At 36.9% G+C, this 57,671-nt stretch carries 47 protein-coding genes and 1 pseudogene (2 of these 48 cut by a window edge); 40 read left to right on the forward strand and 8 right to left on the reverse strand.

Annotation, left to right across the window (positions count from 1 at the left end):
• The 4 genes and pseudogenes from G611_RS0100500 to G611_RS15535 form a co-directional block, all read left to right on the forward strand.
• A protein-coding gene (locus G611_RS0100500) for a flippase (protein ID WP_036947632.1) crosses the window boundary here: on the forward strand, window positions 1-1,331 show its 3' portion. 124 nt of this gene lie to the left of the window's left edge; the window shows 1,331 of its 1,455 coding nt (coding positions 125-1,455); its start codon lies beyond the left edge, outside the window; its stop codon occupies window positions 1,329-1,331.
• Between the two features lie 40 nt (window positions 1,332-1,371).
• Window positions 1,372-3,048, forward strand: coding sequence for a thiamine pyrophosphate-binding protein (locus tag G611_RS13430; protein WP_036947635.1), 1,677 nt, complete (start codon window positions 1,372-1,374; stop codon window positions 3,046-3,048).
• A gap of 99 nt (window positions 3,049-3,147) precedes the next feature.
• Window positions 3,148-3,900 carry an SDR family NAD(P)-dependent oxidoreductase gene (locus tag G611_RS0100510; protein ID WP_196801516.1) on the forward strand — a complete coding sequence of 251 codons (753 nt, stop codon included), beginning with the start codon at window positions 3,148-3,150 and terminating at the stop codon, window positions 3,898-3,900.
• A gap of 220 nt (window positions 3,901-4,120) precedes the next feature.
• Window positions 4,121-4,243, forward strand: a pseudogene (locus tag G611_RS15535) (IS200/IS605 family transposase); the annotation flags it as partial.
• Window positions 4,244-4,399: 156 nt separating this feature from the next.
• On the opposite strand, the gene G611_RS0100515 reads toward G611_RS15535, so the two are convergent.
• Window positions 4,400-6,376 carry a hypothetical protein gene (locus tag G611_RS0100515; protein WP_028241934.1) on the reverse strand — a complete coding sequence of 659 codons (1,977 nt, stop codon included), beginning with the start codon at window positions 6,374-6,376 and terminating at the stop codon, window positions 4,400-4,402.
• Between the two features lie 41 nt (window positions 6,377-6,417).
• Complete coding sequence (locus tag G611_RS0100520) at window positions 6,418-7,938, reverse strand: hypothetical protein (protein ID WP_028241935.1); 1,521 nt, start codon at window positions 7,936-7,938, stop codon at window positions 6,418-6,420.
• 515 nt (window positions 7,939-8,453) lie between these two features.
• Between G611_RS0100520 and G611_RS0100525 the strand changes: the two genes are divergently transcribed.
• Window positions 8,454-10,043, forward strand: coding sequence for an AAA family ATPase (locus G611_RS0100525; protein ID WP_028241936.1), 1,590 nt, complete (start codon window positions 8,454-8,456; stop codon window positions 10,041-10,043).
• A gap of 17 nt (window positions 10,044-10,060) precedes the next feature.
• Here the strand turns inward: G611_RS0100525 and G611_RS0100530 are convergent, their stop codons facing one another.
• Window positions 10,061-11,449 (reverse strand): hypothetical protein, encoded by a 1,389-nt coding sequence (locus tag G611_RS0100530; protein WP_028241937.1) that lies wholly within the window; start codon window positions 11,447-11,449, stop codon window positions 10,061-10,063.
• Window positions 11,450-11,673: 224 nt separating this feature from the next.
• Here G611_RS0100530 and G611_RS0100535 point away from each other — a divergent pair, with 224 nt between their 5' ends.
• From G611_RS0100535 to G611_RS0100580, 10 genes are read left to right on the forward strand one after another with little or no spacing between them, the layout of a single operon-like run.
• On the forward strand, window positions 11,674-12,387 hold the full coding sequence (locus G611_RS0100535) for a Wzz/FepE/Etk N-terminal domain-containing protein (protein ID WP_028241938.1): 714 nt from the start codon (window positions 11,674-11,676) through the stop codon (window positions 12,385-12,387).
• Window positions 12,388-12,398: 11 nt separating this feature from the next.
• A complete protein-coding gene (locus tag G611_RS0100540) occupies window positions 12,399-13,103 on the forward strand; it encodes a CpsD/CapB family tyrosine-protein kinase (RefSeq protein WP_028241939.1) in 705 nt (234 codons plus the stop codon).
• A gap of 11 nt (window positions 13,104-13,114) precedes the next feature.
• A complete protein-coding gene (locus G611_RS0100545) occupies window positions 13,115-14,095 on the forward strand; it encodes a hypothetical protein (RefSeq protein WP_028241940.1) in 981 nt (326 codons plus the stop codon).
• 25 nt (window positions 14,096-14,120) lie between these two features.
• Window positions 14,121-15,251, forward strand: a complete 1,131-nt coding sequence (locus G611_RS0100550; protein ID WP_028241941.1) for a glycosyltransferase family 4 protein — start codon at window positions 14,121-14,123, stop codon at window positions 15,249-15,251.
• Between the two features lie 6 nt (window positions 15,252-15,257).
• Complete coding sequence (locus tag G611_RS15035; protein ID WP_051194982.1) at window positions 15,258-17,348, forward strand: glycosyltransferase; 2,091 nt, start codon at window positions 15,258-15,260, stop codon at window positions 17,346-17,348.
• Between the two features lie 3 nt (window positions 17,349-17,351).
• Window positions 17,352-18,404, forward strand: a complete 1,053-nt coding sequence (locus G611_RS0100560; protein WP_081656924.1) for a glycosyltransferase family 2 protein — start codon at window positions 17,352-17,354, stop codon at window positions 18,402-18,404.
• 11 nt (window positions 18,405-18,415) lie between these two features.
• Window positions 18,416-19,561 carry a glycosyltransferase gene (locus tag G611_RS0100565; protein WP_028241943.1) on the forward strand — a complete coding sequence of 382 codons (1,146 nt, stop codon included), beginning with the start codon at window positions 18,416-18,418 and terminating at the stop codon, window positions 19,559-19,561.
• Between the two features lies 1 nt (window position 19,562).
• The gene (locus tag G611_RS0100570; RefSeq protein ID WP_028241944.1) at window positions 19,563-20,405 is read left to right on the forward strand and encodes an ABC transporter permease; all 843 of its coding nucleotides are present in this window, start codon (window positions 19,563-19,565) and stop codon (window positions 20,403-20,405) included.
• 21 nt (window positions 20,406-20,426) lie between these two features.
• Entirely contained in the window at window positions 20,427-21,341 is a 915-nt protein-coding gene (locus G611_RS0100575) for a glycosyltransferase family 2 protein (protein ID WP_028241945.1), read from the forward strand.
• Window positions 21,331-22,569, forward strand: coding sequence for an ABC transporter ATP-binding protein (locus tag G611_RS0100580; RefSeq protein WP_028241946.1), 1,239 nt, complete (start codon window positions 21,331-21,333; stop codon window positions 22,567-22,569). The genes G611_RS0100575 and G611_RS0100580 overlap by 11 nt, the downstream gene beginning before the upstream one ends.
• On the opposite strand, the gene G611_RS0100585 is transcribed toward G611_RS0100580, so the two are convergent.
• Window positions 22,539-23,474, reverse strand: a complete 936-nt coding sequence (locus G611_RS0100585; protein ID WP_028241947.1) for a glycosyltransferase family 2 protein — start codon at window positions 23,472-23,474, stop codon at window positions 22,539-22,541. The genes G611_RS0100580 and G611_RS0100585 overlap by 31 nt on opposite strands.
• A gap of 52 nt (window positions 23,475-23,526) precedes the next feature.
• Between G611_RS0100585 and G611_RS0100590 the strand changes: the two genes are divergently transcribed.
• From G611_RS0100590 to G611_RS0100645, 12 genes are all read left to right on the forward strand, one after another.
• A complete protein-coding gene (locus G611_RS0100590) occupies window positions 23,527-24,294 on the forward strand; it encodes a glycosyltransferase family 32 protein (protein WP_028241948.1) in 768 nt (255 codons plus the stop codon).
• 5 nt (window positions 24,295-24,299) lie between these two features.
• Complete coding sequence (locus G611_RS13440; protein ID WP_081656925.1) at window positions 24,300-25,238, forward strand: glycosyltransferase family 2 protein; 939 nt, start codon at window positions 24,300-24,302, stop codon at window positions 25,236-25,238.
• A 14-nt stretch (window positions 25,239-25,252) separates the two neighbouring features.
• Window positions 25,253-26,389 (forward strand): acyltransferase family protein, encoded by a 1,137-nt coding sequence (locus tag G611_RS0100600; RefSeq protein WP_028241949.1) that lies wholly within the window; start codon window positions 25,253-25,255, stop codon window positions 26,387-26,389.
• Window positions 26,390-27,760, forward strand: a complete 1,371-nt coding sequence (locus tag G611_RS0100605; protein ID WP_028241950.1) for a class I adenylate-forming enzyme family protein — start codon at window positions 26,390-26,392, stop codon at window positions 27,758-27,760.
• Between the two features lie 3 nt (window positions 27,761-27,763).
• Window positions 27,764-27,982, forward strand: a complete 219-nt coding sequence (locus G611_RS0100610) for an acyl carrier protein (protein WP_028241951.1) — start codon at window positions 27,764-27,766, stop codon at window positions 27,980-27,982.
• A gap of 20 nt (window positions 27,983-28,002) precedes the next feature.
• Window positions 28,003-29,043 (forward strand): acyltransferase family protein, encoded by a 1,041-nt coding sequence (locus tag G611_RS0100615; RefSeq protein WP_028241952.1) that lies wholly within the window; start codon window positions 28,003-28,005, stop codon window positions 29,041-29,043.
• Between the two features lie 156 nt (window positions 29,044-29,199).
• A complete protein-coding gene (locus G611_RS0100620) occupies window positions 29,200-30,423 on the forward strand; it encodes a UTP--glucose-1-phosphate uridylyltransferase (RefSeq protein WP_028241953.1) in 1,224 nt (407 codons plus the stop codon).
• A gap of 13 nt (window positions 30,424-30,436) precedes the next feature.
• Window positions 30,437-31,861, forward strand: a complete 1,425-nt coding sequence (locus G611_RS0100625; protein ID WP_028241954.1) for a sugar transferase — start codon at window positions 30,437-30,439, stop codon at window positions 31,859-31,861.
• Between the two features lie 74 nt (window positions 31,862-31,935).
• On the forward strand, window positions 31,936-32,820 hold the full coding sequence (locus G611_RS0100630; protein ID WP_028241955.1) for a glycosyltransferase family 2 protein: 885 nt from the start codon (window positions 31,936-31,938) through the stop codon (window positions 32,818-32,820).
• Window positions 32,820-33,749, forward strand: coding sequence for a glycosyltransferase family 2 protein (locus tag G611_RS13445; protein ID WP_051194984.1), 930 nt, complete (start codon window positions 32,820-32,822; stop codon window positions 33,747-33,749). The genes G611_RS0100630 and G611_RS13445 overlap by 1 nt, the downstream gene beginning before the upstream one ends.
• Window positions 33,750-33,768: 19 nt before the next feature.
• Window positions 33,769-34,632: a hypothetical protein gene (locus G611_RS0100640; protein WP_028241956.1), complete on the forward strand. Its 864-nt coding sequence runs from the start codon at window positions 33,769-33,771 to the stop codon at window positions 34,630-34,632.
• Window positions 34,633-34,641: 9 nt separating this feature from the next.
• A complete protein-coding gene (locus G611_RS0100645; RefSeq protein WP_028241957.1) occupies window positions 34,642-35,436 on the forward strand; it encodes a Cof-type HAD-IIB family hydrolase in 795 nt (264 codons plus the stop codon).
• 2 nt (window positions 35,437-35,438) lie between these two features.
• Here the strand turns inward: G611_RS0100645 and G611_RS0100650 are convergent, their stop codons facing one another.
• From G611_RS0100650 to G611_RS13450, 4 genes are read right to left on the reverse strand one after another with little or no spacing between them, the layout of a single operon-like run.
• A complete protein-coding gene (locus tag G611_RS0100650) occupies window positions 35,439-37,913 on the reverse strand; it encodes a hypothetical protein (protein ID WP_028241958.1) in 2,475 nt (824 codons plus the stop codon).
• The gene (locus G611_RS0100655) at window positions 37,891-38,586 is read right to left on the reverse strand and encodes a hypothetical protein (RefSeq protein WP_028241959.1); all 696 of its coding nucleotides are present in this window, start codon (window positions 38,584-38,586) and stop codon (window positions 37,891-37,893) included. Before G611_RS0100655 ends, G611_RS0100650 begins: the two co-directional genes overlap by 23 nt.
• Window positions 38,587-38,603: 17 nt before the next feature.
• Window positions 38,604-40,091, reverse strand: coding sequence for a hypothetical protein (locus tag G611_RS0100660; RefSeq protein WP_028241960.1), 1,488 nt, complete (start codon window positions 40,089-40,091; stop codon window positions 38,604-38,606).
• Between the two features lie 15 nt (window positions 40,092-40,106).
• Entirely contained in the window at window positions 40,107-40,661 is a 555-nt protein-coding gene (locus tag G611_RS13450; protein WP_051194985.1) for a hypothetical protein, read from the reverse strand.
• 1,332 nt (window positions 40,662-41,993) lie between these two features.
• Between G611_RS13450 and G611_RS0100670 the strand changes: the two genes are divergently transcribed.
• From G611_RS0100670 to G611_RS0100730, 13 genes are all read left to right on the forward strand, one after another.
• Entirely contained in the window at window positions 41,994-44,642 is a 2,649-nt protein-coding gene (locus tag G611_RS0100670; protein WP_028241961.1) for a valine--tRNA ligase, read from the forward strand.
• Between the two features lie 115 nt (window positions 44,643-44,757).
• Entirely contained in the window at window positions 44,758-45,435 is a 678-nt protein-coding gene (gene deoC, locus G611_RS0100675) for a deoxyribose-phosphate aldolase (RefSeq protein ID WP_028241962.1), read from the forward strand.
• 142 nt (window positions 45,436-45,577) lie between these two features.
• Window positions 45,578-46,978, forward strand: a complete 1,401-nt coding sequence (locus G611_RS0100680) for a DUF342 domain-containing protein (RefSeq protein ID WP_051194986.1) — start codon at window positions 45,578-45,580, stop codon at window positions 46,976-46,978.
• 3 nt (window positions 46,979-46,981) lie between these two features.
• Entirely contained in the window at window positions 46,982-47,125 is a 144-nt protein-coding gene (locus tag G611_RS15805; RefSeq protein WP_196801517.1) for a hypothetical protein, read from the forward strand.
• 32 nt (window positions 47,126-47,157) lie between these two features.
• Window positions 47,158-48,552, forward strand: a complete 1,395-nt coding sequence (locus G611_RS0100690) for a tetratricopeptide repeat protein (protein WP_028241964.1) — start codon at window positions 47,158-47,160, stop codon at window positions 48,550-48,552.
• Between the two features lies 1 nt (window position 48,553).
• On the forward strand, window positions 48,554-49,009 hold the full coding sequence (locus G611_RS0100695; RefSeq protein ID WP_028241965.1) for a cytidine deaminase: 456 nt from the start codon (window positions 48,554-48,556) through the stop codon (window positions 49,007-49,009).
• Between the two features lie 103 nt (window positions 49,010-49,112).
• On the forward strand, window positions 49,113-50,276 hold the full coding sequence (locus G611_RS0100700) for a BMP family lipoprotein (protein WP_028241966.1): 1,164 nt from the start codon (window positions 49,113-49,115) through the stop codon (window positions 50,274-50,276).
• 196 nt (window positions 50,277-50,472) lie between these two features.
• Window positions 50,473-52,011 carry an ABC transporter ATP-binding protein gene (locus G611_RS0100705; protein WP_028241967.1) on the forward strand — a complete coding sequence of 513 codons (1,539 nt, stop codon included), beginning with the start codon at window positions 50,473-50,475 and terminating at the stop codon, window positions 52,009-52,011.
• On the forward strand, window positions 52,011-53,147 hold the full coding sequence (locus G611_RS13455) for an ABC transporter permease (RefSeq protein ID WP_036947637.1): 1,137 nt from the start codon (window positions 52,011-52,013) through the stop codon (window positions 53,145-53,147). The genes G611_RS0100705 and G611_RS13455 overlap by 1 nt, the downstream gene beginning before the upstream one ends.
• 3 nt (window positions 53,148-53,150) lie before the next feature.
• On the forward strand, window positions 53,151-54,104 hold the full coding sequence (locus tag G611_RS0100715) for an ABC transporter permease (protein WP_028241968.1): 954 nt from the start codon (window positions 53,151-53,153) through the stop codon (window positions 54,102-54,104).
• 122 nt (window positions 54,105-54,226) lie between these two features.
• Window positions 54,227-55,324, forward strand: coding sequence for an HD-GYP domain-containing protein (locus tag G611_RS0100720; protein WP_028241969.1), 1,098 nt, complete (start codon window positions 54,227-54,229; stop codon window positions 55,322-55,324).
• A gap of 194 nt (window positions 55,325-55,518) precedes the next feature.
• A complete protein-coding gene (locus tag G611_RS0100725) occupies window positions 55,519-57,468 on the forward strand; it encodes an NADH-quinone oxidoreductase subunit L (protein WP_036947640.1) in 1,950 nt (649 codons plus the stop codon).
• Window positions 57,468-57,671, forward strand: partial view of a complex I subunit 1 family protein gene (locus G611_RS0100730; RefSeq protein ID WP_036947643.1) — the 5' end (the start) only. It continues 666 nt past the right edge of the window; the window shows 204 of its 870 coding nt (coding positions 1-204); its start codon is at window positions 57,468-57,470; its stop codon lies beyond the right edge, outside the window. The genes G611_RS0100725 and G611_RS0100730 overlap by 1 nt, the downstream gene beginning before the upstream one ends.

Raw genomic sequence — 57,671 nt, forward strand, 5'->3', positions numbered from 1 at the left:
GAATCTATAGCTATACATACTCATTAATTAGTACTGTAATTATGATAGGCGCAATGGGTACTGCTACATACGGCCAGAAAGAAATAGCTGCATCAAAGGATGCCGAAGAGCGTAGCACCCTATTTTGGGAAATATTTGTTATAAAAGGTGTAACCACCATTCTTTGTGCGGCTTTATTTATGGTTTATGCATTAAATGATAATTATGCATTTTACTATTTAATACAGATACCATTTTTTATTGCGGCAGTATTAGATGTAAGTTGGCTTTTCCAGGGTTTAGAGAAGTTCAATTATATTGCTATTAGAAACTCATTAGTTAGAATTGCTGGAATAATCCTTCTGTTTATAATTGTTAAATCCCCAAGTGATTTGTGGAAATACTTACTAATTATTTGTGGATCGCAGTTGGTTGGTAATTTATCAATGTGGCCATATGTGCCTAGATATGTTCACCGTTTTTCGTTTAGTAAAAAGCGTATTGTTTATCATATTAAAAACATGATGGTGTATTTTGTGCCATCAGTGACATACCAGATTTATGCAGTGCTTGATAAAGCAATGCTAGGATGGTTAGTAGGTTCTGATTATGAAAATGGCTATTATGAGCAGGCACACAAAATTGTAAATATGGCGGTTAGTATCATTAGTGCTTTTACTATAGTTATGCGTTCACGTATGTCATATCTGTATAGCATTAAAGATTATAAAGAGATTGAGCGAAAGTTGTACCAAGCTTGTAATACAATGGCTTTTATGGTATTTCCAATGTCATTTGGGTTAGCACTGATTGCTGCAGGTATGGTTCCTTGGTTCTTTGGTGATGGTTATGATAAGGTAATCTCATTGTTATATGTTTTCTGTCCTTTCTTTGCATTTATGGGGTATTCAAGACTCATTGGAACCCATATTTTGACTCCTAGTGGTAGGCAGGGAAAGAGTAATGTTGCACAATGTTTTGCTGCTGTTTGTAATTTAATTCTTAACTTGCTTCTTATACCAAAGTTTTATGCATTTGGAGCTGCAATTGCATCGGTTGGCGCAGAGTTTGTAATTGTTGTTATATACTACTATGCAATTCGTAAAGAGTTATCATTAGTTACGGTTGCAAAGACTGGATGGAAAAAGTTGTTATCTGCTGCAGTAATGTTCGCAGTATTATTTCCATTGACTAAACGCTTACCAATAAGCATTTTATCTTCTGTTTTAGAAGTTGTTTTGGGAAGTTGTATTTATGTCGTATTTTTATTTATTATACGTGATGAGTTCTTATTGATTAATTATCAACAGATTAAGAAAAAGTATTTTGAGAAATTTTTTAAAAAGAATTAATAAATAAAGATGCTCATGGCATCTTTGTGGAGGAAAAATTATGAATCGAAATCAACGTGCAATTGATATCACTGTTGAGTTGTTAAAAAAACATGGGGTTCGCCATATTGTGATTAGTCCCGGAGCGACAAATTTAGCTTTTGTAAATGCAGTAAAGAATGATCCAGCATTCACATGCTATTCAATTGTTGACGAAAGAAGTGCTATTTACTTTGCTATTGGTCTTTATTTACAGACTGGTGAAATAATAGCTGCATCATGTACTAGTGCTCAGGCTACAAGAAATTATATTCCAGGTCTTACAGAAGCATTTTATAAAAGAGTACCTATTTTAGCCATTACAATGGAGAAGCATGTTAGATTTATTGGGCAGGAATACATGCAAGCTCCACATCAGATGTCTTTACCGGATGATAGTGTCAAGCAGAGTTTTGAAACTCCATTTGTTTCAGATGTTAATGATGAGTATCATTGTATAAGAGTGGTTAATGAAGCTATATTAAAAACCAAGGAAAAGAGCTATGGTCCAGTACAGCTTTGTATTCCGTGGTTAGATTTCCCTATTAAGGATGAACGACCTGAAATTAGAAAAATAGAACAATTATATGAGTGTGACTGTAAAGATATTAATCTTGGTAGCAAGAAAGTTCTTGTTGTTATTGGAGAGCATCTTCCATTTACAGAAGAAGAAAAGAAATCTATTGAATCATTTGCAGAAAAACATAACTGTGCAATTTATGCAAATCACCTTTCGAATTATGATGGTAAGTATGTTATAAATGCTAATCTTGGATTAACGACGCTGTCTATAGAAAACTTTATAAAAGATTATGCCCCTGATGTTATTATCACAATTGGCGGGCAGACAGGCGATTATCCATTATATTTACTTATTTCGAAGCCAGAATTAAAAGCAGAACATTGGAGGATATCTGAGGATGGTCAAATAGTAGATACATATGATAAGTTGACTAAAGTATTTTGTATGTCAGAAAAGTCATTTTTCAATGCCGTAGATAATACTAATTCAGATCATTCATTTTACGAAAAATTCAATTCTTTGTGTTTAAAGATGGATACAAATATTGAAGTTCCACTTTCAAATGCATATTTAGCACAGGAACTTCATACCATATTGCCAAAGAATAGTATAATGCAGTTCTCAATTCTTAATAGCTTGAGAGTATGGAATCTTTTTGATTTAGATCCGTCTATTCAATGTTATTCTAATGTGGGGGCATTTGGAATTGATGGTGGTTTATCAACATTAATTGGACAGAGCATTGCTACAGACAAGATGTCGTATATGATTATTGGAGATTTAGCATTTTATTATGATATGAATTCGCTAGGTATTAGACATATTAAGAATAATTTACGTGTTATAGTAATTAATAATAATGGTGGTGTAGAATTCAAATTAAGTGATGGTGATCATGCTGAAGTAGATAAGTATACTGCTGCTGCTAACCATTATAAAAATGCTAAAGGATGGGCAGAGACTTGTGGATTTAAATATATAGATGTGAGAAGCAAGGAAGATTTACAGAAAAATAAGAAACTCCTTGTAGAAGAGTCAGAACAGCCTATCGTTATGGAGATATTTGTCTCAGACGCAGATGATTATAAGGGTTATAAAAATATTGTAGATGCTAATAAAAAAGTATCTATGACTGATAAAATGAAAAAAGGTTTTGGCAAGCTTGTGAGATTTTAGTTTGGGAGATTAGATAAAATGGGATTAAAAAATAGACTCAGAAAAATAGTAAAGTTTTTCCGAGTAAGTGAAAAAATAGCGGTGCCTACAATTACAGACATGGAAAAGTTATTAGCGGGCAAAACAGCTCTTATAACAGGTGGGAGTAGTGGTATAGGATTAGCTATTGCTGAAAAGTTTGAGGCGGCAGGATGTCAGGTCATCATAGCAGGTACAAAGGAAGAAAAACTCAAGAAATGTTGTGAAAAGTTCGAGTCAGGTAGAGTAAAAGGCATTGTTCTTAATTTGAACGAAGTAGATAAATTCGGTGCTAAATTAGAGGAGGCTTTGTCTAAGTATCCAGATTCGAAGATTGATATTCTTGTTAATTGTGCTGGATATCATCCGCGTAAGGCTTTTTTTGACATTACAGAATCAGATTATGACAGGACCATGGATACGAATGTTAAGGGCACCTTCTTTATAAGCCAGACTATTGGAATGTATATGTTAAAGAATCATATTAAAGGGCATATTCTTAATATTAGTTCATCGTCAGCTTTGCGACCAGCTTGGTCTCCATATGAAATCTCAAAATGGTCTATTCGAGGCATGACAAAAGGGCTTGCTGATACTTTAATTCCTTTTGGTATTGTAGTGAATGCCATTGCCCCAGGTCCTACAGCGACGCCTATGATTGGTAGAGATTCAAAAGGTGATTTAGATTTTCCAAACAATCCAAGCGGACGATTTGCATCACCTGAGGAAATTGCTAATTTAGCGCTTATTCTTTCAAGTGACATGGGGAATTTAGTGGTTGGAGATACTTTGTATGCTACTGGTGGTAGTGGAGTTATTTCGTTGCATAGATAATAGATATATCTATAAATATAAAAGAGGATGTTAAAAAAATCCCATGAAAAAAGTAAGGAGTGAAATCTGATGGTGGCTTAATCCTTACCTTTTGTGGGATTTTTTACATCCCCTTTTATTGTTTTATGGACTTTAGTCTGTTGAGCCCTTCGGAATTTTTCGAGATACTAAAAGTGGAGATGGGCGAAATAATAAACATAATCGGTAAACCGTTTACAATTACGTCTCTATAGTAGGTTTAAATGAGGCTACGATTAAAAAATATATTCAGGATCAGGAAAAGTATGACATGATGCAGGATAAACCAAGTGTGAAGGAATACGAAGATTCGTTCAAAGAGTAGAGTGAAGAACATCCCCTTCAAGGGGCAGATGTAACGCGTCAAGAGCAACAGTGACTTGAGCGAAGAGAAAGTCAGAGCGCCTTGAGACGCTGCCTAGTAGCAAGGGCATATAGCCAGCGTCCCGAGCCACCCCTTTTAGGGGCGGTGGCGACTTATTTATCTTATCTTTTTAATTAGGGTATATGATGATTCAAAGGTGTTATTGTCAACAGTTAAATTGTCATTGTTTATTTCTGTCGACGTACAATTATCTAGAGCTAAAGTGCCAGATGATTTGCATACATTATCTACGAAAGTTAAAGTTCCAGTCGCAGATTGATTAAATTGATTTGTAAAATCACTATGTATAGTATTGCCCTTATATATGAAATCTACTTCAGACACATTTGTTGCATTTGATAATTTGCTTGAAGTATCAATTTCTGAATTATTAGTTGTAATAGTGCAATTGCTAGTGGCACCTATACTAAGCATGGACTTATTCAGGGTCATATTTATATTGCTACCGCTTAATAGATAGTTATAGTTTTTTCCGCCATAATCATTGATAATATATGAAAAGCTTTGTTTATTTGTAGAATCAACAAAGTTGCATTCGTTAAAGATTATATTTTTGTTAATGAAATCATTCTCTATATTTTCATTAGTATATATAACAGCATTCATGTCAATAATACTATTTTGACAATTATTATTAAAATTACAACGATTAAAAGTGAATACTGAGTCAGATTTAAAATCTCTGAATTTAACAATACAAGCTGCTGAACCTGAAATATTAAAATTGCAATTATTTAAATTTATGTTATTAAAGTTACCATTGAAAAAAGCTAATAGATTATTAGAATAATTCTCAAATAAATTGATATTACAGTGTGTAATAGTAATATCGTCTGCTACACATTTCCAAAAAGCTATAGCCTCATCGCTACAAGTGGTTGTAAAATTGCAATCTTTTATTTGTATATGTTGTAGAGTTGAATGCATGGAATCAGACCCACTAAACCATAAGCAGCCACCTACATTAGGAATATCTTTCCGAGAGATAATTCCACTTGCTGTATTATTTTTAAAATCACAGTTTATAATATTTATGTTACTGCTTGAACTTTCCTGAAACCATAACAAGTCACATTTCATAAAAGTTTTGTCATTTTCACTATGTGATGCTATAAATTTACAATTTTTAATAGTACAACTCTCAATATCACTTAGTGCTACAAGAATAGTTTCAGAATCTTTCAGTGCATGGTTAGACGAAGTTAGATAATAAAAATTAATATTCTCGATATTTAGTTTATACTTTATATCATGTCTGCTTAAATCGGTTAAGAAAATCCTTTTTGCTAATGGATTAAAGTTTGATGAGATGGAAAAATTAGTATTTCCTGTACCAACAATATTTAAGGATTTTAGCCAAACTTGATTTTCAAAAATATAATTTCCATCATTGAATTGCAATGTAGATATTTTTCCTTCAAAAAAACGTAATGCTTCATTCAGCCTTTTGGAGCAATCTTGCTCAGGAAAAATACCAATTGATGCAACATTTAAAGTAGGAGAATAGTTTAAATGTGCAATTAAGCCATTATGTAAACGAATATCAGTCATAGGTGATGTATAAGTTGAATCAATATAATAAGAAGCACCGCCATTGTCATTTCGAGAATAGTAGCCCTCTGTAGTGGCTTGATCACCTGAAGAAAGATTTGCTGCAATCATTTCGGTTATTGTTGGAAAAACAATTCCTTTAGTATTAGCTATTTGCACAATTTTCCCATACACGTTATAGGTATTATTTGAGTACTTTATGGAATCCCATTTAACTTCCATAGAAGGGCCAATAAATGCACTATAGTTGGGCGATGTAACAATAGCTGATTTTACTATTTCAGCATTATCAATTGATGTGTTGGTGTTTATCAACCCATCCCCAATACAAGTCATAGAACCAGTATCTGGATTTTCAATATAAAACATAGCCTCAACGTTACCTGATGATAAAGGACTAATATCGTCAGTTATGGTTTTGATATTTTTGGCAAATGCAAAGCAGAATAATGCTAGTGCAATAACTAAGAATATTTGTAATACTCGATTTTTGTAATGTAATGCGTAATGTGTAATCATCATAGGGTGTACCTCGTATTTATTATTTTATATCCAATAAAATGTTACCACCATCCAAAAAAGTTTTTCATAAAGTCCAGAAAGCTGTTGAAGTAGTCAAATATACTAGATTGCTTTTTGTTAGTGTTTTTATTAGCTTCTGTATCTTTAGCTGTGTTATTTGATTCAGATGGTTGCTGTTCTTTAGCTGTATTAGTTTTATTGTCGTTATTATTTTCTGCTACCGGAGTAGAGCTGCTGGTTGATTCTTCAACAGTATTTTCAGATTCTTTATCGGAAGGTTTGTCATGGGTGTTTATCTTTTCATCTATAACATTGCCTGTATTAGTTGGTTCAGGTACTTCCTTTTCAGATGTTGTATCTTGTTCATTTTGTTTTTGGTTATTTGATGTTGGGATAGACTCCTCGGAAATTGGTACACTAGGTGTCGCGTCATGTGGTGTCTCATTAGTTTGTGTCTCCTTTTGTGTTTCCATATTTAGGTTGATTTCGATATTTTTGTACTCATCAGGCAGAGAATCTGATTCAATGGAATAATGAACACTTTCGCCAGTTGTACTTCTGATATAAATAGATCTAAGGGAGTATTTTCCTGATACATAGTCAGAAGTAATATTGCAGCTTGCACTCCAGCTGTCATTGGAAGTATATACAAATTCTGATGACTGAAAATCGAAATACTTTCCTTGAGCTAAGCCAACATTTATATATTTATTAGCTCCATAGTTTGCAAAACAAACTTGGGCATATTCTATATCGTAATCTTCCTGTGATATGTATACAGAAATGACAGGGTTAGCATCACCCATGTTAAATGACTGGGTTGATTTAGAAAAGGAAATAGATGGAGCAAAGTCTTCCTTTTCCTCTGTTTTTTCAGCTTTACAGTATATACACAGTCCGTCATCCCCGTAAGTACAAGCTTCTATCTCTTCATAATCACAATGGATGGTTGCTGTTTCAGTGCTTTCTGTAGCCGCACTGTCCTCTGTGACATTATCTTCTGAGTCATCGGTAACATTATCACTATCTAATGGTGCTGTGCATCTTTTAGTATGTGTGCCATCTCCGTTATATTCATAAACAAAAACATGCTCATGCTCATTTGGTAGCTCATCTTCTTTTATTGTTTCATCATCAGATAAAGTATTCTCATTGATGCTATTTATAGTAGAAGGATTTTCAGATTGTTCCTTATCAGTATTGTTTAATGTTGTTCTGTCATTAGAAGCATTGCCGTCATTATCTTCTTCATTGGCAGGGATTTCAGAAGTTATCCCTGGTACTTGTGTAGTGGAATCCTTTGGCAAATCGCCAGGAACATCATTGTTAGCAGAGGAATCCTCTGATGATTCAATAGGTTTGACCACATCGCCATTTTCAGAACTAGGAAGAGTATTGGTATTTTCATCAGTAGGCCTGTCACTTTGGTTTAATTCTACTGAAGAGGGTTGTACATCAGTGGGGGTAGGTGAATTATTAAGTTCATCCGTTCCCGTGGCAAATGCCAATGCCGGATTAAAAGCTATAATTGTAATAATTAAAGCTGCATATAGTTTCTTCATATCTTACACCTAATCCTTTCATAGTGTAGTCATTACTATTAAAAGTTTAGGAAATCAATATGGAAAAACTGTGTGTCATTTATCATAAATTATTGAAAAAAGTATAGGAAAAATAAGGCTTTCCTACATATTGGGGTTGAGAAAAGTGGAATTCTAAATGTAGCGATAATCAACACTTTTCTCAACTTGTATATTAGTTTATCAGAAGAGAAATGTGTAATATATTATAAATAAATTACGGTAAAATGACTAAAGCGTGACGTTTTTAACAAAGATAACTTGTAATTAAAGAAAAATTGGGGTGAATGTACAATGTACTAAAATGGATTATATAGTACTAAAGTGATGAACAGTTGAAGAAATGGCTTTATTGATTTGTGTACTACAATAACTTGGGGTATAAGTATAAGAAGTTGACTTTTTATCTAATACCAGACGGGTGATAGACTATAAAAATAAATGATGGTATTATAAATACAGCAGATTTAGTAAACTAAGTAGAAGTCGGAGAAAAAATGGGAAATTACTTAAATCCAGGAAATGAAGAATTTAAAAGAATTATAAAGTCTTCTTATATTGATAAAACTGGACTAATTAGTATTATCAATTCAAAAATAGATACGAAGAAGAATCTTATATGTGTTAGTAGACCAAGGCGATTTGGAAAGTCATACGCTGCTCAGATGCTATGTGCTTATTATGATTGTACATGTGATTCTAAGGAATTGTTTGAGAAGTATAATATTGCAGCAACTTCAGATTTTACCACTTATTTAAATAAGTACAATGTTATATATTTGGATATAACCAGTTTTATTTCTACTATCAATAGTTCAGGATTAAGCATTGATTCTGTAGTTAAGTATATACAGGATTCTGTTATAAAAGAACTACATGCTGTTGAGAAAAACATTGACTTAACAGAGTCTTTTACGAATATTATTTTACAATTTGTTAATTTGACTGGTAAAAGGATTGTCTTTATCATAGACGAATGGGATGCTATAATTCGTGAAGCGAAGGATAATGATGCTCTGCAGAATGCTTATTTGAATTTGCTAAGAAGCTTATTTAAGAATGGCAATTTCACATCTAAAGCAATTGCAGCAGCTTATATGACAGGAATACTTCCAATAAAAAAGGATGGAACAGAATCTGCAGTGTCAGATTTTGATGAGTACACAATTATTAGTCCTGGAAAATTTGCAGAATACACAGGATTTACCGAAAAGGATATTTCTAAAATATGTTCAATTAACAACAATATTAGTGCGGATGATTTAAAGGCTTGGTATGATGGCTATTCTTTGGATGAGAGGAATACTATCTATAATCCATATTCTGTTATGCAAGCGGTTGAAAGGGGAAAACTAGAATCCTACTGGCGAAAAACCACCGCAGCAGAAACTTTGTTTACATATATAAATCTAGATTTTAAAGGCTTACAGGAAGATATAGCCAGATTAATAGCAGGTGAACAAATAGAAGTAGATGTTAATACCTTTAACAATGATGTGGAGTCTTTTAATAGTAAGGATGATGTATTAACTTTGCTTATTCATTTGGGATATTTAGCTTATGACAATGATGAACATATCGTGAGAATACCTAATAAAGAGGTTAGAATAGAATTTGAGGCGCTTCTTAAAAGTGAAAATAAATCTAGGTTGACTGACTTAGTTGTGCAATCACAGAAATTGTTTAATAAAACCTTAGATATGGATGGAGAAGCGGTTGCAGAAGCTATTGATAGGATTCGATGTTCTGAATATGCACCTACATTTTATAACAATGAACAGGCTTTACGTTATGTTATCAAATTTGCGTATATTAGTTGTGTAGATACTTACAATAGGGTTGAAGAACTTCCATCTGGTAAAGGTGTTGCCGATGTAGTTTATATACCTAATAATAGTAGAGTATTGCCGGGATTAATTGTTGAATTGAAATGGAATAAATCTGATAAGGCAGCCATCTCTCAAATTAAGGAAAAGAGTTATCCAAATGTTCTCAAGGATTATTGTGGAGATATTTTACTTGTTGGAATTAATTATGATGAAAAGACAAAAAAACATAGTTGTACAATAGAAAAATATAGTAAGTAAGAAAGAACCTCGCTTAATTACTCCAGCGAGGTTCTTCTTTCATAATCATTCATAAACAATGCCATGAACAAGAATAGGAATGCATACATATTTACCGTGCTTAGTGTGGTAAGTAGATACACAATGCAAAGTATCAGGCGGTCCTTATTGCCACGGGCTAATAAAAACATGCTGACTATGGCTAGTGTAACACCGATTAATCCAAGTATGCCTTCGTATGTAACTGCTTCAACAATACCTACATCTATAGCAGGGTAAGGGCGCCATTCTCCTGCAATGTAGCATTTTAATTCCTTGCGATCTAGAGCTCCCGCACCAAAACCAAATAAAGGAGATTGTTGAAGCGTGTAGCCAATACTTGTGAGCTGTACCTTTCTAGAACCAGTGCCTCCCTGGATAGAGCCTGCCGCTTTATCGTTTGCACCATAGCCATCTATACCTTCTGGGGCACCCTCGTTCAGATCAAAATCAAATCCCACTTCGTTCAGAATAGATTTTCCTGTACCAATATAGAAATATCTAAAATAAGGATTTCCAGCACAGTTGGTTCCGATGAATAGGAAAAGGGTTACTACAATAATGGCTGTGTTTCTGATAAATAAAATCAGTTTTCCTTTTTCTTTCAACAAAAACAATACATACACACCAAATATTATAGGCAAATAAAAGTAGTCAGCACGGGATCCAGTGTGTATCAGAGCCAAGATACATAGCCAAATTGATGCCAGATATCTCTTCTTATGATACATATTGTAAACATAGATAATAATAGGAAGAACAAGTACGCACATGTTGGCATATAACCCTGGCATTCCAAAAGTAGTGGTGGCGCGAAGCAATCCTAATCTTACATAGTGTTCGTTAATAACTTCTTTACCCACTGTATATAGTGCATCAAATGGCCTTACGAATGTAACGCTTTCAAAAATACCTATTATAAAAAATACTGTTGCTACCCTTACGATTATAAGGAACAGTTTGTCTATCTCTTCCTTAGTAGGTGACAGCATATAAAAAGCAACTAAGAAAAGTAACTGTTCAAAAATGATTAGAAAGATTGTCTTCACAGCTGCGGCATAAGTGCCTACATAATATAAATTAGCAGCAATTCTAAACAAAAAATATCCACCTATCAATAAGTACTCTTTTGGTATGGATTTTATATCTATTTTCTTAAATTGAATAGTTCGTTTCCTATTGATAAAAGCATAAATGAAAAACACGATAAACATCATTCGTGTAACTGTAAAAATAGGAAAGCTATTGTTAAAATCTATACCATAATATTCTGGTAAAAACAGCATACAAGGGATGAATAGATATAGATATTTTTTCTTAATGAAACAGATGATATTAGCAGCCAAAAGCCCTAATGAAAAAGTGATAAATATAATAATCCCTAACATAATAATTCTCCTAATTAAATTGAATTATATCAGAATGAATATCTAAAACAAAGAATTTTCACGGCAGATGAAAAACAAGCTTAAAATATATGTAAAAATAGACAAAAAACTAAAATTTTTGATGAAAATTATTTTGTGTAATACCAATGTACATATAGAGGCTCTGATGCTATAATTTAGAAGATTGCGAATATTCGCTATATTTAAACGGAGAGGATAAAAATATGTACAAAAATGAATTGGAAATCGATGTAGGAAGATGCCTTAGAGCATTACTAAAAAAGAAAAAGTTTATTGCTTTAATGACAGCACTATTTTTTATAGTTGGTATTGGCCTTACACTTGATATTGGACAGGATATGTACACTTCTAATGCTACTGTTTATGCACAGACTGACGGTACATTTACTGACGCAGCAAATGCGGTTACAGCCATGAATGCTTATCTTGATGTTGCTAAATCTTACAGAGTATGCCAAAGAGCTGCCCTTATCGTTGGACGTAATGATATTGCAGCTACAGATGTTCAGGATGCTGTTACAGTCTTTACATCAGGAACAAAGTCATCATCTAGTACAGTTACAAACTTCATGAACAGTTCAGCTACTATTATTACATTTTCTGCAACTACTGCAGATGCTGCACTTTCAATGGAAATAGCAGATGCTATGGCAGAATCATATGCTACAGAAATGGAAAGTATCCTTAGTACAGACGCCGTTAAGACACTTGATTCAGCTGTTACATATACAAAGACAACAGATGCTCAGTTAGAGGCATGGAAGAACAGAATTTTTGTTGCATTAATTGGTGCAGTTATTGCTTGTCTTGTAATTGTTGCTTGTGAGATTTTTGATAGAAAGGTACGTACAGTACGTGAAGCAACTATCAGGGAGAATATTCCTGTACTTGGTATCATTCCAGATTACAAAGAATAGGAGAAGAAGTGGTGAAAAAACTAGATATTTACAGAAATGATAATTACATATTAAATGATGCATTCGATCAGGCTGTTATGAACATTCACATTCTTAAAAAGCAGCATGGATATAAGAGCTTTGTTATCACAGGCTGCGAAACAGGAGATGGAACAACAACAGTAGCTATTAACCTTGCAGCAGCATTTGCAAGTGCAGGCTACAAAACAGTTCTTATCGATGGAGATATGAGAAAAAAGAATCGTTATAAGAGACTTAACGAAAACACATCAGAAGGTCTTTCTGATTACCTTATGGATAGAGTAACTCTTGATAAAGTGATCACTGAGACTACTACAGAGAATCTTTCATATATTCCATGTGGTGAGCTTATCGATAATCCTGTTAGATTACTTTGCTCTAGCAAAATGAACGTAGCTCGTACAGAGCTTGAAGATTCTTTTGATTTCATCATTTTTGATATGCCAGCAGTAAATGCAGCTATGGATGCAAAGGTTATGTCAGTTAATGTTGATGCTACTATTTTAGTTTCAGCTATTAACGAAACAAGCAAAAAGGGCTTATATTCAGCAGCTAACACTTTAGCTGAGGCTGACGCTAATGTTATTGGAACAATCGTTAACAAAATGGATATGGACCAGTACACTTCTTATCGTGAGGATTATGATTATTTCCGCAAGGAAAAATATGTAAAAAAGAATAAGAAGGCAAAGTAGAGGAGAGGATAATGAAAAAGATTAATTCAATTTTAAAGACACTTTTTGTTTGCCTTTTCACAGTAGTTATTGTAGGGGCTAATACATCATTTGTTTCTTTTGCAACAGAAGTTGAAGCACCAGAGGCTCAGGCAGAACAGGTTGCTGAAGAGCCGGTAGCTGAAGTACAGGCTGCACCAGCACCAGCAGAAGGTTCAGCTATTGCTATCGTAGAAGTAGAAAGCTACACAATTGAAGGTGGAATGCTTGAGGCTGGTAAGGATGTCACAGTTAATTTCAACTTACATAACACTAGCAGCAGTTCTAGCGCAACAAGCATAATCATGACAATGAACAGCTCATCTGGAATGATTTATCCAGTTTATGGTACAGATAACCAGATTTACGTAGGTTCAATCGGCGCTGGCAAGACTAAGACAGTTTCAGTACCTGTTACTGTAAGCTCTTTCTTCAGATCTGATTCAGTAGATATTACATGTCAGTTTGATTACATAACATCAAACAACAAGATGGCTAATACTTCAACAATTGTTATTCCTGCTTCAGGTGGAACAACACTTGGTGTTAAATCAATCGATTTATCATCACACGCTATTGTAAACGGTAAGTCATTACTTAGCTTTAGATACGCTAACAACAGTGAGGTAAACATCACTGATGCTAAGCTTGTTATCGAAGGAAATGTATCTAAGAACAGTAAGGCAATTAAGCTTGATACAGTTTATGCTGGTAAGAGCTACAACAAAGATTTCTATGTTACATTCGTAGAGGATGGCGACCAGGAGATAACAGTTACTCTTGAGTACACAGATATTGATGGTGAAGAAGTAAGCACAACACTTGGCACATACAGAATCCTTGTTAGTAAGGAAACAGAAGAGGACATCATTCCAACATCAGACAGAGTACTTTCATTGGCTGGGAAAGTAGGCGCGTTGGTAGTTCTTGTTTGTGCTGCGTTTGTAGTATTTAAATACATTAAGAAACATTAATTGTTTTTAGTTGAGGGAGAAAGAAATGAAAATAGCAATGATAGGTCATAAGCGTATACCTTCCCGTGAAGGTGGTGTTGAAATAGTAGTAGAAGAGCTTGCTACTAAGATGGTTGCGGAAGGCCACGACGTATATGCTTATAACAGGGCTGGTCATCATGTCTCGGGTGCTGAAAATGATGGTAAGAAGCTCAAAGAGTATAAAGGCATTCATATTATCACAGTGCCTACATCAGAAAAGAAGAGCTTGAATGCGGTGATATATTCAATACTTGCAACAATCCATGCACTGTTTTGTCATTACGACGTAATTCACTATCATGCTTCTGGCCCATGCGCAATGCTGTGGCTTCCACATTTGTTTGGAATACATACAGTGGCTACTATTCATGGTATAGATAGTCAACGTGCTAAATGGGGCGGCTTCGCTACTATATATCTTGAGTTTGGTGAAAAATGTGCAGCTAAATACGCTGATGAGCTTATTGTTTTATCAGAGGGAAACAAACAGTACTTTAAGGAAAAATACGGAAGAGAAGCGACCCTCATTCCTAATGGTGTTTCCCAGCCAGATGTTCTAAATGCAAATATCATTACAGAAAAGTTTGGCTTGAAAAAAGATGATTACATCTTATTTCTTGCTCGTATAGTTCCAGAAAAAGGCCTGCATTATCTTATCAAGGCATACAAGCAGATTCGCACAGATAAAAAGCTTGTTATTGTTGGCGGTACCAGCCACAGTAATGATTATGTTGCCAAGATAAAAAAGGCAGCCAGGGATGATGACAGAATAATGCTTCTAGGCTTTCAGCAAGGAGAAGTATTAGAGGAACTTTATTCTAACGCATATTTATATGTACTTCCTAGTGATGTAGAGGGCATGCCTATTTCATTACTTGAAGCAATGAGTTATGGTAATTGTTGTTTGGTTAGCGATATTAACGAAACAGCAGGAGTAGTTCAGGATAAAGGTATTACATTTAAGAAGGGCGATGTTGAGGATCTCAAAAATAAACTGATTGAATTGTTAGATGATGAAACTATGGTTAGAACATACAAAGGACAGGCAGCTAGTTTTATTCTTAATAAATACAATTGGGATGATATTGTAAAACGTACCATTCAGCTTTATAAATGCGGGGTCAAAGCTATTTAGCGAGTTATGAAAAGTATAGCAATTATTACACCATGTATTCTTCCAGTACCAGCAGTTAATGGTGGTGCAGTAGAGGAACTGGTTACACATTTAATTAATACAAATGAAACATCTAAGGAGATGGCGATTGATTTATATTCAATCGCCAATAACTCCTATTCAAATTTTTCATATACGAATACAAACATAATTCAAATATTCCCTACTAATATCGATATTACAACAGATAGATTTATAGACATATTTAATCGCAGATTCTTTTCTAATAGCTTTAGAATAATTGATATGGAAATAGCTAGAGCTTTTAAGAATAGATTAGAAACACTTGAAAAAGAATATGACGCAGTGATAGTAGAAAACCAAATGTCTACTGCTCTTGAAATAATGCAGATTAGAAATGATGGTTATAGTTTTCCTATCTATTTTCACATGCATAATGATATAGATGTATACCGTAGTCCACAGTACTGCAAACAGCTTGCAGCTGGTGGAGTTCAGTTTATAGCAGTAAGTAATTATATAAAATCTCAGATTTTAAAGCATGCACCAAGGGCAATGGTACATGTACTTTACAATGGTGTTGATTTTTCAAAATATACATTAGTTGAATTAAATGATAATAAGCCTATTCATTTCCTTTACGCTGGAAGAGTTATCTCTGAAAAGGGCGTGCTTGAGCTTGTTAAGGCATTTGATAAGGTAACAGCTGATGCAACATTAGATATTATAGGATTTTCAAATAGGCCTACCAGATATGAGAAAAAGATATTAAGCCTTGCAAAAAAATCATCTAAAAAAATCAAATGCAAAAAAAGAATAGCTACATCCCAAATGGCTGAAAAATACAGTGATTATGATGTTGTTGTTATGCCTACCATATCCGAAGAACCATTTGGATTGGTAGCCCTTGAAACAATAGCAAAAGGCATGCCACTTATTACAACTAATTCCGGAGCACTTCCAGAGGTTGTTGGTGATATGGCATTAGTCATAGATAAAAATAAAGATTTCATACATAATCTTACCTGTGCCATGGATGATTTGGCATCGGATTTTGGCAAGAGAGAGCAGCTTGGCAAAAAATGTCAAAATCTGGCAAAAAAAATGGTGGAGTTTAACATAGATTCATACTATGATAGTTTGGTGAGTTTCCTGGGAAACACTAATTTAGAGGATAAACTGGTCTCGATAATTGTTCCAGTTTACAATATAGCGGAGTTTTTAAGCCGCTGTATTGATTCTATCCTGGCACAAACTCATAGCAGCATAGAACTAATCCTGGTGGATGACGGATCTACGGATGAAAGCTCACAGATATGTGATGCTTATGGAAGAAAAGACAAACGTATAAAAGTAATCCATCAGCCTAATCAAGGCTTATCTTCAGCGAGAAACGCAGGGCTTGATATAGCATCTGGTGACTACGTATTTTTTGTAGATGGTGATGATTCCATTGAACCTACTACAATTGAAAATCTGTTATTAGTATCAGATAACACTAAAGCAGATGTGGTCGCATGTGGCTTTTCACATGTGGGTGATGGATATTTTAATGGTGATGAAGCAGAAAAAAGATTTACTAGTGATAAACCAGGTATTTGGGATGGCGTAGATGCTGTAGTTCAAATGATGACAACAAACAATGTTTGCACAGTGGCTTGGAATAAGCTATACAAAAGAAATCTTTTTGAAGGGGTTCGCTATCCAGTGGGTAAGCTTCATGAGGATGAATTTACAACACATAAACTACTATATAAATCAAAGATAGTTACTTACGTTCCACACATGTATTACAAATATTATCAGCGTTACAAAGGTATTATGTCTGAAGCGCTTATTAATAGATACAGTGACTATTTAGATGCCATTATGGATAGAATGGATTATTTCAAAGAAAATGGTGAGAATAGTTTGGTGGAATACAGTCGTATTACACTTTTAGAATACATAAAATACGTTTACAGAAACACAAAAGATAAAGATTTAAGGAGACACCTAAACCGAGAATACAAGTTTTTGCTAGATGATGGAGTCCCTAAGGTTGCGGGAAGCAAAAAGCGAATAGCTCTTTGGTTATGGAATTATATTAAGTATTAGCCTATGAATATTAATCCAAAAATATCGGTAGTGATACCAACATTTAATTCAGAAAAATATATATTTGATTGTATAGAAGCCACTATTAATCAAACTTATAGAAATATTGAGATAATGATTATCGATGATGGCTCTACAGATGGAACTTTTTCTTTGCTACAGAAATATGCATTAAATGATTCCAGAATTAAGCTTTTTAAACAGGCTAATAAAGGAGTTTCTACTGCTAGAAACAAAGGTATTCAAAACGCCACTGGAGATTATATCGTTTTCTTTGATGCAGATGATATTCCAGAATTGGATTTAGTGGAATCCTATGTAAAGGCTTTACAAGAATGGCAAGAAAAGCAGGTGGCTTTTATATGCACCGGGATGTTTTTTGATAATCAATACAACAAATATGTGGGAGATAAGATATACATTTTAGAGGTTGCTCATGGATATATAGAAGGAGAGAATTACATTCTTTCACGAAGCTCCGCAGCAACATTGGCTTGGCTTAAGCTTTTTAATTTTGTAACCAACAAATGCTATGAATTGGAATTTATTAGAAAGAATAATATCCTTTTTGATGAGAGTATCCATATAGGAGAGGATCTTAAGTTTAATCTTGATTATCTTGATGCTGATTTAGGAAATATCGGTATGATTAACAGGCCTCTATATCATTATGTGAAGCGCACTAACAATAGCCTTTCTATTTCATACCACAACATGGATTTGGAAGATACTAAGGCTATCTACAAAAGGTTTATTAATTGGGAAGTAAATCAAAAAAATGTAACTGTAGACAATACTTTGGTTGTTAAAGCTATTTTCATAAATGATTGGATTAGCAGATTGACCGCCTTATATGAGGAACACAGACATGATAAAACATGCGATTTGGCTAAGATAACGCTTAGGCATGATTTGCAAAGTGTAGAATTTCAGCGCATGTTAAAAGAGATTCATAAGGCAAAAAAAATAAGCACACTTAGATATATGTGTTTAAGGACTGGGGTCTTTGAAGTATTCTATTTCTTCAGGGGCATTTATCAGTTATTGAAGGGGTAGAGAATAGATATATGAAAAAAAAGATTCTTTTGATGAATGATTTAATCGTTGGTGGTGGAGTTGAAAAGCTTATGTACGACCTGGTTATGGCTTGGCACGAGAAATACGATATCACAGTAATGTCATACAGGTATGATGACAGGTTTTATGATATTTACCCAAGCGATGTAAAATATCTATCAGAAAGTGTGCCAAGAGAATATAAAAGTAATCCTTTTGTACATGTATTAAGTTCAATAAATCGCAGAATTTATGGGGCGACTATTGTTCGAAGAATAGAAAAAATGGGATTTGATGTGATGCTTTGTATGAAGGATGGCGGCACCATGTGGTCAGGGCTGAAATACAACATCCCAGTTAAATATGCATGGAATCACACTGATTACAACAGCCATTATTACACCTTATCTACCTTTGGCAGTGCGGAGGCTGAGGTAGAAGCCATGCAGCAATATAAGAATATTGTCTGTGTTTCCCAGGATATTAAAAAGGGTGTATGTGATGTGATTGGTGATCCTGGAAACCTGATTGTTAAATATAATCCAATCAATGTAGAAAATATTTTGGAAAAGGCTAAGGAGCCTGTTGTTGATATTGATTCTTTGGATTTGCCAAAGGATGCTCAGCCTGTCAGATTTGTATCGGTAGGCCGCTTAAATGAGCAAAAGGGCTATACATTTTTGATAGAGGCTTGCAAGGCTTTGGAGGATGAGGGATACAACTTCGAAGTGATTGTTGTTGGCGCCCAGGAGGAATGGGGCGAGGAAACAAGACGTATAGATGAAGCCATGAGAAGAACCGGTGCAAAAAAAATCAAATTTATCGGTGGTCGCAGCAATTCTTACAAATACATGGCTATTGCAGACTGGTTTATTTCCACTTCCATATATGAAGGGTATTCGTTGGTTAGCCAGGAGGCAGCAGTGCTTGATGTGCCTCTGATGCTCACTGATTGTTCAGGTGTGAGAGAGCTATTAGGTGATAGTGAGTACGGAATTGTGATGCCAATCAATGTAGTAGGCATTTACAAATCCATGAAGAGAGTTTTGGATAATCCAGAGCTTAGAGAATATTACAAAAACAAAATAATGGAAAGAAAATCCATTATTACTTATCAAGAGCGAATTCGCGAAATTGAAAAGCTTATAGAGGGCTAATATGGAAAAACAATGGACTACGGTGATTGAGCCCAAGGCTCCACTGCTTAGCATTCCTGTTAGGGAGATAATTAAATATAGAGAGCTTATCTGGACACTTGTAAAACGTAATTACGAAGTGCAATACAAGCAGACTATTCTTGGTCCACTTTGGCTGATTTTTAATCTAATTATAAACTCAGGAATTTTTTCCTTTGTATTTGGCTACGTAGGTAATTTTGCTACAGATGGTACACCATATTTCCTGTTTTTTATGACAGGTAGTGTGGTGTGGGATTTCTTCGCAAATTGTTTTACCAGCAATACGTCTGTGTTAATGGATAACAGCTATTTGTTTGGCAAGGTATATTTCCCAAGATTGATAATGCCTATTGCAAATATATTATTTAATGCAATTAGAAATGGCATCAAATTCCTTGTAACTATTTTTGTTTGGCTTATTTTTTATTTAAATGGTGATGTGGCAATGATTTCAGTTAGGATTATTGGCATTATTCCACTGGCATTAATTGCAGGATTGCTTGGAGCAGCGATGGGAATGATAGTATCCTGTCTTACCATTAAGTATCGTGATTTTACACATGTGACTGGAATAGCAATTACGGTTCTTATGTATGCATCCCCTGTTATGTACACTACAAGTCAATTGCCAGAAGCTATTAGAAATTATGTATATATCAATCCTATGTCTGCGGTAGTGGAGGCTTTTAGGTATTGTGTGATAGCTTCAGGTCAGATTAACTATATGGCATTGATATACAGTATCGTATTTACGATAATCACCGGAGGGATTGCAATAGTATTATTTAATCAAACTGAAAAGAATTATATAGATATTATTTAGAAAATACATAGGGAGAGATGTATGAAATTCAGTATTATAGTTCCAATCTACAATGTGCAGGATTATCTTGAAAAATGCTTGGACACTATAGTTAATCAGACATTTGATGATTATGAAATTATACTTGTAAATGATGGAAGCACAGATTCATCTGAAGCCATATGTAGAAATTACATGAAAACCTGTAACAGAGAATATCAGATTATAAATCAGGAAAATGCAGGTCTTTCCGCTGCAAGAAATACAGGACTTGCTGTTGCAAAGGGTGACTGGATTGTATTTGTAGATAGTGATGATTATGTTTCATTGGAATTACTAGAATGTCTAAATAAAGCAATGGCAAAGGCTGATGCAGATTTATACTCATATAACCATAGTAGAGTGGATCAATGTGGAAAAAGGATAAGCAAAAAACTATATGCCGTTGAAAACAATGTTATAAGCTTTGCATCGGATGAAGATAGAAATAATTACATATGTGAAGAATTTTTAAATTATAGCCTTGGCTGGGAGGCATGGGGCATGATTTATAAGAGAAGCATCATAGCGGACAATAAATTAATGTTTCAAAATACAGCAGAGGTTTTTGCTGAAGATTTGTGCTTTTCACTTCAGTACATGATGCATGTACAAAAAATATATGTATTATGTGACCTGCTTTATAATTACCGAATCAGATCAGGGTCCCTATTAGAAACTGCTGCTTCAGAGTCTATACTTCCACGCATCTACAGGCTGGCAGAATTTTTATATAGCAAGGGAAATCTGAATAAAGCTTTGAAGAAAAACTTTTCTCAGGTTTATCAATTATTAGTAGATTTTCATATTAAGTATAATCTTGTAAATACATCTGCTGCTAGTATAGATGAGCAGCTTAAAGAATTAGAGAAAACTACTAAGTATCATAAAAGATGGTATAAGAACAATGACAGATAACAAAGACTTAGTTTTAAAAATTGAAAATGTAGGCAAAGATTACATGCTAGGCGCTGTTACCGGGGACACTCTTAAGGATGCCATAAAGCTACGCATGAACAAGGCAAAAAGAAATGAAGTGGACGCTTCGTCTTTACACAACAGGTATTTTAGTGCATTAGATGATATATCTTTCACAGTTTCGAAGGGAGAATGTGTAGGTCTTATAGGTTCAAACGGAGCTGGTAAATCTACACTGCTTAAGCTTATATCTCGCATTACAGCTCCTACCAGAGGTCGTATTTGCATTGATGGAAAAGTGGCAAGTATGCTGGAGGTTGGAACGGGCTTTCATCCCGAGCTTACAGGACGCGAAAACATTTATCTTAATGGTTCTATCCTGGGAATGAAGCGTCAGGAAATAGATAAGAAGATTGATTCTATTATAGAGTTTTCTGAATGTCAGGATTTTATAGATACACCGGTTAAGAGATATTCATCTGGGATGTATGTAAAGCTGGCTTTTTCCGTGGCCGCACATCTGGATGCAGATATCATGATTATGGATGAGGTGCTGGCAGTTGGAGATGTTAAGTTCCAACACAAGTGCCTGAATAAAATGAAAGATATTGCCAAAAACGAGGGCAAAACGGTACTTTATGTCAGCCACAACATGGATACAGTCAGTACCTTGTGTGACAGATGTTTAGTTCTTAATCAGGGAAGATTAGTGTTTGATGGGCCAGTAGATGAGGCGATTAAAATCTACAATGGCTCGGAGGTTAAGACAAACACCACGGCAGATTTTGCTAAATATATCAGACCAGGCTGGTTACAGCGAGATGATATCAGACTTACATGGGCGGAATATGTAAATGCTTCCGACGGCGAAGCTGTATCAGATAAGTTAGATATTAATTTCAAATATATATGCAATAAAACAGTAGCAAATGTAGGTTGCAGGGTTGAGCTCATAGATGAAAAGGTGGGCCGTCCTTTTGCAACACAGGTATTTTATGATGTTGCCAGTGGAGAAGCTAAGGACACCGGTACATTTAACATTACAGTTGATTTATCAAAGATAATGAATGGAAATTACAAGACATTCTACACATTGTTTGTCTTGAGCCCATATGATGATGGAATAGATTTGGATTGTGTTAGCGGATTAGAAATCAATGTAGTCCGCCCACATGAGGAAGGCAGCCTAAGATGGCGTCAAAACTCATGGGGCAATGTGAAGCTGTAAAGCACTGGAAAGTAGCAGTACGCTATCCTGTGAAGGGATTTATTAGGATAAGGCGTTTTCTTCAATAGCTTTTGTATGATTCGTATATGCGATAATACATTATTGCCGTTACGATAGCTTTTAAGTAGTGTGTACATGCTATATTCAAGTGTGCCATTGTAAGAGGCGATAATGGCTGGGATATATTCTTCAGTAGCCATGTTAAGCATCAAATCAAAAGCAGGCTTATAAATATAGGTGCCATCTTTTATCAGGTTTAGGCCAGCAGTGGCAGAAGCAGTGTTTTGCACATAATGATAAAAAGGCTTGTTAACATATTTACATTTCAGGTCTTTGCTTGAGAATAATTGAAATTGAAACAATAAATCCTCGCAGACGTTTATTTCGGTATTGAAGAGGCTGTTTTTAATCAAATCAGCTTTGAATAATCGAGTGCACAAAAAACCTCTAACATCATCAGAAGTAAACATTGCAGTGATAAATTCACTAGAGCTTAAAGTGGATTTTTCATAGCCGCTGTAGGCAGTTACTACATCGTTTTTATGAGTGTAATATCCACATACTACGCAAGCGCATTTATCATCAGCTTCGCCTAACATTGTTTTGTACATGTCAGGCTCGATATAATCATCCGCGTCAAGAAAGCTAACAAAATCGCCAGTTGCTAAGGCCAGTCCTGTGTTTCTGGCGGCAGATACTCCGCCGTGAACCTTGTAAATATATTTAATCTGAGGATGCTTATCAGCGTAGCTTTGAACCACTTGCTTTGAATTATCAGTGGAACCATCATCTACAAGAATGATTTCATCTGGTACTACAGAGCCAGCAAGTATGCTATCAAGCATTCTTGGCAGGGTGGATTCGTTATTAAAAAATGGAATTATTGTTGTAATTTTTTTATTCATACTATGATTATATGTTAAATAAAGCACCACTTCAATTAAGGAGATCACTTAAATGAGCGAATTGCTGATACCGAAAACCATACATTATTGTTGGTTTGGCAATAATCCGAAACCTGAATCAGTTGTAAAGTGTATAGATAGCTGGAAGAAAAATTGCCCAGATTTTGAAATAAAAGAGTGGAATGAAACTAACTACGATATCCACAAGCATCCATATATGGAAGATAATTATGCACAAGGAAAATGGGCTTTTGTTCCGGATTACGCAAGACTTGATATCATGTATGAGCATGGTGGGATTTATTTGGACACCGATGTTGAAGTGATAAAGGACCTATCCCCTTTGTGTGAGCTGAAGGCTTTTAAAGGCTTTGAAAGTGATACGTTAGTTAATGATGGACAGGGCTTTGGCTGTATGCCACATCTGCCTATCCTAAAGGAAATGATTGCCTGCTACGACGGAGATGAGCCATACGAATTCATAGATGGTAAGCTTCAAAATATAGAAAGCCCAAAGCTTTGTACAAAGGTGCTTTTAAGACATGGTCTAAAGCAAGACGGCAAAAGACAAAAGGTTGAGGATATAGATATCTTCCCTGCAGAATATTTCTGCCCTAAGAACTGGGCTACAGGCAAAATAAATATTACAGAAAATACGTATTCAATCCATCATTTTGATGCCAGCTGGCATGATAAAAAGAGTACTAAATACATCCTTCTCATGCGATGCCTAAACAGGGTATTTGGTGAGAAAAACGGTATGAAGCATTTTAAATCGCTGATGGAATTTAAGGATAGTATCAAAAGGATTGTTAAATAGAGTTTATGGAAAAGTTGACATCGGTTATAGTACCAGTTTTTAACGTGGAAAACTTTATAGATGCTTGTATATCATCGTTGATAAAACAAAGCTATTCTAACCTAGAGATAATACTTGTGGATGATGGTTCTACAGATAGCAGCGCCATTTTTTGCGATAAATGGGCAGAGGTTGATAATAGAATAAAAGTTGTCCATCAAGCTAACGGAGGCTTATCTGCCGCAAGAAACACTGGATTGAATCATGCATCAGGAGAATATATTTGTTTTGTTGATTCCGATGATTTCGTTAAAGAGGACTATGTTAAATGCATGGTAGATGCCATCGAAGAGACTGGCGCAGATGTTGCATTTTGTGATGTTGTCACATCAAGATTGCCAGCTCTTATCGCTCCTATTACATCCAATCTTGTGTTAGATGCAGCAGAATGTAGAGCGTGGCTAGATAATCTTATCTCAAGAGAATATGTTTTAATGGTTGTATCATGGAACAAGCTATACAAAAAAGAGTTTTTTGAAAACAACAGATTTTATGAAGGCAAGCTTCATGAAGATGAGTTTATGATTAATAAGCTAATATTCAGTATCGATAAAATGGTTTATGTTCCATGTGAAGAATATGTCTACAGAATGAATATTTCAGGCATTACAGGCAAAGAAAACGAATATAACATAGCTCATCTGGATGCGATAGATGCGTATACAGAAAGGATAGATGTTTCTCTTGAAAATAATGATATAGGCTTTGCCAAAATCACATTAAGAAATACTATGTATAAACTGTCTGATTACTATTTTAAGATGGAAGAACACCAGAATATAGTAAAGCAAAAAATGCGAACGGTGCTTGATACCTATGGGGATATCATTACTGCCAGGCAGAAATTCAAATATGAATTGTTTATGCTTTCACCAGCAATCTTTAAAGTTATTTTTGCTAGATAATCACGGAGATTAATATGACAAGTAGTAAGTTTAAAATAAAAAATACAGCAGGTATGTTTGATCTTATAAAAGGTATTACCATGCTTATGGTTATTTATGTTCACACATACGCACTGTTTCCAAACTCTTTTATATTTAAGAATACATATCAGGCTGATTTGGATGCGATGATTGACATGAAGCTGTTACCACATTTGTGGTTGACCGTTTATAGTATTTTTGCTCATTCTTTAATGCCTGCATTCTTTATCGTTAGTGGTTATGGAATGCGAAAAATGGGGATAGGTAAATGCATTAAAAAGCAGGCCAACACATTGCTTATCCCATATGCCATTACAGCAGTATTAACATCAATGCTACATGTATGCACACACTACACTTTATATCGTTATTTGCCAGGTTCTATCAAGGAAACATGCAGAATTGCAGGTGGATTTTTGCTTGGACTTTCAAAGACAAGCTATTACTTTGATGTAAAGATTTTCTCATGCGGACCTATATGGTTTGTTCTTTCATTGTTTTGGGGACTTATTATTTTTAATATATTGTTAACCTATGTGCCAGACAAATATTTATGGTATGCATCACTTGGCATGGCTTTTGTGGGATGGCTACTTAGCTTGGGGAACACTGTTCCTTGGTGTATTTCACAGGGGGCTGTTTGTGCTTTTTACATCTGCCTTGGATATCATGCCAAAAAGAAAAAATGGTTTACAGAAGGCATAGGTTTCAAGGAAAAACTGGCCCTTATATTGCTGATTTTCGTTCCAAATGCTTGTATGAGATTTATTGGATACATGGATGGTATGGCAGATAATGTTTATCCATTTGGTATAATCACAATCCTTTTGAATGGATACATGGGACTTATTTTGATTTACGCATTTTTGTATCTAAACAGATTTTCAGGAGTAGTTACATCATTCCTTAGAAAAATAGGTAGATTATCAATCTATGTTTTATGTGTTCACACTATAGAGATGATGGGATTCCCTTATTATTATTTCGCTGACAAATGGACAGGAAATGTTACTGTTGGATGTCTTTTACTATATTTAGTCAGGGCTACTACTGATTTGATAATCTGCTTTAGTTATGTTTCTATAAAAAATAAAGTGCTGGAATATATTAATTCTAAAACGGAGAAATAGATGTACGATTTTTTTGAGAATATAAAATCATATCAAAACAGAATTGCATACAGATATTTTAGAGAAGATACAGTGCATGAGGTTACTTACACTCAGTACTATAACAATATATTAGAATGTCTTGCTAATTTGCAGGAGCGCTTTGGCGATATCGAAGGAAAACATGTAGCGATTAAGGGTAACAATTGCTACGAATATATTGTTATTTTGGCAGCGCTTATTCTTGGAAAAGCAGTAGTGGTTCCGGTGAATATCCGCGAATCAGATGAAGTAATCGAAGAAATATTAGCTGATGCGGATACTGATTATGTAATCAGCCAGAATTCCTTTAAGGACTATTGTAGCTTTAAGAATGATGAATCAGGTAATCATAGCTTTGATTTAAGTGATGAAAATCGTCTTGTAATGATTATTTATACATCAGGCACTACTGGCAAGCCAAAGGGTGTTATGCTTACCCTAAAGAATCTTTTTGGAAGAAAACGCAACATCCTTCCTAAGGAGTACGCAGAAGATGAGGCAAAGGATGATTTGCTAATCACCTATTTAGTGTTTCCACTATATCATGCAGCAGGCTTGTGTAGCTGGCTTAGCTGGTGCAATAGAGGCTGTATGACCTATATCAATGAAGATATTGGAAACATGCTTAATGAATTGCAGGAGATAAAAATAGATTTTGCTTTTGTATCTCCAGCTACAATGAAGCTGTGGAAGAAGCGCCTTAAAAGAGGTGGCGCCTTAAAGCTAGGATGTGTTAAATCAGTTGGAACAACAGGCGCACCAATGGACAGAGAAATAATCGATTTCTTTGTGGAAAATGGGATAAACTACTGTCAGTTTTATGGAATGACAGAGACCTTCGGTGATGTCACTTACAACAGTAATGTGACGGATAAAGTGGCATCGGTAGGAAAACTAACTAACGATGCAGTTCTAAAAATAATCGATGATGAGATATGTGTTTCAAGCTGGAATTGCATGAAGGGCTATTATAACAATCCTTCTGAAACCGTAAATACGATAATTGATGGGATGATTCATACCGGAGATCTGGGGTATATTGATGAGGATGGATATGTTTATATCACTGGGCGCAAAAAGAATCTTATAATCCTATCAGGTGGAGAAAATGTTAGCCCAGAAGAGCTTGAAAATCTTTTGTACAAAAATCAGGCAGTTAAAGAGTGCAAGGTTTTTGAGCGAGACGACAAAATAGTTGCAGCAGTGTTTGCTAAAGAAAGTGATGAGGAAGTTATTCGACAATATGTTTCGGATTTAAATAAGGGTTTGCCTATTTTTAAAAAGATTCATGTTGTGGAGTTTCAAAATAAAGAGTTTGAAAAAACAGCAAGTGGAAAAATAAGGAGGTAGAAAATGGATAAGTTTGAAGAAGTAGCAAAAATAATCGAAGAGGTAGCAGATATACCTGTAGATGAAATCGAAGAAGATAGTTCTTTAATTGATGATTTGGATTTATCTTCTCTTGAAATAATGACAATATTGAACAATGTTTCTAGAAAATTTGGTGTTAAGATTACAGAGAAGCAGACCCTGGAGATTGAGACCGTAGCAGACATAATTGCAGTTCTGTAAAAGGAAAATGTGGAATTAAAATGAAAAAGATGCAGATTAAGAATACGGCAGGTATGTTTGATTTTCTAAAAGGAATCACGATGCTTTTAGTTGTTATTGTTCATACCTTTCAGGAATTTACAGATTATGATTTCGGAAAAAATCTTAATTTTCTGGGTATATTAATGGTGGCATTATTTGTAATCAGCGGATACGGCTACAGGAAGAAAAGTTTGAGTAAATCTATAGCTCAGCAGGCACGTTTGATTCTGATTCCGTACAGTATAACAGCGTTGTTTACCAGTGCTGTTCATCTGTTGTGCCATTACATAAATTATCGCTCTGTAAAAAATGCAGTAATACAGACATTAAAGGTGTTTGTGGGCTTTGTTTTAGGTATTAGCGAAACCACAACGATTCATGGTTTTGAAATCTTTTCCTGCGGTGCTTTATGGTATTTATTGGCGTTGTTTTGGGCATGGATACTTATGTATTTTTTAATAAGCTATGTGCCAGAAAAATGGCAATTTTTGGTAGCCTTTGTAGTAACATTTTTAGGACTATATTTGAGCTTTACAACCTGCGCTCCATTTGGCTTTTTTAGAGGAATGTTTGGGCTGTTTTTTGTTTATACAGGGTATTATTGCAAAAAGAATAAGTTATTTATTAATGAGTGGAAAACTAGTACCAGGTTACTATTGCTAGGGTCACTGGGACTAATAATTATAGTTATGCTGTTAAAGGATATGCTTCCTTGGATTGCTATTTTAGTAATGCCATTATCGCTTATATATCCGCCAGTGTTAGTAAAGATTTTTTTGTATTTAAACAATATATTCAGAGGCTTTGTAGCTAACAAAATAAGGACTATTGGAAGATATTCCATGTATTTTTTGTGTGTTCATTCGGTAGAAGGAAAGGCGCTTCCATGGTATATGCTTGATGAAAGAATTAATACATCTTCAGAAACATGCGTCATGATTGTGATTAGAATAGCAATGGATTTATTTTTATGCGCCCTTGTAGTATATACAGTACCAAGGCTTAAAAACGTTATTGAGGATGATATAATCAAACATTGATAGACAGTATTGAAAAATTGGTTACATAAAAATAAAAGCATATAAAAAATTGAGTTTTTTTATGCACATTTTTTGATTAAATAGGTGTATATTATATACACTGTGAAAAAATGCGTGTATACTCGCATTTAGTACGATTGAAAGGGAGAAAGTTATATGACAAAGGAACAGGCAATTGAACTTCTTGAGAGTCGCGGTCAAGGTCATGTCATGCGTGGTTTTGATAATCTCTCAGAAGCTCAGAAAGAAACATTTTTAGCTCAGATTGAAAACATTAATTGGTCTGATTTTGAACTCATTGGTAGTGATTCCGCTAATGCTAGAGGCGAATTTGCAGTACCACCTGCAATTGAGCTTTCTGAAATCGAAGCTAGAAAGGACGAATTCGAGGCAGCAGGTCTTGAGGCAATCAAAAAGGGTGAGGTTGGTGCCATCTTACTTGCTGGTGGAATGGGAACACGCCTTGGTTTCGATTTACCAAAGGGTTGCTACAATGTTGGTCAGACACATGATTTATATATCTTTGAGTGCCTCATCAACAATCTTCTTGATGTAGTTAAGAAAGCAGATGCTTTCATACCTCTTTACATCATGACAAGCGAAAAGAACGACAAGGCTACAAGAGATTTCTTCGCAGAGCATGATTATTTCGGATATAATTCTGATTTCGTAAAGTTCTTCATTCAGGATATGGCATGTGCTGTAGATTACGATGGAAAGCTTCTTCTTGAAGAGGAAGGACGTCTTGCTACATCACCTAACGGAAACGGTGGCTGGTATGCATCTATGCTTAAGGCAGGCCTTAAGAGCGATATTCAGGCTAGAGGGGTTAAGTGGCTTAATGTATTCGCTGTTGATAACGTACTTCAGCGTATCGCAGATCCACTATTCATCGGTGCAACAATCCTTGGTAACTACGTATCAGGTTCTAAGGTAGTACGTAAGGTTGAACCAGCTGAAAAGATGGGACTTCTTTGTCTCGAAGATGGTAAGCCAGGCATCGTAGAATACTACGAAATGTCTAAGGAGATGTCTGAAGCAAGAGCAGCTGATGGCAGCTTACTTTACAAATATGGTGTAATCCTTAACTATCTCTTCTCAGTTGAGAAGCTTGATGAAATTGTTGATAACAACATGGTAGTTCACGTTGTAGAAAAGAAGATACCATTCATCGATGCAGATGGAAATAAGGTATCTCCTACAGAACCAAATGGTTACAAGTTTGAGTTACTTGTTCTCGATATGATCCACATGATGGATAACAATTTAGCATTCGAGGTAGACAGAAATTATGAGTTCGCGCCAATCAAGAATCTTCACGGTGTAGATTCAGTTGATAGTGCAAGAGAGTTATTGGAAAAGAATGGTATAGTGCTTTAAGCTAGGGGGTCTAATGTATAAACGAAAGAAGAAATTTTGGGCAAAGCATTGGGACTTTATAACATTAGATACATTGGCGGCATTACTCGCTTTTGCAATTGCGATTTATATTAGATATGGCAGTGTAATAATAGAAGATGCTTATTTTTCACACAAAAATATCTATTGGAATTTATTTATGATGATTATTTTCGTCAGTATATTAAATGCAGCAATACGTGATCCATATACTGGTATAGTTCATCGTAATAAATATCAAGAATTAGGTGCCGTAGTTTTACATTCTTTCGTGAATCTCTGCGGCATACTGATATTCTTGTATGCATTCAGATATTCAAGTTTCATTTCCCGTGCAGTGATTTTTACATGGGGAGCACTCATGGTTTTTATCATGTTTGCTTTTAGAATAGTGTTTAAGCGAATCATTCGCTATAGAAAGCTTGAAGATGTTAACAAATCTTCAATGCTTGTTATAGCAGATTCAAGCACAGTAAAGCATTGTTTGGGACAGCTTGCCAACAATCCTTATGTAGAATACAAGGTGGTTGGTTGCGCTGTTATTGATAAGAATTGGGTAGGTAAAAAGATTCAGGGCGTGCCAGTAGTTGGTGATTGTGATTCGGTTTTCGAATACATTCGTACTCACGTTGTAGATGAAGTTTTTATCGATGGCAAAAACAGATACAGCGAAGAGCTTTTAGCTGAGCGCCTTGCTGATTTAGGTTGTACAGTACATATTTCACTTATCCATACTGATCACCTTCTTAAAAATCGCGCTATTGAATATTATGGTGATTACATCACTATGACAACTAGTATGCACATCGCTACTAACCGCGAAAGCTTTGCAAAGCGTACAGTTGATATTCTTGGTAGTCTTGTGGGCTTGGTATTTTGTGCAATTGCATTTATAATCCTTGCACCAATCATCAAGATTCAGGCGCCAGGACCAGTGTTCTTTTCACAGACACGTGTGGGCAAGAATGGCCGCAAGTTTAAATTTTATAAGTTCCGAAGCATGTATGTAGATGCGGAAGAGCGCAAGAAGGAATTGATGGCTCAAAACGAAATGAATGGTCTTATGTTTAAGATGGAAAACGATCCAAGAATTTTCCCAGCAGGCCACTTCATTCGTAAATATTCTATCGATGAATTGCCTCAATTCTGGAATGTTTTAATTGGAGATATGTCTCTTGTAGGTACCAGACCACCTACAGAGAATGAATATGAACAATATGATTTACATCATAAGGCACGTCTTGCTGGACGCCCTGGTCTTACAGGCCTGTGGCAGGTTTCAGGACGTAGCAACATTACTGATTTTGAGGATGTTGTAGCCCTTGATACTCAGTACATTAGAAATTGGTCACTTGGTTTGGATATCAGTATTTTATTCAAAACAGTGGCAGTTGTATTTAAAGGTTCTGGCTCTAAATAGACAAATCACCCCCGTAAAGGTTATAATAAGCTTTACGGGGCTTTTTGTTAATATAACCCCTTCAAGGAGAAAAGATGAAAATTACAGTTATTACCCCATTTTATGAGGGGGATAAATACATGGACAGTTTTGTAGATAGCATGCTATCTAACGAAAAGGAACTTAGCCTGGCAGGTCACAGCCTGGAGGTTATTCTTGTAAATGACAGTCCATGGAAAAAGCTTGAGGTACCTTCTGAAGAGAACAGTTTCATGAAGGTTGTCACTAATGATGGTAACAAAGGCATACATTTTAGCCGCGTGGCAGGTCTTAAGGCAGCCACAGGTGATTATATTATGTTTTTGGACCAGGATGATGTGCTTGAAGGTAATGCCTTAGTTGAAATGCTTACAGCCGCAATCAATAAAAAATCAAGCGTGCTTGTTTGCAACGCTAACCTAGAGCAGGCTGATGGCACCAAGCTTTTATGGTACAGAAATGAATATCACAAATCATTGATTAGTGATTTAACTACATATCTTAGAATTGGCATCCAGATAATATCGCCAGGACAGTGCCTCATCAAAAAAGATGTTGTGCCTCAGTTTTGGCAGGAGCATCTGGTTCAGAAAAATGGAGCAGATGATTATTATCTATGGTTGCTCCTTCTTGCAGCAGGTGTCAGATTTGATTACCTGGACAAGGCGTTGTATACTCACAGATACACTAAATCAAATCTATCCAAGGATACTAATATCACAGATGCATCGGTATATGATTTCTTGAATCTGCTTGATGAATGTGATTATTTCAAGCAGGAAGATATCTTCACATTGCATGAGATGATTACCTACAAGAATCAATTCCGAGCTAGCTCTACACTTGGAAAGATTACTTGCTCACTTGCAAATCTTAGTTTGTTTATAGACAATTTAAAGTTCAAAAAAAACACGGGGACGGGTTACGGTTTTAACAGATAATGAAAAATATTGCAGTTTTGCTTGCCACATATAATGGGCAGGAATACTTAAAACAGCAGCTTGATAGCTTGCTCAAACAGACATTTTCAGATTTTAGAATTGTAGTGCATGATGATGGCTCAACAGATGACACTTTGGCCATTTTGAATGAATATCGTGATGCATATCCTGAAAAGCTGGAATTGCTTTTTAAAGAATCTTGCGGTAGCGCTAAGGCTAATTTCCTTTGGATGCTTAGCAAGGTAGAAGCAGATGCATATTTCTTCTGCGACCAGGATGATGTTTGGGATTCTACCAAAATCGAAAAGTCACTTAAGGCCTTAGGCTCTGATGAAGAGCCTAAATGTGTATTCACAGATATGTGGGTTACAGATGACAAGCTAAATGTCATTTCTGATTCGTTTATACGATATATCGGAAGAGAGCCTAAAAACAATGCTTACACTCAGGTGTTGATTGATAATCCAGCAGCAGGGTGTACTATGTGCTTTAACAAATCTCTTAGAGATTTAATTGTAAAAGCTGAAAGCATCGATTTAGATAATATTCCAATGCATGATGCACTGGTGCTTGCCATTGCGTCAATTATGGGTGAAGTCACAGTAATAGACGAACCACTTGTTTATTACAGGCAGACGGGGCATAATACTATGGGCGCTACAACAGAATCAGATTCTGATAAAAGAAATCGCAACGTTTCTGATTTTAAAAATGGCAGCCTGTTTGAAAAGAAGAAGTCCTTCATAAATGAGTCCAGAGTATTTGCCGGAGAGCTTGCCAAATTGGATTTCATTCCAAAGGATAAGAAAAATATTCTTCTTAGATTTACAAAAATTGGAGAAAAATCCAAGCTTAAAAGAATGAGCTTTTACAAAAAATATAATTTTACCAGAGCCCACCACAATCTTTGGTTTAGGCTATGGGTATAACCTGAAGGAGATAAGGTTGATGAAAAAAACTTTACTATACATTAAAAAACATGCAGATTTTATTATATTAGATTTAGCTGCATTGATACTTGGATATTGGATGGTAACTAGATTCCGTTACGAATTTAGTGCAGTCCACCACGGGGAATTGTTCTTTGATTATGGTGTAGTTCTTGTAGCAGTTTATCTTGTTATATTGCTTCTTAGTAAGAATCTTTCAGGTGTTATCAAAAGAAGCTTCTTTAAAGAATGCCAAAGCATTTTGGTGCAGGTGTTTGTAACCTGGGCATTCTTCACTGTAGTTCTTTACACAATCAAGACAGCGCAAAACTTTTCACGAAGCGTTTATGCTGCAGCCTTTGCGGTATGCTATTTGTTTATTATTATCGAGCGTACCGCGTTAAAATGCTTTATTCGTTTTAGTCGTTTCCACTCACAGCTTTGTCCAAAGCTTATCATCGTGTGCGACGGCAATCACACTCAAAAGACTATCAAGCGTGTACTTAAAGGCTCCTTTGAAAACGATTATGAAATCGTAGGTGTTGCAATGACAAAGGAAGAGGACAACGATTATATCGATCATTTCGATTCTGTAGTTGGTCTTGATAAGATAGAAGAATTTATTAAAGATAAAAAGGTTGATGAAGCTTACTTAGAGCTCAGCGATGCGACAGTTGAAACAGAGGCTATTAACACACTTTTAAAGAACAACATTCTTGTTCACCGCAGTCTTCAGGACAGCACAATCAATTACGTTGAGCAGGAAATCGATGAAATCAGTGGACATTCAGTAATCACAATACGTGATACACAGGTTTCATTCGTTACAAGAGCAGAAAGAGTGGAGACAGCCCTCTTTAGAAAGATTACAAAAAAGGATTAGTTAGGTTTTATGAAGTCAGCAGTATTTTTTGACATTGATGGTACACTTTGGGATTACGAAAAATATATTCCAGACAGTTGTAGAGAGGGTATTAAAAAGCTTAGAGAAAATGGTCATCTTGCTTTTATTTGCAGTGGTAGAGCCAGAGCTTTTATTCAGGATAAGGATTTACTTAGTCTTGGCTTTGATGGAATTGTTTGCTCCTGCGGTTGTCATGTGGAAATCAATGGAGATGTTTTATACGAAAAGGTCATCGATAAGGATTTTGCAAAAAAGACTGTTGAAATGATTAGAGAATACGGTTTCAGACCTATCCTTGAAGGACCTAAGAAAATCTACATGGACGATGATGAATTCGATCATAACGATTATTTTGGTAATGTACTTCGCCGTGATCTTGGTTCTGATTTAGTTACAATTGGTGGAGATTATTATGGCAACTGGTTGATTAACAAAATGTCATGCGCCACTGATGTAGCTGCTGATAAGAGAATAGAATGTTTTGAAAGACTTTCAAAGCATTATGAAATTATAGCCCACAATGATGAAGTGTGCGAGTTGGTTCCAGCAGGACACAACAAAGCAACAGGTATGATGAAGGCCTGTGAATTGGTGGGCATCGATCCTGCTAACACATATGCATTTGGTGATAGCGAAAATGATCTTGATATGCTACAGGCTGCTCATGTAGGTATTGCCATGGGCAATGGTACCGACAGAGCAAAGGCTGCAGCTGATTATGTAACCACAGCCTTTGATGAAGACGGTATTTATAACGGTCTTAAGCATTTTGGCTTAATATAAAATTACTTATAAGAGATAATTATATTTTTAGCAGATAAGGTGGATATGGCATCTGAAGGCTGTATCCCCCTTTTCCAATCATAGTTATATGTCCAATTTTGTGTATGGGCTGATGCTGATACAGAAGCGTAGCAGCCAATCAATTCAGCATCGGTTAGTCCATTCAGATAACACGTCCGTGCATCTACACAAGGGTTATTGAATGCCAACACTTCCCCAGAAGCAGAATAAATTGTTATAGAAAGATTCGTAAGTTCTCGGTTTGCAGCCAAATCTATGGTGACACTCTTTGCACCAGGTTTTATTACCCCCTTATTGATTCCAAACTGTATAGAAGTAAATGCTTGCTTATAGGTCTCCTTTGACAGAGAGCCATATGGCATCCATGTGCTGGTACAAATCGAATAGTCGGATATTTTTCCGTTTGTATTTGCAGCTGTGATAGGTATTGTTTCTTTTGCTTCCCCAGTTTTCTTGGATACTCTTGTAGAGTAAGTATTGTTTTTAACATCCAGTGATTTTGTAAGAGGTGATTTTATCGTATATACGAAGTAATCGTCCTCCTCCCTGCAAGACACATCTGAAGTGATTTCTTTGATATGTTTAACATCGTTTTGGCAGGAATATTTTATCGTTGCTGTCTTATAATCATCGGCCCATTCTACATTACCTCTCCAGTCATGTCCGTTGATTGCGCAATCTTCGCGTTTTACCGAAAGGGTTACAGTGGAAGAACAATTGGTGCTGGCCTCGGCGTAGCAGCTTCCTATATGGTAATAACAGACTCCGTTATAGCATTCTTGACCGTTGTAGGTTCCATATCCAGTAGAATAAAGGTTGACGGTTATTACTGCAGCTTTTCTTTCCTCCCAGGTTAAATTCGAAATATTAAAAGTATGACCAATCAATGGAACTCTGGTTTTGGACTCAACACCATTAATATTAACAGAATATCCGTATATACCACCACCAACAGAGGAATGCCAACCATTACCAGTTTGATAGGTTGAAGGGTGAATTGTTATGGCGGTTGTTCTGGATAATGGGTCAATGCCATTGCTGTTTTTGTCTATATTTATAAGAGGCAATGTTACCGTACCGTAAGATGATGTTAAAACTTCATAATGGCTGGTTCCGGTTTCACTGTTTCTTCTGGAATAAGAAGAACCGCCACTTGCTGCGTTGACATTAAGTGAATAAAAGAGAGCCTGGCCGGATTTATCGTGGTGAATATTGAATCGTTCAAGCCATCCGCCCATAGTGGTCTGATTGGAATATGCATCCATAACAGTTGGATTCTTTTTTATCAGCTCAACTACCTTTGGCTGCTTATTTAAAAGATATGCTATTTCATCTACATGTGTAGCCTTGCCCTGTTGCTCAGTGCTAAGACAATCCTGCTTTGTAACGCAAAGCGCACTCTCATGTCCAAAGCAATAGCCATCAGAAAAAGCAAATATATCTTCTAAGGTATCAAATTCGTTTAAGCCTTCTATATGTACACCTTTTATAAGATTAACCCATGCCCCCGCCCCTGATTTGCTGGCAACTACATAGTCGAAAAATTCCTGAGCGCCATGAACAGGATGGGTGCTGTCTGCCGCGTAAGTGGAGCGGGCAATCAAATCGTATAAAGAAGGGTAGGTCCCAGCTAAGGATAGTTTGTCATTATAGGTTTTGCTTTTTGAAATGTAATCTTTGAAAAGATATTCCTTGTATGATTCAAGCCATTCTAGCTGCTTATTAGAAAGATAAGTTTCATCACCATCTCCTTCATAGTAGTAGGCGATGGCATTAAGAACGTATAGGTCGAAGCTTTTGTTGTTGTAAGATTGGTTCTTTAGAATATTATTATCACTGCTCTTTTTATCACCGATATAAAGTCCTTCTTTTGTTAAATCCACAATTGCCTTTGCAACATATGGATATTTTTCAGGGCTTAGAAGATATTGGCACATGATATTTGTCATAAGCTGGTTTGCTTCAGAATTATCTTCAGATGGTTTTTGATAATTATCAAGTCCTAACAGCTCACCTAAAAATTCAGGATTTCTTTTTAAGCTGTTACCGAAAAAGGCATCAAAATCTCCCTCAGATAAGGTAATTTGCATTGACTTAGAACTATGCACCGCGCCGCCTAAGCCGATGTAGTCGCTATAATATTTTTCAGCCCAGCTGCTGTAATTACTATCATAAAAATCGCCGTGCTTAGCATCCCAATTCATCTCTTCGTAAAAAAGCTTTTCCCATACCTTCTTAACATTGGCGCTGTTGGCACTGGAATAGGTCGCAAGAAAGGAGCTGTAATAGGGTCTGAAGGGAATATAGTTTTCATCTAAAAAGGTTTCCTTTGTGTTAGCGGTATTTTCATTTGCCTTAGCATCGGCGTGGGCCGTGAGAGGAAACAGGGAGCTTGCTAAACAGCTAGCAACCAGGCAACTGGAAATTCCTCTTTTAATCTGCTTCAATATTTTCATTTATTTCTTCCTCTATGTTATCTGCTGTATCCTCACAGGCAGGTGTGTTTTCAGTATCGTCTATGATTTCTTCGATGGCTTCAGTTTCTTCAGTTTCTTCGGTTTCTTCAGTTTCTTCAGTTTCGTCGTAAGCTTCTGTGTCTTCGATTTCCTCTTCTGGTTCCTCTTCTGAAATGTCTTGCGAATCCTCTTTTGAATAGTCGTCGTTCATGGAAATGGAATAATCCTGCACCTCACCATCCTTTTCATAGATAATAATCGTTGTGCTTGTTGGAATATCTCCATAGCCTCTTAGTTCATTGTAAACAGCATCAATTCCGTTAAGGTTTTTGAACATGTCAAAGTTGATGTTATTAAACAAAATCTCAAGGCTTTCATCCTGCTCACCAGAACTTGCCGCGATAAAATCTTCAAAGGTTAATCTACTTGAAGTGCAAAGAGATGTGGATTCGCTGTTATAATAGTCACCCATATCTGGAATCACAAAATGAAATGAATCGATATCGGCGTAGGACTCGGTCCAGTGTTTAACTTCTATTGTGATAGCGCTTGCTACAGAATCAGCTTCACTGCTTTGCTCATGGGCAACGGATGCCACAGCATTTGCGCTAGGCATGAAAGCTGCAGTAATGGAAATAGTTATTAATGCAGGTAATACTTTCTTTAGGTTCATAGTGTTTCTCCAATCTATTAAAATGGTTTAAATTCGTTTTGATATGTATAGAATCCGTAAGTGCCACGCTCGTAGCCAAATCTAAATTCAATGGAATTAGCAGATTCGTCTGTGGAAGTTGTTCTGTCTTCTAAGTTAGAGATTCGCTGTTCGAAATCATCCATATGAGCGGCAGTGTTCCCCTTGAGGGCGCCAAACTGTTCTATCAATTTTTCTCTTTCGTTTGTATTGGAAGATTCGTTCTGATTGATAATCGCCATCAGATCTTTATACAGATTATCCAAAGAATCTTTAGAAGAATCGGAATTGGAATTAATGAGATTTATCATAGCTTTCTGCTGTTCATCAGTCAAAGATTTATTGTTTTTAATGAGGTCAATTAAGCTCTTATTTACAGCTGCCAAATCTGTCGAATTTTTAAGCTCAAGCGCCTGCAAATCTTTCGAAATTTCATCCATGCAATCAGTGATGGAAAAAATCTCCCAGTCATTAGATGAACCTGGGGTGCCATTGCTTCCGGATACATTTTTATATATTCGATTATCGTATATCACATAATCGCCAGCCTGATAACGTCCCAAAGGATTGTAATTGCCTGCGCCAACTGTATTGATAAAGGCCTGATAATTATTATTAATCACAGAAGTGATGGATGCCTCTTCCCAATTATCTTTATCTGCAGAAGGATTTTTATCTGTATTAACGCCAGTGATATTTCTATATAAAACATTGTTGTACATAACGTATGTGTTTGGAGTGTAGGAGTTATCTTTTGACCACTCATCAATTCCGTCGTACAGCTTGTAAATGAAAGAGTTGTAATTGTTAGTGATGTTTTGGCTTAACTCATCATGCACTTCATTTAACTGACTGTTCACCTGATTAATATCGCTTGCCTCCAGCTTTTTGATTTTGTTATAAAGCTCGTTTAACTTTGTAAGCTCGTCGTCAGTCAAATTCTTATTGTTTTCAATTTCATCTTTTAACGTACTTTTTACCAGCTCGATAGTTCTTTCATTTTCTTTTATGGATTTTTCAAAGGATGATTTCATTTGCTGGATAGTGTTGGTGCTTTCAGTCATATATTCATCCAAACTAATAGTCTTTAAATATTCTTCAATCTCAGTTTGAATTGCAGTCTTTTGCTCATTTGTAAAGGAGTCCGAAGAATTAGCATAGGCAGCCAGCTGCTTTAGGATTCTTCTTTTAGCGGTATCATGATCAATCTTTCCACCTGTATAATCATCAATGGCATCCAGATAAGTTCCTGTAATGTACTGTTCAATTGCATTTAAATCAAGCTCCGAAGCTGACACTTTATTTAGCCCAGCTACATGCTTTATCCCGTTTATTGTGAAATGCCCAAATATCAAAAGTAGCACAAGAGCAAGTGTGGAAATAAATACAGCTATACCATTTAAAGTTCCGTCAGGATATCTATAAGCCCTTACAATATCCTGCAAAAGGGTAGACTCCTCCTGTGTATAATTTTTTTTGTTCCTCATATTGATAGTTCTCCTCTAATTTAAATATTGGTTAATAATATTGTTAATGGTATTAAAACTAAGGGGATTATCTGATGTCTCAAATGTGACAATCAAATTATCTCCCAAGATAATATTCGCCTTTGCATAAGTCTTTATTTTGACAGCAAAGTTTTCATAATAATTTTCATTATCAATCAGTCCAAAATGTTCCCAGTAATATGTTTTATTTGTCATGGGGTGAAGTAATGTGAAATCCGGAGCTATAGAGATATTGTTTATTGAAATGAGCTCCTCATATCGAAATGGAATCCTGCTTTCAGCTAAAGCCACTGCAATCATAGACTCTGACTTAGACCTAACCATAATGCCGTTCACTGTAGGGTGAATCAAATTCTCAGGATGGCTGCTGCTTCTATTATAATCAGCATTCATCCAGTAATCCGCCTCCACATCGCTAGTAGAAAAATAATCCTCCAGCAACTCTATATACGCCGAGTCTGAGAGTAGGGTGTTTAGCTTGTCTCTGGCGGGTTCAATTAGATTATAAGATTTGGACAAATCTTTAATTTGAGCATTGATTAAATTCATTTTTAGCTCAAGATACTTTTTGATAGCTAATTTAGAAGCTAGTTTCTTGTCAGCCTTTTTGATGTAATGAATTTTCCCATCTAAGACATGAAACCATTTACATGTATCACCAGTATGACCAATTGATATATGACCTTTTGGTAATGATGCATATTCTTTATTCAGTTTTTTGAGCGTTAATAATAATCGTTTGATTTTTTTGTCTGTTATTTACTATCTACTCCTTTCCTTAAAAGGATATTTCCTTGAAATATTCGTTTCCCCTACGAATACTTGCACTTACCGTATTGGAATAATTTGACGATATGTCAAAATAGATAAAAATGATTCTGTGGTAATATAGCACAGTTCAAAAATAATTACAATATCAAAATATTATTTATTTTAGCTATAATATATAACTTTTTATTGCGGCGTCCCGATACTCACAAGTCCAAAGTGTAGCTATAACAAGGCAAAAGTATAAGAATAACCCCAAATTGCAAGTCTTATACTTTATAAGTAGGATAACCGCCGAATTTGCGTAGAGAAAGTATATGATATAAACATTTTTGCAAAATTATACTTTTTTTAGAGTTAACAAGCCAGATATGGCTCCCAAAAAGTATAGAATCAATGATTGACCATTATTTTATACTTTTTTAGCCAGTGAATAGAAAAATGGCATAGATATTCGTATAAAAAACTCAATATTCCCCTATTATATACGAGTAACACAAATAGCCTGCATTTTGCTTAATTAATAGATACTTTGTTACAGAGGAGGCAGAAAATGATAATATTAGTGCAGTGATTTTATCTCACCCACAGACCTTGACAATCCATGGGATTTTTTCTATGATAAGAAAAGTTAAATGCAATGATGAAGAGGAGTAATCAGTGCCGTCCTGTAGAGAGGGTCGCTCACCGGCTGAAAGGTGACCTAGGAGCTGAGCTGACGAAGGTAGCTTCGGAGCAGATGGCGAACAAAGCATCCTGGTGATAGCCAGACAGATGTACAAACCATCCGAGTCGTTCCCGTAAGGAATAAGATGAGATATAAATGCAGGTGGTAACGCGACCGTATAGAATATGGCGCCCTGTGTACAGCAATTTGCCGTACACAGGGCTTTTTTAATTCGTATAAAGTTGAATTGCAAACCTGTTTAAGGCTAATTCAGAGATTTAGTAATAGTTAAGCGGCAACATAGTTTTGGCAAGCGCGAGCAGGGAGGCACCGTGCCGAGCGAGGGAGGACCTACGCCGGCGGAAGGACCCTCGCGAAAGTACGGAGGGTGCCCTGCGGGAGCATGTGTAATTTGGAGGCCGCGTGATTTTAGAAAGGAAATGAGGATGAAAGAATTAGCAAAGACTTATGATCCTAAGGGTCTTGAAGACAGACTCTACAAAAAGTGGGAGGAAAATGGCTATTTCCACGCTGAGGTAGACCGCAGCAAGAAGCCATTTACTATTGTAATGCCACCTCCAAATATTACAGGCCAGCTTCACATGGGACATGCACTTGATAACACAATGCAAGATATCCTTATCAGATATAAGAGAATGCAGGGATATTCAGCTCTTTGGCAGCCAGGTACAGACCATGCAGCTATCGCTACAGAGGTTAAGGTTATCGAGCATCTTAAGAAGCAGGGCATCGAAAAGGATAGCCTTGGACGTGAAGGCTTCCTTGAGAAGTGCTGGGAGTGGAAGGATGAGTACGGAACACGTATCATCAACCAGCTTAAGAAGATGGGTTCATCTGCTGACTGGGAGCGCGAAAGATTCACAATGGATGAAGGCTGCTCAAAGGCAGTTGAAGAGGTATTCGTTAAGCTTTACAACGAAGGCTACATTTACAAGGGAAACCGTATCATTAACTGGTGTCCAGTTTGCCAGACATCTATTTCAGATGCTGAGGTAGAGCATGAGGAGCAGGCAGGCCATTTCTGGCACATGAAGTACGAGATCGTTGGCGAGCCAGGTCGCTTCGTTACATTTGCAACCACTCGTCCAGAGACAATGCTTGGTGATACAGCTGTTGCTGTTAACCCTAAGGATGAAAGATACCAGGATATCATTGGTAAGACTGTAATGCTTCCATTTGTTAACCGTGAGATTCCAGTTGTTGCTGATGAATATGTTGATATGGAATTCGGTACTGGTGTTGTTAAGATTACTCCAGCACACGACCCTAACGATTTCGAGGTAGGTAAGAGACATAACCTTCCTGTAATCAATATCCTTAACGATGATGCTACTATCAACGCAAACGGTGGCGAGTTCGAGGGTATGGATAGATATGAGGCTCGTAAGCTCATTGTTCAGAAGATGGATGAGATGGGTCTTCTTGTTAAGATTGAAGAGCATACACATAATGTAGGAACACATGATAGATGTAAGACTACTGTAGAGCCTATGGTTAAGCCACAGTGGTTCGTTGCAATGGAAGAGCTTGCAAAGCCTGCTATTGAGGCTATCAAGACAGGCGAGCTTCAGTTTGTTCCTAAGAATTATGATAAGACATATTTACACTGGCTTGAGAACATCCGCGACTGGTGTATTTCACGTCAGTTATGGTGGGGACACAGAATCCCAGCATACTACTGCGAAAAGTGTGGTGAGACAGTTGTTGCTAAATCAGAAGACGCTCCAACAGTTTGCCCTAAGTGCGGACACACACACATGAAGCAGGATGAGGATACACTTGATACATGGTTCTCATCAGCACTTTGGCCATTCTCAACACTTGGTTGGCCAAACAAAACAGAGGAGCTTGATTACTTCTATCCAACAGACGTACTTGTTACTGGATACGACATCATCTTCTTCTGGGTAATCAGAATGGTATTCTCAGGATACGCTCACACAGGAAAGAGTCCATTCCATACAGTACTCATCCACGGCCTTGTACGTGATTCACAGGGACGCAAGATGTCTAAGTCGTTAGGAAATGGTATCGATCCACTTGAGATTATTGATAAATACGGTGCTGATGCACTTCGTCTTACACTTATCACAGGTAATGCACCTGGTAACGATATGCGTTTCTACAACGAGCGTGTTGAGAACAGCCGTAACTTTGCAAACAAGGTATGGAACGCTTCACGTTTCATTATGATGAACCTTGCTGATAACGAGGTTACAAAGCCAGCTGATTCAGAGCTTGCAACAGAAGATAAGTGGATTATTTCTAAGGTAAACAGCCTTGCAAAGGATGTTACTGAGAACATGGATAAATACGAGCTTGGTATTGCAGTTCAGAAGGTTTATGATTTCATTTGGGATGAGTTCTGTGACTGGTACATCGAAATTGTAAAGCCAAGAATGTATTCAGAAGAATATACAGCTAGCAAGAATGCAGCACTTTGGACAGCTAAGTTTGCACTTACAAATGCCCTTAAGATGCTTCACCCATTCATGCCATTCATCACAGAAGAAATCTTCTGCACACTTCAGAGCGAAGAGGAAACAATCATGCTTTCAGCTTGGCCTGAATTCGATGAGGCAATGAACTTCCCGGTAGAGGAAGCTAAGGTAGAGCGTGCTAAGGACGTAGTTCGTGGCATGAGACAGCTTCGTACAGATATGGATGTTCCACCTTCAAAGAAGGCAGCTATCCACATCGTAGCTGATGCTGCAGATGTAAGAGCAACATTTGATGAGATTACACCAATCTTCAAGACTCTTGCTGGCGCAACAGAAGTATTCATCCAGGCAGATAAGGCAGGCATCTCAGATGACGCTGTTTCTGCAGTTATACCAGACGCAACACTTTTTGTTCCACTTGAAGACCTTGTAGACTTTGAGAAGGAAAAGGAACGTCTTACAAAAGAAAAAGAAAAGCTTGAAAAAGAGCTTGCAAGATCACGCGGTATGCTTTCAAATGAAAAGTTCATGAGCAAGGCACCAGAAGCAAAGGTTGCTGAGGAGCGTGAGAAATTAGCTAAATACGAAGCAATGATGGCTCAGGTTGAGGCACGTCTTGCTTCTATGAAATAATATAATAATTAAAGATAGCCTGTAGCTAACAAGCTATGATATTTCTTGAGCGAAGCATTTTAGCTGAGCGGAGAAATCATCATGCTTGTGAGCGTAACAGGCGAGGAGGTACATTATGGATATTAAGAACATTTTAAGCAAGTGCGATCACACATTACTTGGTGTTGACGCAACATGGAATGACATTAAGGGGATTGTAGATGACGGAATGAAGTACGAAACTGCTTCAGTTTGTATCCCAGCAAGCTTTGTAAAGCAGGCTGCTGAGTACGTTAAGGAGCAGGGCGGACATCTTCCAATCTGTACAGTAATTGGCTTCCCTAACGGTTATGCTACAACAGCTTCTAAGTGCTTCATGGCAAGCGATGCTGTAGATAACGGTGCTGATGAAGTTGATATGGTTATCAATGTAGGTTGGGTTAAGGAAGGACGTTACGATGATGTTCTTTCTGAAATCAACGCTATTAAGGCTGCTTGCAATGGTAAGCTTCTTAAGGTAATCATCGAGTGCTGCTTACTTACAGATGAAGAGAAGATTAAGATGTGCGAAGTTGTTTCTAAGTCAGATGCAGATTACATCAAGACTTCAACAGGCTTCTCAACAGGCGGAGCTACATTTGATGATATCAAGCTTATGGCTGCTCACATGACAAATGGCAAGCTTATCAAGGCTGCAGGCGGAATTGCTTCACTTGAAGATGCACAGAAGTTTATCGACCTTGGAGCAAGCCGTCTTGGAACAAGCCGTGTTGTTAAGGCTGTAAAGGGATTACCAAACGACGGTAAGTACTAATTCACGAAATTACACTATTGTGAAAATTTAATGAAAATTAAAGCAAATTGGTAAATTTTCATGACAAATTACCAATAAAAATCTATAATTAATTTGATATAGTTTATTAATTTTTTAAACAAGATTTTTATTTGGGGGACTTATGGCTACGCCAATAAATGCACTTGCACCAAAAGTTCAAGTCTCATCAAACGGCTTAGAAGCAACTATGACTTTTAAGATTCCTGATGGGAGCAGCGATGTGCCCAAGTTTACTGCTGCGCAGTTGCTTGGGTTCTTGAACAATGCAAATGTTACCTTTGGTATTGACCAGGACATGCTGGTAAGGCTGGCTAACAGCCCAATTTATGGACGTCCAGTCAAGGTAGCTGAAGGCACTGCACAGCAGCAGGGAACCCCAGGATATTTTGAATATCATTTTGATACAACTGTTAATCGTAAGCCAACCATTCGTCCAGATGGAACAGCTGATTACATGAGTATTAAGACTATCGAGACTATACAGGAAGGCGATGTTATTGCAACATATCATCCAGCTGTACAGGGAAGTCGAGGTATGTCTGTACGTGGACAAATATTAGAGCCAAAGCCAGTGCGTGATCTTCCACCATTAATAGGCAGAGGTTTTGACAGATCCAGCGATAATCTTACATACACAGCTAAGATTACTGGTAAAATCGAAGTTAATCAGGGAAAGATTAATATATCTCCAGTTCATGAGGTAAAGGGAGATGTAGGAATCGAAACAGGCAACATCAAATTCAACGGTGATGTTATAGTTCATGGCGGCGTTCATGATGGCGCTGTTATTGATGCTGCGGGAAATGTTATCATCCACGGCCTTATCGAAGATTGCGATATCCGCGCAGGCAAGGATTTATTCTTACTGTCGGGCGTCAAAGGAAACGAGAAGACTATCATAGATTGTAGAGGCTCTGTAACTGCACAGTTTATAGAGTATGCAATCATTACCTGTGGTGGAGATATTTCGGCTGATTATTTCTTTAAAAGCAAGGTATCTTGCGATGGACGAATTGAACTGAATGGCAACAACGCTTCCATAATAGGAGGCTACGTTTCGGCTGTTCGGGGAATAGAAGTTAATGATATAGGCAATTCCTTTGGAACAAACACAAATGTTGCAGTAGGTATTGATGTTGAACGAGCAGCGGAGTTTGAAATATTAGCCAAGAAGATACAGGCCATTACATCCAATGTTCAAAAGATTAAAAAAGGCATAGAAGAATTTGATAAATTAGGCGAGGAGCGTGGTATTAACTACAAGGAAGATCCTCGCAGAATGCAGCTTTTGAGAGTTCGCATTAGAGATGAAGCGGTTGTTCTTGAGGAGACCAAAAAGCTCAACAGATTACGTGAGATTATTAAGTCTGGTGAAGGGGCAACTATTAGAGTACTTAGAAGATTATACGCAGGAAGTAGCATTTCAATTGACGATCATCATGTGACCATTCAGGATACTCATGAAAGAGTTGAAATTGAAAAGAGCGAAGAGGGCGTTAAATTAGTTAAAATTGGTGGTTAAACTATGATAGATTTTGAAGAAGAACTTAAGAAGTACGAGCCTGCCATTGAAGTGGAACAGGCCGAGGCTGATATTAAAGCAAGAGATCTTACAGATCTTACAGACTTGCTTTTTAACATGACAGCTCAAAATAACGGGACAAAATAGTTTTGGATTTTAGATATACTGGAGAATAATAGATGCAGTGTTTTATGTGTGGTGCCGATGTTGGTGACAAAAATGTTTGTTACAATTGCGGCGCCGATATTTTACTATACAAACAAATCGTATACACGTCATACGTGTTCTATAATCAAGGCCTGGAAAAAGCCAAGGTCAGTGATTTATCTGGTGCAATAGAATCTTTAAAATCTTCGCTCCAATATTATAAATATAATACAAGGGCAAGAAATTTATTGGGACTATGCTACTATCAGGTTGGCGAGCTTGTTCTTGCCATTAACGAGTGGGTTATTTCAAAGAACCTACAGGAAGATAATCCTGATGCAGATAGATACCTGGCAGAAATTGAAAGTGCTCCAGGCTATTTACCAAAAATCAATTCCACTATCAAAAAATATAATCAGGCTATTGATTATTGCAAATCTGGTAGTAGAGACCTTGCAATCATACAATTGAAAAAGGTTATCAGTCAAAACGCTAATTTTGTTAAAGCACACCAGTTATTGGCTCTTCTTTATATTGAAGAGTCTAAGTTTGCTGACGCAAGAAAGCTTTTAAATCAGGCGGCTAAAATCGATAGCAACAATACTACAACAATCAAATATATCCACGAGGTAAAATCCAGATTAAAGGAACAAAATACTGGTAGAAGGAAAAAGAAGAATGACACAGTATCTTTCATGGATGGAAACGATACAGTTGTTATGTCAGAAAAGTCCTTCAGAAGTATGCTGGATAATTCAAGATCAAGTCTTATGAACATATTACTTGGACTTGTTGTAGGCCTTTTGATTTGCTTCTTCTTAATTGTGCCAACAGTCAGGGATAATGTTAAAGATGGCAATTCTAAAACTATACTTGCACTTAACGAGCAGTTGGCAGATGCAAATTCAAAGAACGATGCTCTTCAGCAGGAGATAGATGGATTAAAGAATGATTTGAGCGCATACGATGACAAGCAAGATGTTGCTACATCTTATGATAATCTGTTTGCAGCTCAAAACTATTACAATTCAGGTGATAGTGCTACTGCCAGCCAGTACATTCAGCTTGTTACAAAGGAGGTTCTCGGGGAGCAGGGAAAGCAGGCTTACGATAACCTTTACACATCGTTGGCACCAGCTATCATCCAGGGATATTATGATGATGGAAATAACTTCTATTCAGAAGAAAACTATGAAAGTGCAATTACAAATTTCAAAACAGTAGTAGATATTGATGAAAACTACGATAACGGGGCTGCATTGTTCCTTCTTGGTGATTGCTATAGACTTACCGACCAAAATGATTTGGCTCTTGAATGTTTTGAAAAGGTAGTTGAACTTTACCCTTCAAATAAGTGGGGAAAACAGGCTAAGGTATACATCGCTGTAGATGATACTAAGCTTGATGCTAAAGAGGTAGGTGAATAAAATGACAAACTTTGAGTTAGTAAAAATGGCCTTAGAGGCTAGAGAAATGGCGTACACACCATACTCACACCATAAGGTTGGTGCTGCTCTTTTATGTAAAGATGGAACAGTTTTCAAGGGATGTAATATAGAAAATGCAGGTTACACTCCAACAAACTGTGCTGAAAGAACGGCGGTATTTAAAGCAGTTAGTGAGGGTTATTACGATTTTGATGCAATTGCAGTTGTAGGTGGCATGGATAGCCTTAAAGATTTGCCACTATGTGCTCCTTGTGGGGTATGTCGTCAGGTGTTAAACGAGTTTGGAGACCCAGATACATTTAAAATTATTTTGGCTGAAGTTAAGAATGTGGACAATTTAAACAAAATTCAGCCTGAGGATGTAACAATTATAGAACAAACGCTGAAAGAAATGCTTCCATATGGTTTTGGTCCAAAAAATTTGGACATAAAGTAGTCACAAAATCATCATAGTTCTTGAAAAAATAATGAAAATCTTTATAATCTATATTGTGAGTTTCTAAATTAAATAGAAACCAAAATATAGGAGGAATAGAAGAATGAAAAAGAAGTTATTAAGCGTACTTCTTGTAGCTTCAATGGTAGCTACTATGTTCGTTGGATGCGGCTCAAGCAGCGATAGCGCAAGCAAAGAGTCAGCTTCAACAGAAGAGGGGGCTGCAGATGCAGCAACTAGCGATTACAGAATCGCTATGATTACAGACTCTGGTGACATCACAGATATGTCTTTCAACCAGACAACTTACGAGGCTGCAAAGGCATTTGCAGATAAGAATGGTGCTGAATTCCAGTACTATAAGCCAACAGAAGATTCAGATGATGCACGTATCGCTTCATTTGAAAACGCTGTAACAGATGGTTACAACGTTATTGTAGTTCCAGGTTATTTATTTGCAAACATGATTAAGGAAGTTGCTGAGGATTATCCTAACGTAACAATCATCGCACTTGACTGTGGTGAGGGTGACTTCGGTGATTACAAGCTTCCTGAGAACGTTTGCTCTTTCACATATCAGGAAGAACTTGCTGGTTACATGGCAGGTTATGCAGCTGTTAAGGAAGGCTACACAAAGCTTGGTTTCCTTGGCGGTATGGCAGTTCCAGCTGTTATTCGTTACGGTTACGGTTTCGTACAGGGATGTAACGATGCTGCTGTAGAGCTTGGTAATGCTTCAGATGTTCAGGTTAACTATGTATATGGTGGCCAGTTCTTCGGTGATGAAGCTGTTACAGCTCAGATGGATACATGGTATTCAAACGGTACAGAAATTGTATTCGCTTGTGGTGGTGGTATCTACACATCAGCTTGCGAGGCAGCTCAGAAGGTTGACGGTAAGGTAATCGGTGTTGACTCTGATCAGTCAGGCACAATTGCTCAGCAGTATGGTGATGACAAGCTTTGTGTAACATCAGCAATGAAGGGTCTTGCTCCTACAGTTGATAGCACACTTACAGATTTATTCGCAGGCAACTGGTCTAACTATGCTGGTAAGATCGAGAACCTTGGTATCGTATCAGGTGATGATCCTTCACTTAACTATGTACAGCTTCCTACAGATACATGGTCAATGGAGAACTTCACAGTTGATGATTACAAGGAACTTGTAGCTAAGATGTTCGCAGGTGATATCACAGTTGATAACTCAACAGATAAGATGCCAGCAACAGAAATCACTGTAAAGGAATATGATAATATTCACTAATATTCCCGAAAGGCTTTTTACAAAAGGGAGGGATTTAATTCCTTCCCTTTTTTTTGAAATAATCAAAGCTTTAAAATCTAATACGTATAGCGTGTTATTTTTTATGGTTTTGCTGTTCATATAGGGGAGAGCAATATCAGCAAATAGATAGTTAATAAGCGCCATAGTTTACTATCAAAGAAAGGGTTTAAATGCGATGGAAGATTATGTAATTGAGATGTTGCATATCACAAAGGAATTCCCAGGTATCATTGCAAATGACGATATTACTTTGCAGTTGAAGCGTGGTGAAATTCATGCACTTCTCGGGGAGAATGGTGCCGGTAAGTCTACTCTTATGAGTGTACTTTTTGGTCTATATACTCCAGAAAAAGGTGTCATCAAAAAGGATGGCAAAGAAGTAAAAATTAACAATCCAAATGATGCTACTGATTTAGGTATTGGAATGGTTCACCAGCACTTCATGTTGGTTGATATTTTCAGTGTACTTGATAACATCATCCTTGGTTCAGAGCCTAGCAAGTTTGGCTTCCTTACTAAGGCAGAGGCTAGAAAAAAGGTTATGGATTTGTCTAACAGGTACAATCTTAAGGTTGATCCAGATGCTCTTATTGAAGATATCACTGTTGGTATGCAGCAGCGTGTAGAGATTCTTAAGATGCTTTACAGAGATAACGATATCCTTATTTTTGATGAGCCTACTGCAGTTCTTACTCCACAGGAAATCGATGAACTCATGAAAATCATGAAGGAATTGGCAGCAGAAGGAAAGTCAATCTTATTTATTACTCATAAGTTAAACGAAATCATGGAAGTAGCTGATAGATGTTCTATCCTTAGAAAGGGTAAATATATCGGCACTGTAGATGTTGCTAACACTACAAAGGAAGAGCTTTCTTCAATGATGGTTGGACGTAATGTTAAGTTCGCTGTTGATAAGGAAGAAGCTAAGCCTACTGATGAAGTTCTTAAGGTTGAGAACGTTTGCGTTAAGAGTAAGATTCATTCTAATGATTCAGTACACAATGTTTCATTCAACGTTCGCGCTGGTGAAATCGTTTGTATAGCAGGTATCGATGGAAATGGTCAGACAGAGTTCGTTGGGGCGCTCACAGGACTTGATGATATTTCTAGCGGAAAGATTACTTTGTGCGGCGAAGATATTACTAAAAAATCAATCCGTTTTAAGAATACTCATGGAATGAGCCATATTCCAGAAGATAGACACAAGCATGGTCTTGTTCTTGATTATACTCTTGAGGAAAACATGATTCTTCAAAGATACTTCGAGCCAGCATTCCAGAAGGGCGGCATCATCAAGAAGAAGGAGATGCGTGCTTACTCAGATAGATTAACAAAAGCATTCGACGTTCGTTCAGGACAGGGAGCTTTATCAAAGGTTCGTTCAATGTCAGGTGGTAACCAGCAGAAAGCTATTGTTGCCCGTGAGATGGATAGAGACCACGAGCTTTTAATTGCTGTTCAGCCTACACGTGGACTTGATGTTGGTGCTATCGAATATATTCATAAGGAAATCGTTAAGGAAAGAGATGCTGGTAAGGCAATCCTCTTAGTTTCCCTTGAATTAGACGAGGTTATGAATCTTTCAGACAGAATTCTTGTTATGTATGAAGGAGAAATCGTCGGAGAGGTTGATCCAAAGAAGACTACTCTTCAGGAATTAGGATTATACATGTCAGGTGCAAAACGTGACGATAGAAGGGAGGCTAAGTAATGGAAGAAAAAGTTAGCTTTATTAAAAGACCAGGCGTTCAAACATTACTAGCTTCAGTATTATGTGCAATACTTGGTATTATTATCGGATTTATCATCCTTTGGTTTATGAATTCAGAGCATGCTGCAGAAGGTATGGGAGCAATCCTTACAAACTTCTTCAAATACAGAATTGCAAGCTCTAAAACATTAATGAAGTACATGGGTTCATTCCTTGTAAACTCAGTACCAGTTATCCTTTGTGCGGAAGCAATCTTATTTGCTTACAAGGCAGGTCTTTTCAACATTGGAGCTGCAGGACAGTATACAGTTGGTATTATTGCCAGCCTTTATACTTCACTTGCACTTGGTTGGAATTGGTTCTTCTGCTTACTTGCAGCTATCGTTGCAGGTGGTCTCTGGGGACTTATCGCAGGTATCTTCAAGGCTTACTTCAACGTAAACGAAGTAATCGCAGGTATCATGCTTAACTGGATTGGTCTTTACATTTGTAACATCATCCTTGGTGGTGAAGCTTGTATGAACCAGTCTAAATCAGAAACATACGAGATTTCAGAGGTTAACCCTTCTGGTATCTTACCAGGATTTATGCAGGATTTCTTTGGCGAGAATCAGTACATGACAATTGCCATTCCTCTTACAATCATCGTTGCTATCGTAATTCTTGTTGTTCTTAATAAGACAACATTTGGTTATGAGCTTAAGGCTACAGGTCATAACAAAGAAGCTGCAAAATATGCAGGTATGAATGCAAAGAGAAATATCATGCTTACACTCCTTATTTCAGGAGCAATCGCTGGTATGGCAGCAGGTCTTCTTTACTTAACTGGTATTCAGCATTATAAGATCGCTTCATCTGTTCCAGGCATGGGCTTCACTGGTATTGCTGTTGCATTCCTTGGTGGTCTTAACCCTATCGGAACAATTTTTGCAGGATTATTTGTTGAGTACATCACACTTGGTGGTCAGTACCTTAACACAAACTACTACAATCCACAGGTTGCAGACCTTATGATCGCAATCATCATTTACTTATGCGGATTCGTATTGTTCTTCAAGACAATACTTAACAGACCAGGTAAGGTAAAGGTTAACGCTAATGCCGAGCCTGATAAAACTACAAAGAAGGAGGTGTAAGGAATGTCAGGATTATTATTACTTATTCAATACACACTTATCTTCTCTGCAGTACTTATTCTCGTAGCTTTGGGCGGTATGTTCTCAGAGCGAAGCGGTATCATCAACCTTGGTCTTGAAGGTATCATGGTATTCGGCGCTATGGCTGGTGCTATGGTAATGGTTCTTCTTCCAGGTGATGCACCAAAGGCAACTGTTATCATTCTTACACTTTTAGCATCTGCTTTAGCAGGAATGATTTCATCACTTCTTATTGCAGTTGCATGTATTAACTTTAAGGCAGACCAAACACTTATTGGTACAGCTGTTAACATGCTTGCAACAGCAGCTGCTACAGTTATCATCAAGGCATTCAACACAGCACGTTCAAACGGTGCAGATTTCTCTGCAAAGCTTGATTACGTAAAAGGTCATGATGCATTTGTATTCTACATTGGCAAGCTTCAGATTAGCTGGTTCATTGTAGTTGCAGCCATTTTACTTGTTTGTGCAATCGTATTCTTCTATAAGACAAAGCTTGCACTTCGTATCCGTGCTTGCGGTGAGCATCCACAGGCTGCAGATTCAGTTGGTATCAACGTATATGCTATGCGTTACATCGGTGTGCTTATGTCAGGTTTCCTAGGTGGTATCGGTGGTATTATTTACATCTGTGCTGCTAACTCAACATGGCACTTTGATTACGGTGTAGCTGGTGCAGGTTTCCTTGCTCTTGCCGTTATGATTTTTGGTCAGTGGAAGCCAGAGCGTATTGCTTGGTCAGCAGTGCTTTTCGCATTGTTCCGCTCACTTTCAAACGTATACATGGGTATTGGATTCTTACATGCGCTTCCAATCTCAGGAACTGTTTACAACATGTTCCCATACATCGTTTCACTTATCGTACTTGCATTCACATCACAGAATTCTCGTGCACCTAAGGCCGAGGGTATCCCATACGATAAGGGACAGAGATAATATAAGACATTTATTAAGGCTTGAAGTTGAAAAACTTCAGGCCTTTTTTTCACAAAAAATTAACTATTAGGCTGTAAAATAAAACCTGCAAGATTATGGATTTGTATGAGGTTTAAGATTATATGAAACGGCTTGAGATTGAAGAAATTAAACCGGGGATGATTTTGGCAGAAGATATAATAAGTCCTCGCGGCCAATTATTAGCTGAAGCTGGTACACCTGTTACTGCTCAGCAGCTTTTGCATGTAGGCTATTACGGTATAAGATTCCTTTCAATCAGGGATGTAGAAGATGTAGTAGAGATTTATAATTTAGATGCTCCGGATGAGTTTATTGGTGAAACGCAATCCTGGAGGATCATTAATAGTAAAGAGTTTGCGGAATTCAAACGAGCATATATAAAATGTGCAGATCAGTTAGAAGAAATCGTAAATGATTTTGTTCATAATCAGGGCAGTTTGAATGACGAAGCGCTTCTAGAGGATATACACACTGTTTTTGAAGAACATTCAACAGGCCTTGGAATCATGGCGATGATGTTAAATGTCCAGGAAATTGATGCCAGCACATATAGACATTGTGTAAATGTTGCTATTATATCCAGAGTATGTGGTGGTTGGCTTGGAATTACAGATAAAAAGGAATTGGATGTACTTACTATGTGTGGCTTATATCACGATATAGGAAAGTCACTTATCCCACAGCATATTTTAACCAAGGAAGGCCCTTTAACACCGGATGAATTTGGCAGGATGTCGGAGCATCCACTTCTAGGATATCATCTACTGACAGATGCAGAAATCGACAGGCGAATAAAGCTTGCAGCCCTTCAGCATCATGAACGAAATGATGGAAGTGGATATCCATATGGACTTACCAAGGAATTTATTAATTATTATTCCAAGATAGTATCTATCACGGATGTGTACGATGCCATGACAGCGGACAGATGTTATCGAGCTGGTATTTGCCCGTTTGAAGTAATAGCCCAGTTTCAGAGACAAAATCCTAGCAAATATGATCAAAATGTATTGCAGGTGTTCCTGAAAAATATAGCCCAATCATACATTGGTACAGGCGTGCTGTTATCGGATAACAGCAGGGGCATAATAACAATGATTAACGATAAAGCTTTATCTAGTCCTCTGGTCAAATTAGATGATGGAACCTTCGTAGATTTACGTGAAAGAACGGATTTATTCATCCGAGCATGTATATAAAATGTTCAGGGGATTGCCTAGTGCAATCCTCTTTTTTTGTGCCGAAAAAAAATTTGAAAAAAGCGTCAAAAGATAATCAATCATGCCTGTTTTGTGGTATAGTATAATTTGTGAAATAATAAACAAAAAAGGCTCTAATTTCCCATTTAGGGAATTTATATATAGGGAGCTAAAGTAAAAAGGAGGAAATGACAATGGAAATGTTAGTAACAGCTTTAATCTGTTTACCATTTCTCTGGGCGATTTTGCCTGCAGTTATTCACAATTCTAAGTGCAGAGCATTTTTCGTCTATCTAGGTTGTGGAATCGTTATTGCACTTTCGGTTTTTACAGCTGTTAAGTGGTACTTGGCAGGCGGCCAGGCCACAGATTTTGATTTGCCATACAGAGAGGCATTTGATCATGTTATCTTAGTTGGCGATATCTTCTTGATGTGTCTCATCACATATCTTTCATTCAAGTATAAGAAGGGAGTTATTTCACTGCTCGCAATTGTACAGACAGTACTTGTTGCAGCACTCGAGCTCTTTGGACCAAAGGTTCAGGAGGCCCCAGCCCTTCACTTTGACTGGCTTACATTCGTTATGATTCTTATCATCGGTGTAGTAGGTTCATTAATCGGTATCTATGCTGTAGGTTACATGCATGGTTATCACATTCATCATCACAAGGAGCTTACAGACAGACGTAGCTTTTTCCTTGCAATGATCTTCGTATTCTTCGGAGCAATGTTCGGCCTTGTATTTTCACAGAGCCTTATCTGGTTATATTTCTTCTGGGAAATTACATCAGTTACATCATTCTTGCTCATTGGTTACACACGTACAGAAGAAGCTATCAACAATTCTTTCAAGGCATTGTGGATGAACCTTCTTGGTGGTTGCGGTATCGCAGCAGCTATCGCAGTTGGTGTTCTTCTTTACCAGAACGTTAACCTTTACGACATGATTAAGATTGCAATTCTTAGCAAGTACATGGGTGTTCCAAATACACTTTGCTTACTTCCAATCGCTTGCCTTGCATTTGCAGCTCTTACAAAGTCAGCTCAGTTCCCATTCTCAGGATGGTTACTTGGAGCCATGGTAGCACCAACACCTTCATCTGCACTTCTTCATAGTGCAACAATGGTTAAGGCTGGTGTATATCTTCTTATCCGTATTTCAGTAGCAATGGCTGACAATTACGTAGGAAACATGGTTGCCCTTGTTGGCGGCTTCACATTCCTTGCAGCATCTTGCCTTGCTATTTCAGTATCTGATGGAAAGAAGGTACTTGCTTACTCAACAATCTCTAACCTTGGTCTTATCGTTGCATGTACAGGCTGTGGTTATGAGGAAACAATCTGGGCAGCAGTATTCCTTGTAATTTTCCATGCTGTATCAAAGTCAATGCTCTTCCAGTGCGTTGGTGCTATTGAGAACACAACAGGTAGCCGTGACGTAGAAGACATGCAGGGATTGATTTCACTCTTCCCTAAGCTTGCAGTTGTACTTATGATTGGTATCGCAGGTATGTTCCTTGCTCCATTTGGTATGCTTATTTCTAAGTGGGCAGCGCTTAAGGCATTCATCGATACATCTTCAGTATATGTATCAACACTTATGGTACTTTTCATCTGCTTCGGTTCAGCTACAACAATGTTCTACTGGACAAAGTGGATGTCAAAGATTCTTGGCGCTTCTGGAAAGGAAAAGTCAAGAGACCTTACAAAGAAGAACGAGTACATCTCAATGTTCTTCCACGCATTTATGATGGTTGCACTTATCCTTGGATTCCCATGGCTTTCATCACACGTGCTTAAGCCAATGTCTAACGAGATGTTTGGTACAGATGTACAGGTTATTTCATACCAGAACATTATTATCATGATTGTATTACTTGTTGGCGTTTTTGTTATTCCAGCTATTAACTATGTATTAACAAAGAACACAAAGGCTAAGCAGGTTATCACATACATGGGTGGTGCTAACTGCGGAGACAACTTCAACTTTGTTTCTTCAACAGGTGACCCTAAGGAGATGCACATCTCTAACTTCTACATGGAAGACATCATGGGTGAGAAGAAGTTATTCACACCAGCAATCATGGTATCAACAGTTATTATTATTGTTTACATGATTATCGTGATAGGAGGTGCATTCTAATGACAGAACGTATTATTATTGCAGTACTTTATGTACTCCTTGCACCTTTCGTAATTGGTTTATTAGATGGTTTCGACAGAAAGATTTCTGCTCGTATGCAGGGCAGACGTGGTCCTTCAGTATTGCAGCCATTCTTCGATTTAAAGAAGTTATTCGAAAAGGAATTTTTAACAGCTAACAAGGCACAGCTTTTTATGATTCGT

The organism is Pseudobutyrivibrio ruminis AD2017 (assembly GCF_000424305.1).
Lineage (GTDB): Bacteria > Bacillota > Clostridia > Lachnospirales > Lachnospiraceae > Pseudobutyrivibrio > Pseudobutyrivibrio ruminis_B.

Coding starts and splice junctions, on each gene's coding strand:
- G611_RS13430 (WP_036947635.1), top strand. CDS start 1,372: ATGAATCGAAATCAACGTGCAATTGATATCACTGTTGAGTTGTTAAAA.
- G611_RS0100510 (WP_196801516.1), top strand. CDS start 3,148: ATGGAAAAGTTATTAGCGGGCAAAACAGCTCTTATAACAGGTGGGAGT.
- G611_RS0100515 (WP_028241934.1), bottom strand. CDS start 6,376: ATGATGATTACACATTACGCATTACATTACAAAAATCGAGTATTACAA.
- G611_RS0100520 (WP_028241935.1), bottom strand. CDS start 7,938: ATGAAGAAACTATATGCAGCTTTAATTATTACAATTATAGCTTTTAAT.
- G611_RS0100525 (WP_028241936.1), top strand. CDS start 8,454: ATGGGAAATTACTTAAATCCAGGAAATGAAGAATTTAAAAGAATTATA.
- G611_RS0100530 (WP_028241937.1), bottom strand. CDS start 11,449: ATGTTAGGGATTATTATATTTATCACTTTTTCATTAGGGCTTTTGGCT.
- G611_RS0100535 (WP_028241938.1), top strand. CDS start 11,674: ATGTACAAAAATGAATTGGAAATCGATGTAGGAAGATGCCTTAGAGCA.
- G611_RS0100545 (WP_028241940.1), top strand. CDS start 13,115: ATGAAAAAGATTAATTCAATTTTAAAGACACTTTTTGTTTGCCTTTTC.
- G611_RS0100550 (WP_028241941.1), top strand. CDS start 14,121: ATGAAAATAGCAATGATAGGTCATAAGCGTATACCTTCCCGTGAAGGT.
- G611_RS15035 (WP_051194982.1), top strand. CDS start 15,258: ATGAAAAGTATAGCAATTATTACACCATGTATTCTTCCAGTACCAGCA.
- G611_RS0100560 (WP_081656924.1), top strand. CDS start 17,352: ATGAATATTAATCCAAAAATATCGGTAGTGATACCAACATTTAATTCA.
- G611_RS0100565 (WP_028241943.1), top strand. CDS start 18,416: ATGAAAAAAAAGATTCTTTTGATGAATGATTTAATCGTTGGTGGTGGA.
- G611_RS0100570 (WP_028241944.1), top strand. CDS start 19,563: ATGGAAAAACAATGGACTACGGTGATTGAGCCCAAGGCTCCACTGCTT.
- G611_RS0100575 (WP_028241945.1), top strand. CDS start 20,427: ATGAAATTCAGTATTATAGTTCCAATCTACAATGTGCAGGATTATCTT.
- G611_RS0100580 (WP_028241946.1), top strand. CDS start 21,331: ATGACAGATAACAAAGACTTAGTTTTAAAAATTGAAAATGTAGGCAAA.
- G611_RS0100585 (WP_028241947.1), bottom strand. CDS start 23,474: ATGAATAAAAAAATTACAACAATAATTCCATTTTTTAATAACGAATCC.
- G611_RS0100590 (WP_028241948.1), top strand. CDS start 23,527: ATGAGCGAATTGCTGATACCGAAAACCATACATTATTGTTGGTTTGGC.
- G611_RS13440 (WP_081656925.1), top strand. CDS start 24,300: ATGGAAAAGTTGACATCGGTTATAGTACCAGTTTTTAACGTGGAAAAC.
- G611_RS0100600 (WP_028241949.1), top strand. CDS start 25,253: ATGACAAGTAGTAAGTTTAAAATAAAAAATACAGCAGGTATGTTTGAT.
- G611_RS0100605 (WP_028241950.1), top strand. CDS start 26,390: ATGTACGATTTTTTTGAGAATATAAAATCATATCAAAACAGAATTGCA.
- G611_RS0100610 (WP_028241951.1), top strand. CDS start 27,764: ATGGATAAGTTTGAAGAAGTAGCAAAAATAATCGAAGAGGTAGCAGAT.
- G611_RS0100615 (WP_028241952.1), top strand. CDS start 28,003: ATGAAAAAGATGCAGATTAAGAATACGGCAGGTATGTTTGATTTTCTA.
- G611_RS0100620 (WP_028241953.1), top strand. CDS start 29,200: ATGACAAAGGAACAGGCAATTGAACTTCTTGAGAGTCGCGGTCAAGGT.
- G611_RS0100625 (WP_028241954.1), top strand. CDS start 30,437: ATGTATAAACGAAAGAAGAAATTTTGGGCAAAGCATTGGGACTTTATA.
- G611_RS0100630 (WP_028241955.1), top strand. CDS start 31,936: ATGAAAATTACAGTTATTACCCCATTTTATGAGGGGGATAAATACATG.
- G611_RS13445 (WP_051194984.1), top strand. CDS start 32,820: ATGAAAAATATTGCAGTTTTGCTTGCCACATATAATGGGCAGGAATAC.
- G611_RS0100640 (WP_028241956.1), top strand. CDS start 33,769: ATGAAAAAAACTTTACTATACATTAAAAAACATGCAGATTTTATTATA.
- G611_RS0100645 (WP_028241957.1), top strand. CDS start 34,642: ATGAAGTCAGCAGTATTTTTTGACATTGATGGTACACTTTGGGATTAC.
- G611_RS0100650 (WP_028241958.1), bottom strand. CDS start 37,913: ATGAAAATATTGAAGCAGATTAAAAGAGGAATTTCCAGTTGCCTGGTT.
- G611_RS0100655 (WP_028241959.1), bottom strand. CDS start 38,586: ATGAACCTAAAGAAAGTATTACCTGCATTAATAACTATTTCCATTACT.
- G611_RS0100660 (WP_028241960.1), bottom strand. CDS start 40,091: ATGAGGAACAAAAAAAATTATACACAGGAGGAGTCTACCCTTTTGCAG.
- G611_RS13450 (WP_051194985.1), bottom strand. CDS start 40,661: ATGAATTTAATCAATGCTCAAATTAAAGATTTGTCCAAATCTTATAAT.
- G611_RS0100670 (WP_028241961.1), top strand. CDS start 41,994: ATGAAAGAATTAGCAAAGACTTATGATCCTAAGGGTCTTGAAGACAGA.
- deoC (WP_028241962.1), top strand. CDS start 44,758: ATGGATATTAAGAACATTTTAAGCAAGTGCGATCACACATTACTTGGT.
- G611_RS0100680 (WP_051194986.1), top strand. CDS start 45,578: ATGGCTACGCCAATAAATGCACTTGCACCAAAAGTTCAAGTCTCATCA.
- G611_RS15805 (WP_196801517.1), top strand. CDS start 46,982: ATGATAGATTTTGAAGAAGAACTTAAGAAGTACGAGCCTGCCATTGAA.
- G611_RS0100690 (WP_028241964.1), top strand. CDS start 47,158: ATGCAGTGTTTTATGTGTGGTGCCGATGTTGGTGACAAAAATGTTTGT.
- G611_RS0100695 (WP_028241965.1), top strand. CDS start 48,554: ATGACAAACTTTGAGTTAGTAAAAATGGCCTTAGAGGCTAGAGAAATG.
- G611_RS0100700 (WP_028241966.1), top strand. CDS start 49,113: ATGAAAAAGAAGTTATTAAGCGTACTTCTTGTAGCTTCAATGGTAGCT.
- G611_RS0100705 (WP_028241967.1), top strand. CDS start 50,473: ATGGAAGATTATGTAATTGAGATGTTGCATATCACAAAGGAATTCCCA.
- G611_RS13455 (WP_036947637.1), top strand. CDS start 52,011: ATGGAAGAAAAAGTTAGCTTTATTAAAAGACCAGGCGTTCAAACATTA.
- G611_RS0100715 (WP_028241968.1), top strand. CDS start 53,151: ATGTCAGGATTATTATTACTTATTCAATACACACTTATCTTCTCTGCA.
- G611_RS0100720 (WP_028241969.1), top strand. CDS start 54,227: ATGAAACGGCTTGAGATTGAAGAAATTAAACCGGGGATGATTTTGGCA.
- G611_RS0100725 (WP_036947640.1), top strand. CDS start 55,519: ATGGAAATGTTAGTAACAGCTTTAATCTGTTTACCATTTCTCTGGGCG.